The organism is Ruminococcus sp. AM31-15AC, assembly GCF_003462045.1.
Lineage (GTDB): Bacteria > Bacillota > Clostridia > Oscillospirales > Ruminococcaceae > Hominimerdicola > Hominimerdicola aceti.
The window spans coordinates 1-57,671 of sequence record NZ_QTYG01000001.1; the positions used below are offsets into that span (position 1 = coordinate 1).

Consider the following 57,671-nt stretch of genomic DNA (forward strand, 5'->3'; position numbering starts at 1 on the left):
TTATTTATTTTGGTATAAATCCAAATCGTAAAATAATATTTACATAATAGCAATAATATTTACATTTTCTGATATTGACATTTTAGAAACAGAGGAATATAATAAGACTAAAGTTAATACGATAAATCCTATGAGCAAAAGTAAGTAGTTTGATGCAAAAGGTCACAGAGAGTCAGCGGTAGGTGTGAGCTGATACATTTTCTTTAGATGAATGGATTTGTGAGGAGCGGTGTGAAAGTTTTTACAAGTATCACTCGCCGTGATTCCTGCGTTAAAGGACAGGATATTGATTTCTGCCAGTCAGAATGCGTATCTGTGAGCCGATAATTTATTATCGGGAAATTGGGTGGCACCACGGTTCTATCGTCCCATAACTAGATGTTATGTGTGATGACAGAACTTTTTTTATTGTCAATTTTACGACAAAAAAGCATTTAGGAGGAATATTTATGCTGTACCCTGCTATTGAACAAGTAAAGGAACTTTTTGAAAACTACAAGACTGTGCCTGTATTCTATGAGCTTCTCATGGATTCATGTACGCCAATACAGCTTTTTAACTGTCTGCACGAGGCGTATAATGATTGTTTCATTCTTGAATCTGTTGACAACAAGGACCAGTGGGGCAGATATTCATATGTGGGCATTGATCCTAAATGTGAGTATATTCTTGACAAGCACGTTGTTACTGTTAAGGAGAAAGGCAAGGCTGATGAAAGCGTAAAAGTCGATGATCCTATCGCTTTCTTTTCTGAGATAATCGAAGGCCACAAGTCACCGAGATTTAATAATTATCCAAAGCTCACAGGTGGTCTAATAGGATTTTTCGCTTATGATATGATAAGATACTTTGAGAAAACACTGTGCAACCCACCTGAGGACGATCTTAAGCTTCCTGACGCTGACCTGCACCTTTTTGAAAAGATCGTTGCTTACGATCACCTTTCAAACAAGGCTGTAATAATCCTCAACATCAATAAGAGCGATGATCTTGAAACTAAATACAAAGAATGTGAAAAGATATGCAACGAAGTAGTTGAAACTCTTAGAAATTACAAGCCTGTTATGAAAACTCCAAAGACAATGGAGGACAACATCACAGTAAAATCCAACATCACAAAGGAGCATTATCTCGCAAACGTTGAAAAGGCTAAGGAATACATCAAAGAGGGCGACATCTTCCAGATAGTTCCGTCACAGAGATTTGAGATAGACAATCCGCCTGACAGCTTTGACGTTTACAGAATGCTCCGCTCCACTAATCCGTCACCTTACCTTTACTACTTTAAGCACAATGATTATGCTGTTGCAGGTGCTTCACCTGAAATGCTTGTATCAGTAGAAAACAGAACAGTAGTAACAAGACCAATTGCAGGCACTATCAAGCGTGGAGCGACCTACGACGAAGATATCCGCAATGAACAACAGCTTCTCAACGATCCAAAGGAAAGAGCTGAACACACAATGCTCGTTGACCTTGGAAGAAACGACATAGGAAAGGTTTCTGAGTTCGGCTCCGTAACTGTTACAGACATGATGATAGTTGAAAGATATTCAAAGGTGATGCACCTTGTATCGAATGTAAAGGGTACACTGAGAGAAGATAAGAAACCTCTTGACGCACTTATGGCAGTTCTTCCTGCTGGCACTCTTTCAGGCGCACCGAAGGTAAGAGCAATGGAGATAATCGACGAGCTTGAAACAACAAAAAGAGGCCTTTATGGCGGAACAGTTGGTTATCTTGCATTTGACGGTTCGCTGGATACTTGTATCGCTATAAGAACAGTGCTTTTCAAAAATAACAAGGCTTATATCCAAGCAGGAGGCGGAGTTGTCGCAGACTCAGTTCCTGAGAACGAATATCAGGAGTCATGCAACAAGGCAATGGCTGTTATAAATGCAATAAAAGAAGCAAGCAAATTATAATTTAAAAGGAGTTAATAACATGAGCAATAATATTATTCTTACAGGCGATAGACCAACTGGATCACTTCATCTTGGCCATTATGTAGGTTCTCTCAGAAAAAGAGTTGAACTTCAAAACACAGGAAAATTTGATCAGTTCGTTATGATAGCCGATCTTCAGGCACTTACAGATAACGCTGACAATCCTGAGAAGATAAGACAAAACATTCTTGAGGTAATGCTTGACTATCTTGCGGTAGGACTTGAGCCTGACAAAACAACATTCTTCGTTCAGTCACATATCCCAGCACTTTATGAGCTTCCAATGTACTATTCAAACCTCGTTACAATGTCAAGACTTGAAAGAAACCCTACTATCAAGGCTGAGATAAAAATGAGAAATTTTGAAAGAAACCTTCCTGTTGGCTTTATGACATATCCTATCAGCCAGGCAGCAGACATCACAGCATTCAAGGCTAAGTATGTTCCTGTTGGAGAAGATCAGCTTCCAATGCTCGAACAGGCAAGAGAGATAGTAAACAGCTTCAACAGAATTTATAAGTGCGATATACTTGTTGAGCCTGAGGCTGTTCTCCCAGACAACGCAAGCTGCAACAGACTTGTTGGTACAGACGGCAACACAAAGATGAGCAAATCTCTTGGCAACTGCATTTATCTTAAAGATGATGAAAAGACGCTGAAAAACAAGATAATGTCAATGTACACTGACCCTACGCACATCAATGTAAGCGACCCTGGTCACACAGAGGGCAATCCGGTATTTATCTATCTTGACGCATTCAGCAAGGACGAAGATTTTGCTAAATACTTCCCTGACTATAAGAACCTCGCAGAGATGAAAGAACATTATGAGCGCGGCGCTTGGCGATATGAAATGTAAGAAGTTCCTTAACAACGTTATGCAGGAATTTCTCGCACCAATCAGAGCAAGACGTGAGGAATATGAGAAAGACAAAGAGCAGCTCATAGAGATACTTAAAAAAGGCACACAACGTGCAATAGAGGTTTCAAACGAAACTGTTTCAGAAATAAGGAATGCTATCGGCATAAACTACTTCAACGACAAAACTTTCATTGATAAGTTTGTACTGTAAAGGAAGATTACTATGATTTTACTTATTGACAACTATGACAGCTTTACCTACAATCTTTATCAGGCTGTAGGCGTACTCACAAAAGACATAACAGTAGCAAGAAATGATGAGATAACCATAGATGAGATCGAAAAAATGTCACCTGCGGCTATCATCATCTCCCCTGGTCCTGGTTATCCAAAGGACGCAGGAATTTCCGAAGAGGTCATAAAGACATTCAGTGGCAGGATCCCTATACTTGGCGTTTGTCTAGGACACCAGGCGATAGCCGAAGCATTCGGTGGAAAGATAGTTCACGCAAAGCAGCAGCTTCACGGCAAGCAGACAGATATAAATCTTAACACTGCAAACCCACTTTTCAGCGGTCTGAAAAGCACAATAAAAGCCGCAAGATATCACTCACTTGTTGTTGACAGCATTTCACTTCCTACCTGCCTGTCTGTTATTGCAACTGACGATAAAGCTCAGATAATGGCAATAAGACACAGAGAACACCCGACCTACGGCGTTCAGTTCCACCCTGAGTCAGTTCTCACTGGCGAAGTTGGAAACATGATAATCGAAAATTTCCTGAACGATATCGCAGGCATAAAGACCACAAAAACAAAGTCTGCAGCTCTTCCTGACAGCGAAAGAGTTGAGCTTAAAAAGTATCTCAAAATAGTATGCGATGGAAAGTCACTAACTGAGGACGAAGCTTATAAAGCAATGGATATCATCATGAGCGACAGAGCTTCTAATGCTCAGATCGCTTGCCTGCTCACAGCTCTGAGAATGAAAGGTGAGACTATTGACGAGATAACAGGCTTTGCAAAGGTAATGAGAGAAAAAATGTCAAAGGTCAATGTCAAGGGTACTCTTGATATAGTTGGCACAGGTGGAGATCTTTCAAACAGCTTCAACATTTCCACAACCTCTTCATTCGTAATTGCGGCAGCAGGACAGAAAGTCGCAAAGCACGGCAACAGAAGCGTTTCTTCAAAGAGCGGTGCGGCTGATGTTCTCGAGGCTCTTGGAGTTAAAATTCAGTCAACACATGAGCAGGCTGAAAAGTCCCTTGACGAGATCGGTCTTTCATTCCTGTTTGCACAGTCATATCACTCAGCAATGAGATTTGTAGGACCTACAAGAGCGCAGATAGGTGTAAGAACTGTTTTCAACATTCTCGGACCTCTCGCAAATCCTGCAAAAGCAGACTTCATGATACTCGGAACATATGACCCTGATCTGCTTGAACCAATGGCTAAGGTTCTTATGAACCTAGGTATAAAGAGAGCAATGCTCGTTTACGGCAACGACAGACTTGACGAAGTTTCTATATCAGCTCCTACAACTATCTGCGAGATAAACGGCGGAAAGCTTATCAAGTATGAGATAAAGCCTGAGGACTTCGGTCTGAAAAGAGGCAAGCTTGCTGACATCGTTGGCGAGGACGGAAAGGGCAACGCAGCTATCACTAGAGGTATACTTGAGGGCACTATAAAGGGTGCAAAGAGAGATATTGTTCTTCTCAACTCAGGCTGTGCACTTTATATCTGCGGCAAATGCGACAGCATCGAAGAGGGCGTAAAGACTGCAGCTGAAATGATAGACAGCGGAAAGGCTCTTAAAAAGCTTGAGGAACTTGTTGAACTTACTAACAGAGGATAAATAATGATACTAGACAATATCTGCGACAAAAGAAAAGAACAGCTTGAAAGAGATATATCAATAATTTCAAGACAAGATATCAAATACATGGCAGCCGAAAAGGAGTATCAGACAGTTTCCTTTTCAAAATCTATCAAGCGTGATACCCTTTCAGTCATAAGCGAGGTCAAGAAAGCTTCTCCGTCAAAGGGACTTATCTGCCCTAACTTTGACCCTGTGAAAACCGCCTGCGAGTATGAGAAAAGCGGTGCGAATGCTATCTCCTGCCTGACGGAAGAGCACTATTTTCAAGGCTCCGGGGAATATCTCAAAGCAATTAGAGCGGCTGTGAATCTGCCTATACTCCGCAAGGACTTCGTTATCGACGAATATCAGCTTTACGAGGCAAGAGCCTTAGGTGCTGATGCAGTGCTGCTTATTTCGGCAATACTCAGCGAGGGTCAGATGAAAGAATATTCTGATATTGCTCACGAGCTTGGGCTTGAATGTCTTGTAGAGGTGCACAACGAGGAAGAGTATAAAAAGACGCTTGGTTTTAAGCCTGATATGCTTGGCATAAACAACAGAAATCTTTACACTTTTGACGTTGACCTTGAAACCACGGGCAGGCTCAGCAATATAGTAGGCGACCATGCAGTGCTTGTTTCAGAGAGCGGTATAAAAATAAATGCCGATATGAAAAAGGTACGCAGCCTTGGTGCAGACGCTGTGCTTATAGGTGAAACGCTTATGAGAAGCGGCAATATCGGTACAACTCTCCATGAACTGAGAGAGGGCGTATAAATGACAAAAATCAAGATATGTGGTATGCGCCGTGTGGACGATATTCTTTATGTGAACACATACCACCCTGATTATGCAGGCTTTATACTGTCGGAGGGTTTTAAACGCACGGTAGACATTGACACATTCTACGATCTTGAACTTCTTCTTAATAAGGAAATCAAACGAGTGGGCGTTTTTGTAAACGAGCCTATAGAGAATATTCTGGAAAGCTTTGCACAGAAGCTTGATGTTATCCAGCTTCACGGTGAAGAAAACGCAGAGTATATCAGCAAACTCCGTAAAAACTGCGACTGTGAGATATGGAAAGCCGTTCGTGTGAAATGTGCTGATGATATTGCAAAAGCAGACGCACTTCCCGTCCACAAACTGCTTATAGACAGCTTTTCAGCAGGCAGCTACGGCGGAACAGGCAAGCGTGTTGACCTTGATATATTTTCACAGGTAAACATGTCAAAGCCGTTTTTCCTTGCAGGTGGACTGAACGAGGATAACATCTGCTCTGCTATGGAAAAGGTACAACCTTATGGCGTTGACTTTTCAAGTTCAGTGGAAACCGATGGCTTCAAGGACGAAAACAAGATAAAAAGGATAGTTGAAACTATCAGAAATAATACTGAAAGAAGGATATAAATGAGTAAAATTGGACGATTTGGCGAATTTGGCGGACAATATATTCCTGAAACTGTCATGACTGCTGTTCACGAGCTTGAAAAAGCTTACGATAAATACAAGGACGATCCTGAGTTCAACAAAGAGCTTCAGGAGCTTTACCACAATTATGCAGGCAGACCGTCAATGCTTTATTATGCAGAAAAGATGACCAAAGATCTTGGCGGATCTAAAATATACATCAAACGTGAGGATCTTAACCACACAGGCTCACACAAGATAAACAACGTTTTGGGTCAGATACTTCTGGCAAAGAAAATGGGCAAGAAGCGCATCATCGCCGAAACCGGTGCAGGTCAGCACGGTGTTGCCACTGCTACAGTTTGCGCTCTTATGGGTCTTGAATGTGAGGTCTACATGGGCGAGACCGATATGAAAAGGCAGTCTCTTAACGTATACAGAATGAATCTTCTTGGCGCAAAGGTAACAGGCGTTGCAAGCGGTACTGCTACACTGAAAGACGCTATCAATGAAGCTTTCAGAGATTGGGTATCAAATATCGACACAACTTTCTACTGCATAGGCTCTGTAATGGGACCTCACCCTTACCCTACAATGGTTAGAGATTTTCAGAAAGTTATCAGTGCCGAAATAAAATCTCAACTTATGGAAAAAGAGGGCAGGCTTCCTGATTGCGTTGTTGCCTGTGTAGGCGGCGGCTCAAATGCTATGGGTGCATTCTACAACTTTATCGAAGACAAGTCAGTCAAGCTTGTTGGTGCAGAAGCAGCAGGCAGAGGCATTGACACACCTGACCATGCGGCTACAGTTGCAAAAGGTTCACTTGGTATATTCCACGGCATGAAATCGCTTTTCTTGCAGAACGAATACGGTCAGATCGACCCTGTTTACTCAATTTCCGCAGGTCTTGACTACCCAGGTATCGGACCTGAGCACGCATATCTTAACTCTATAGGCAGAGCGCAGTATGTTGACATAACCGATGAAGAAGCAGTTTGTGCTTTTGAGTACCTTTCAAGAACAGAGGGTATAATCCCTGCTATCGAGTCATCACACGCAGTTGCCGCTGCGCTTAAGATTGCTCCTACAATGGATAAGGACTCAATACTTGTCATCAACCTTTCAGGCAGAGGCGACAAGGACGTTTACTCAATAGCAAGATACAGGGAGGTAGACCTTAATGAAGAATAGGATAGACGCTTGCTTTGAAAAGCTTAAAGCAGAAAACAAAAAGGCACTTGTGACATTTATCACCGCAGGCGACCCTGATATGGATACAACAGAAAAGTGCGTTCTTGAAATGTACAAGAACGGCTCTGACATTATCGAGATAGGCGTGCCATTCTCAGACCCTATCGCAGAGGGTGCGACTATTCAGAAAGCTTCCCTGCGTTCACTCAGTGGCGGAACGAATCTTGACAAGATATTTGACCTTGTAAGAAAACTCCGCACACAGACTGACAAGCCTATGCTTCTGATGATGTATATAAACACTATATTCAAGTACGGAACAGCGAAATTCTTTGAGCTTTGCAAAGAAACTCAGATAGACGGCGTTATCGTTCCAGATATGCCTTTTGAGGAGCGTGAAGAGCTTCAGAGCGAAGCTGAGAAAAATGGTATCTACACTATCTTCCTCGTTGCACCGACTTCACACGAGCGTGTAAAAATGATAGCAGAAAAGTCAAAAGGCTTTTTGTATGTTGTATCCTCCCTTGGCGTTACTGGTATGCGTTCAGAGATAACCACTGATTTCAACGAGCTGCTTGCACCTATCCGAAACAACGATCACTGTCCTTGCTGTATTGGTTTCGGAATTTCAAATCCTGAGCAGGCAAAGAAAATGTCCCAGTACGCTGACGGCGTTATCATGGGAAGTGCTGTTGTCAAGATAGTTGAGGAACACGGCAAAGACGCTCCTGAATATGTTGGCAAGTTTATCAAATCCGTTCGTGAGGGAATGGACAGCTAAATATAACAAAGCAAGGCTCTGAGCAAAAACTCAGAGCCATATTTTTATGCAAAAACAAGACCCCGATAAAATCGAAGTCTTGTAAAGTATTCTTATGAATTTTTCTTATTGAATGCAACAACAGCATCATTGATAGTCTTAAGCTCAGCGTCAACAGTTGCAGAGTATGATTCTCTCAGCTCTGTCCATGAGAACTGTTTGCCGTTTTCGTCAGCCTTATTTGTGTATTCATAAAGCTTTCTTGTTACGCAGTTGCCGTCTTCGTTTGCATTGTCGTCAGACATTGTGGAAGAAATTCCGTAGCCGTAGTCAAACACCTGATTGTACTCAGAAGATGAGCAGTCAACGATCACCTGATACATATCCTCTGTCCAGTTAGGGTTAGCGTTGAGGAATTTCTCCTTGCCGTTTTCCTTATATGTTTCATCTGTGTTAGCCATTCTGCAACACTCATACCAGCACTTTACAGCTTCTTTAGCTGTTGAACCTCTTACCCACATATATGCTGTCATATCAGATGTCATGTACTTTTCATCAGTGTTAGGATCAGACGGAACAGGGACCACCCTCCAAGTGTCAGCGTCAGAAGGTCCGTTATTGCCTGTCATAGCCCATGTACCCATGCAGTAGAACAGCAGATTGCCGTCTTTAAGCGCCTGCTTAGCATTGCCAAGCCAGTTGCCGTTTACAAGGTTGTTCTTACCTACCTGATAAAGCAGATCTTCTGCTCTTTCGATATCAGGGTCATTTATATTGTTTGTGAACTTCTCTCCGTCATAGTTTACCATTGTTTTACCGGTCTGCTGAATGACCTGTGTCTGGAACCAACCATTGATACCAAATCTCTCAACATCAGCAGGAGCATTTGAAACAAACTCCGACATCATGTCATACCAGTTATCCCAATTCCACTCACCATTCTGATATAGCTCATATGGATCATCAAGACCCTCAGCGTCGATAACGTCCTGATCGTACATCATAAGTGTGCCGACTGTGAAGCTTATAGGAGCAACATAATGCTTGCCGCCCATAACGAACTTGTCAGCAGTTGTTTTCACATCAGCCCACAGCGGATCGTCAAAGTTCACAATATCGTCAACAGGCTGATACATATCCTTAAGCACCTGTGCAGGGAAAGCCATCCACTCATACTTGAAAATATCAGGAACATTCTGCTGAGCCATGATAGCACTGGCGAGCTGGTCAAATTTTTCGCTGTCAGTTACTCTTGTGTACTCTACTTTGCCACCCTTGTTGTTGAAAAGGGTCATCTCAACGGACTTATCCTCGCCCTTTTTCTCGTTAGGATTAAGGTCATATGTACCCATCCAACGGATAGTTTTCTGAGCATCGTCAGGGATAGTCTCTATTTCCTGTGTGTCCTCGACCTTAACTTTCTTTACTGTTGATACCTTTGAACTGCTGTCGCCTGTGGAGCCGCAACCTGCAACTGCAAAAACAGATGTAAGCGCTACTGCCAATGCAAGAATCTTCTTGATCTTCATAAAATAATTGACCTCCAAATCAAATGATTTTCTGTCTTAACAACCAATGTTACACTACAATTATAAAGCTTAATATCCTTTAAGTCAATTCTCATTTTATACAAAGACATTCGAGCCATTTGTATAATTTGAACATTTCAAAAGTAATAAATATTAAAATATTAAACCTTGAGAGGTACTTGAAAAAAAGAGAGAAATGTAGTATAATATGTTTTGCATAATAATCATCACAAAAACGGAGATAAATAAATGAAGAAAATAGAAATTTTCACTGACGGTGCTTGCTCTGGAAATCCTGGACCGGGTGGATATGGTGTTATACTAAGATATAAAGGCAATTCAAAAGAACTTTGGGGCGGTGATCCCTCTACAACCAATAACCGCATGGAGCTAACCGCTGTTATCACTGCTCTTTCAGCACTGAAAGAGCCATGTGAGGTAGAGCTTTACAGCGACTCGAAGTATATAATCGACGCTGTTACAAAAGGCTGGGCAAAAAAATGGCGTGCAAACAACTGGGTGAAATCGGACAAGAAAAAGGCTCTAAACAGTGATCTGTGGGAAAAGCTTCTTGATCTGCTGGAGGTGCATAAGGTCAATTTCAACTGGGTAAAAGGCCATGCAGGACATCCGGAAAACGAACGTTGTGACGAACTTGCAGTAATGGGCTCTAAACAGTATAAATAGAATTAAATAAATATTAATTTTTTATTAAGTTAGGGAAAACTATTGCATTTTGTAGTAATTCAGTATATAATAAAATAGAAATCTATATATGAAAGGTATGATTTAATTGGAAAAGAGATTTGTCTATGCAGATAACTCAGCTACGACTAGAGTATCTCAGAAAGCTCTTGACGCCGCTCTGCCTTATTTCACTGAGCTATACGGAAATCCGTCAAGTATATATTCTTTGGGAATGGAATGCGCAAAAGCCGTTCTTAAAGCAAGAGAACAGGTCGCAAACGCTCTTGGTGCGAAGGTCAACGAGATCTATTTCACTGCTGGTGGCTCTGAGTCTGACAACTGGGCTATAAGAGGCTGTGCACAGCTTGGAGAAAAAAAGGGCAAGAAGCATATCATCACAACTGCTTTTGAACATCATGCAGTTCTGCACACTTGTCAGTATCTTGAAAAGCTTGGCTTTGAGGTAACATATCTTCCTGTAGGTGACAAGGGTCTTGTTACTGCACAACAGGTCGAGGATGCTATCCGTGATGATACCTGCCTCGTTACAATAATGACAGCTAACAACGAGATCGGTACTATACAGCCTATCGCTGAGATCGGCGAAGTTTGCCACAAGCATGGCGTATGGTTCCATACTGACGCTGTTCAGGCTGTAGGAAATATTGACATCAATGTTAAAGATATGAACATTGATATGCTCTCACTTTCAGGACATAAGCTCCACGCTCCAAAGGGTGTTGGCGCGCTTTATGTAAAAACAGGCATTAACCTTCCTAACCTTATCTACGGTGGAGCACAGGAGAGAAATAAGCGTGCAGGTACCGAGAACGTACCTTCTATCGTGGCTCTCGGCGTTGCTATCACTGATGCTGTAAAGGATATCCCTGCAAAGAACGAGCGTGTGAGAAAAATGAGAGATAGACTTATCGAGGGTCTGCTCAAGATACCTGAGTCAAGGCTTAATGGTGACACAGAACACAGACTTGCAGGAAATGTAAACATATCTGTTCGCGGAGTAGAAGGCGAGAGCCTGCTGCTTTCACTTGACCTTAAGGGAGTTGCTGCTTCATCAGGCTCAGCCTGCACAAGCGGATCACTTGACCCGTCACACGTTCTGCTTTCACTTGGTCTGCCACACGAAGTAGCACATGGCTCACTCAGACTTTCTATCAATGACGAGAACACAGAGGAAGATGTTGATTATATTCTTGAGGTTCTTCCACCTATCGTAAAGCACCTGAGAAGTATGTCACCACTTTGGGAAAGAATTTGCAGAACTGAGAATATTCACGACTATACACTTGATTAGGAGGAATAAAAAATGATATACAGCGAAAAGGTAATGGATCATTTCGCACATCCGAGAAATGTCGGCGAGATTGAAGATGCTGACGGTGTCGGCGAGGTAGGAAACGCTAAGTGCGGAGATATTATGAAAATGTACATCAAGGTCAATGACGGCGTTATAACTGACGTTAAGTTCAAGACTTTTGGTTGTGGTGCGGCTGTTGCTACATCTTCTATCGCTACAGAAATGATAAAGGGTAAAAAGCTTGAAGACGCTTTGAAACTTACAAACAAGGCAGTTGTTGAAGCTCTTGACGGTCTTCCACCAGCAAAGCTTCACTGCTCTGTTCTTGCGGAGGAAGCAATGAAAGCCGCTGTTTCTGACTACTATAAAAGACAGGGTATCGATCCAACTCCGTTCGTAGGCAAGCAGTCTGCTCCTGATTGTGAGAACTGCAATGCTGATAGAGTTCTTGTGGCAATGAGCGGCGGCGTTGACAGCTCTGTTTCGGTCAAGCTCCTTCTTGATGAGGGTTATGACGTGGCAGGGGCTACCATGCGGCTCTACAGCAATGAGGACATCGGTCTGGATAAAACAAGAACGTGCTGTTCTCTCAATGATGTAGAGGACGCACGTTTTGTTGCTTTTAAACTAGGCATTGATTTCCATGTATTCAATTTTTCTGATGATTTTAAGCACTATGTTATCGACAATTTTGTTGATACATATCTGGCAGGCGGCACGCCTAATCCGTGTATCGAGTGCAACAAACATCTGAAATTCGCAAAATTCTATGAGCGTGCAAAGCTGCTGGGCTTTGACCATATAGCTACAGGGCATTACGCTGCCAGAGAATATGACGGAAATTCAGGCAGGTGGCTTCTGAAACGCTCACCTGACAGGTCAAAGGATCAAAGTTATGTGCTTTACAGCATGACGCAGGAACAGCTTGCTCATACTCTCTTCCCCGTTGGCGAGATGCACAAGGACAAGATCCGTGATATCGCAGAAGAAAACAAGCTTATAAATGCAGACAAGCCTGACTCTCAGGACATCTGTTTTATCCCTGACGGTGATTACGCAGGCTTTATCACAAAACGCTGCGGTGAACAGCAGTCGGGAGATATCGTTCTTTCTGACGGCACAAAGCTTGGTAAACACAAAGGTCTGATACACTATACTATTGGACAGCGAAAGGGCGTAGGCATTTCATATAGCGAACCGCTTTTCGTTGTTACAAAAGATATGGAGCATAACAGGCTTATTATGGGCAAGGCTGATGAAGTATACAGTGACAGCCTTGTGGCAGGAGATGTGAACTTTATTCCGTTTGACACCCTCACAGAGCCTATAACCTGCACTGCTCAGACACGTTATCATCAAAAGGACGCTGAATGTACAGTTTCACCAATGAATGATGGCAAGGTACTCGTGACTTTTAAAGAACCTCATAAAGCTATCTCAAAGGGACAGGCAGTGGTTTTCTATGACGGTGAATACGTTATCGGAGGCGGAACTATATTATAAAAAAAGCCCCACGGAATCCATTTCCGTGGGGCATCATGTTTTTAATTACCTGCTTTTTTATGAAGAGAACGAAATTCTGCAGGGGAAAGCATTTCATGCTTTTTGAACACCGCACAAAAATAACTGCAATCGTTATAACCTACCTCCGCAGCGATTTCATTGATGTTAAGCTTATCCTCCAATAAAAGCAGCTTTGCCTGCTGTATGCGCTTTCTTGCTAGATACTCAAAAGGTCTTAGACTAAGACACTCCTTGAAAAGTCTGCAAAGATACTGCGGTGAAAGGTCAATAAGATCAGCAAGCTCCACAAGTGTAAGTTCTTTTCTGAAATTCTTATCAATATAATCAATTACAGGCTGCAGCTGATTGAGTTTTTGTCCGTCCTGACTACCATTTTGTAGGTTTACGACTCTGTGCAGCTCAATAAGAAACTGATATAGATATGCCGAACACTGGTGACCACAGTAGTAGTAATTAGTCTTCATAAGGTAAAGTATCTTCTTAAATATGGCATCAACAGCATTGATATCATTTATGTGAAACACTTTAGCCTTCTCAAGCTTGATATGCTTGAGCATTTCAATTGCTTCCCTGCCCTCAAAGGTTATCCAGTGGGTTTCCCATATATCACCAACAGGATAATACTCATGCGGCACAGAAGGCGGCAGATAAAATGCGTCCCCCGGCTTTATATCATACTCATGACCATCAAATATAATGTGACCCTGACCACGAGTGCAGTATATTATCTGATGATTAGGATAGCCATCTTCTCTTACAAAATGAAATTCTCTATCTCTCGCACCGATTCCAAGCACATACAAAGGCAGGCTCGTTTCATCGCTGAGGACAGGGTAATAATAGTCAGTCATAATAAATCTCGCTTTCCAAACTGATTTCATATTCTTTTATTATATATTATCACAACACACTAAAAAAGTCAAGAAATTTCAAAAAAAATATGTTGTACAATTGTCCTGAATGTGGTACAATATATTATATAATAAGGTTAATATACTCATATAGGAGATGATAAGATGTTAAAACAATTAACGGCTTTTTTCACGGCAACTGTTATGGCATGTGCCACACCCCTTGCCTGTAACGCTGAAGTTATAAAGCATGAAGTAAATGTTCCGCCTAATATACTTGTGCTTGGAGATTCAATCGCCGCTGGCTATGGTCTGGAAGGCTACAGTGAAAACAGATATTCTTGTGCGTCTTATGCAAATCTTCTTCACGACCAGTATGACGCTGAGCTTAAAGACGCTGGCGGCTGTAAGCTTGTGAACTCTGCTGTTGTGGGCGACACTTCACAACAGCTTCTTGACCGCATTAATTCAGGCGAATTTGACGCTGACCTTGCAGACAGCGACGCTGTTATTATATCAATAGGTGGCAATGACATTCTTGGTCTTTTCATAGATTTTTTGATGAACGATCTGGGCATTACTTCTAAAAGCACAATGTCTGATTTGATGGATAAAACCAAGGATATTATTGGCATTGCAATGGATATGAAGGATATGTCTGATGATATGGATAAGGCGCTGAAAAATTTTACGAGCACTCTAGATGATATAATTAACGCTGTTGAAGCTAAAAGTAATGGTGAAATAATCGTTCAGACACTATATGACCCGCTTGATAACTTCACTGCGGCTGCTGTTTTCCAGAGTATATCGAAGGATAAAATTTCAAAACTTAACAACATTATCAAAGAACACTCCACTGAAGAAAATGAAAATGAGAGATACATAGTGGCAGATGTTTTTAGTGAATTCAGCGGTCATGGAAAGGAACTGACCAACATAAATGACTTTGATATACACCCTAATAAAAAAGGTCATGCACTTATTGCTTCTTGTATAGACAAGGTGTTAAGGACAAAAACTTATACCTATGAGGAGGTCGTTCCTGACAGCAGCAAGAACGATGAAAAAGGCAAAAATGCCATACTTATGACAGCAACTGCGGCAGGGGGACTAATTGTGATTATTGCTGCCACGACACTTATACGACACAAAAAGAAAGGATAGATCAACATGAAAATTTATTTGGTAGACTTTGAAAATGTCAAATCCAAAGGACTTCAAGGCATAGACAATTTAACTGAAACTGATACCGTCATAATTTTTTACAGTGAAAATTCCGATACCATTAACTTCGAAATGCACCAGAAAGTTCTTACATCAAAGGCTGATATTGAATACTTCAAGGTAAACGTTGGTGGCAAAAATGCCCTGGATTTTCAGCTTTCAACACTTCTGGGTTATCTGGTAGCCAAGGATACTTATACGAATATTTTTGTTATCAGCAATGACAGAGGTTTTGACTTTCTTCATGATTTCTGGCACGGTAAGTATGTTGACAGCCCAAATGCAATGGTCTACAGAACCAGGACAATACAAACCGCTATTAATTTTGCTAATCATAAGGTTAATCCGACCGAAAACAATGAAGATGAAGAATCGACTAAACATATAGTCGAAAAAGAAGAGGAAATACAAGAAACAGCAGAAATTAAGACAGAGTCAGAGATAACTCTTGACGAAGCTGATGAGCCAAACCCTGAGCCTGCGGCTATAGATTATTCTGTTACACTAAACGAAAATATGAATGGTAATACAGAAGAGGTCGAAGAAGAACCAGAAGCCTGTGCACCTGATATTGTCAAAGTAGAAAGTGATCCTGTTGTTGAAACTATCGTCAAAGTGAAAAAGGGTAGAAAAAAGTGTACCACACAAAAAAACAACGATCTCCAAAGCATACTTGCAAACATTTGCAGCGAAGAGCAAATAGAAGAGATCAGCAAGCTTATAGCTGAGTCTAACACAAAAGAGGAGCTTCACAACTCTCTTGCAAAGGTATATAAAAAGCAGGCCACAGATTTTTACAAGCTTCTCAGGCCAAGATATCTGCGACTTAAAGGACTACAGGAATCCGAAAATACATCCACCGCTGATGAAGATAAAACGATGACGGCTCAGAAAACTGAAAAGGTTGTTTACCATGATGTACTATCCGTAAAACTTGATGAGCTACTCGACGGCAAATGCAACAAAGACGAACTGGCGCTTATAAGAGAAGCAGTCATTGACGCCACAACAAAACAGCAGCTTTATATCAGAATGGTAAAAGAGTTCAAAAAGGAAAAAGGCTGCGATATATATAACAAAATAAAGCCAGAGTATGTGTCTTTGCATAAGCTTGCATCTGAGAACATAAAATAAAGGAGTGTAAAAAATGAAACTTATGATAGCGTCAGACATTCATGGTTCGGCTTACTGGTGCAAAAAAATGCTTGAAGCCTTTGAGCAAAACGGTGCGGAAAAACTAATTCTTTTGGGTGATATCCTCTATCACGGACCAAGAAACGACCTTCCAAAGGAATATGCACCAAAGCAGGTGATAGCCATGCTCAATCCGCTAAAAGACAAGCTTCTGTGCGTGCGTGGTAATTGTGACACAGAAGTCGATCAAATGGTGCTTGACTTCCCTGTTATGGCGGAATATGCTTATATATGCTGTGACGGACTGAGGATATTCGCCACACATGGTCACAAATTCAACTGCGACAATCTGCCACCGCTGTCTAAGGGCGATATTCTGCTCCACGGTCACACCCATGTACCTGTTATCAAAGACTGCATCGATTACACCTATATAAACCCCGGTTCTGTTTCCATACCGAAAGAAAATTCAGCACACAGCTATCTCATACTGGAAGACGGCAAGTTCACATTCGGTGATCTCACATAAAAAAAGGCAGCTCAAGGCTGCTTTTTTTGTGCTTATTTTATTGTAGTTTCAGTCCGTTGACCTCTATCTCAGGGTCATCAAGATTGATTATAAGGCATTTTCTGCCATCGACTATCTGAGTTTTTACCTTGTCAACTGCGTCCTTGCCAATATTTACGGTTATGCTTGGAGCAGAAACTATGGTCCTTTTCTCCACAAGGTTTACCGCTGTGAGTGGCTTTCCGCCAGCCGCAGCGTCAAAAACTTTAGGAAGATTATCAAGCTTATCCTGACTAACTCCAGCTTCCCACAGAATGGACGAAAGTTTATGTTCGTCAATTGTCGGTATCTCAGTTTCATGAGCATTTTGGTCAACAAATGTGGAAATCTTGTCATTCACAGTAGTGATAAGATCATAGTCAAGCTCATCACCCACAACGCTTGTGAGAATATCCTTGAAAGTTTCCTTTTCGTTCTGACAGGTCATTGAGAACTCGCAGCCCAAAAGCTCCTCAACAACGGAAGTGTTCGGCTTTTTTGCATTTTTCGTGTAGTAAAGCACTCCGTTGATATCAGGTGCACGATCATTGAAAATAGGAAACAAAAAGCCATCGCTTGGAAGCTCAACAATTCTGTCGCATGACTCTTTCTTAGCAATAGAGTTGTCCTGCTCGTCATACACAAGCCCGTCAATACGCAGGTTTACAGGGCAAAGTGCCGTGATGATGAAATTGTAATCTGTGTCAGCTTCGTCCTCAAACTCGTCCATTTTGTTCTTCCTCAGCACGGAATATGTACAGTGTGCCGCAAAAATGGTATATGTAGACACATACTCCACCTTTTCAACTATGGCGTTGAGAAAATTATCAACCTTTTCTTCGTCAAGAAGCTTGCTTTGCAATGTTTCATACATGAAAGGCTGTGCGCCACCCTCAAGATATGCGTCCTTTGGAAACGAATATTCCAGCAGATTTTTACCGATAGAACGCTGAGTACCTTTTTCAGGTTTATCATTATCAGCTCCGCCTCGTCCTGCGGAATAGTGTTGTAAAGCTGATTGGTCTTGCACTTTATGTTCTTTTCAGCGTCCACAAATGCGGTAACAACGTGGTTCACGGTGAAAAAGCCACAGTCATCGCTGAAATTCTTCTTAATTTCATTTATTTCCTTTTTGTTCATCTTGGCGTCCTCCCGAAAAAATGTATATTAATTATAGCACAAATGTACAGATTTTTCAAGAGCCACAGACAAAAAAATCCCACAGCCGAAACTGTGGGATGATTGTTATTAAACTGGGTGAACCCTATTTTCAGCGTCTGAGTGCTTACCGTCAACGCCGTATTTTCTATCACGTCTATCCTTGAAGAACTTAGGTGCAACCTTAGGGAACATTGCATATGTGAGGATATCTTCCTCCTGCTCTGTCCACTCAGCAGCCTCTTTCTTCATTGTTTCAAACTCTGGCTGGAGAAGGTCAGCAGGACGGCAAGTGATAGGCTCTTCGTCGCCAAGAATCTTCTTCTGGAACTCTGGGTCGATAGCAACTGGTGTCTTACCGTACTCGCCCTTAACAAGTCCCTTGAACTCCTTAGTTACTGTCTTGTATCTCTCGCCCATGATTACGTTGAACACAGCCTGTGTACCAACGATCTGTGATGTAGGTGTAACCAGTGGTGGGTAACCTGCGTCCTTACGAACCTTTGGAACTTCCTTGAGAACGTCGTCAAGCTGATCTGCCTTGCCGGCCTGTTTCAGCTGTGAAAGGAGGTTTGAAAGCATTCCGCCAGGAACCTGATAAAGAAGTGCGTTTGTATTTGTAGCGAGCATTGAAGGGTCAAGCAGACCGTTGTCGATGTACTTCTTTCTGAGTTTCATGAAGTAATCTCTTATCACGTTAAGCTTAACAAGGTCAAGACCTGTGTCATACTCAGTGCCCTTGAATGTAGCAACTATAGACTCAGTTGGCGCATGAGATGTACCAAGAGCAAGTGGTGACATTGCAGTATCAACGCCGTCAACACCAGCCTCAACAGCCTTAAGGATACACATGGAAGCAAGACCTGATGTGTAGTGAGTATGCAACTGGATCGGGATCTTAACTGCTGACTTGAGATCCTTAACAAGTGTTTCAGCCTCATATGGAGTCAGAAGAGCCGCCATATCCTTGATACAGATAGAATCTGCACCTGCATTCTCAATCTGCTTTGCATAGTTCATGTAATACTCATGAGTAAATACCTCGCCAAGTGTGTACGAGATAGCAACCTGAGCGTGACCATTTTCCTTCTTAGCAGCCTTGATAGCTGTTTCAAGGTTTCTGATATCGTTCAGTGCGTCAAAAATTCTGATGATATCAATACCATTTGCAATAGACTTCTGTACAAAATATTCAACAAGGTCATCAGCATAGTGACGGTAGCCAAGCATATTCTGACCTCTGAAAAGCATCTGGAGCTTTGTGTTAGGCATTTCTTTTCTAAGTATACGAAGTCTTTCCCATGGATCTTCATTTAAGAATCTGATACATGAGTCAAATGTAGCACCGCCCCAACACTCAGCAGAATAAAAACCGATCTTGTCGATTTCAGGGAGTATCTCACGCATATCGTCCATTGACATTCTTGTAGCAAGAAGTGACTGATGAGCGTCACGGAGGACAGTTTCAGTTATTTTAAGCTTTGCCATTTTAAATCGATCCTTTCGTTATTTTTCAGGAATGTTATTAGCCGATAACAGCAAGAACTGCACCAGTCTCAACAGCAGAGCCCTTAGTTGTATTAACGCTCAGTACCTTACCGTCGCAAGGAGCGTTTACGTCATTTTCCATTTTCATAGCTTCCAGTACGCAAATAGCCTGACCTGACTTAACAGTGTCGCCCACAGCTACCTTGATGTCAAGGATAGTACCAGGCATTGGAGCTGTTACCTTTGTGCCATCTGCAACAGGTGCTGCGGCTGGAGCTGGAGCAGCAGGAGCGGCTGCAACAGGGGTAGCGGCTACAGGAGCAGCAGCGGCACTTCCGCCGACTTCTTCAACTGCAACGTCATAAGCTTTTCCGTTTACTGTAATATTATATCTTTTCATCTTAAAAAACCACCAATCTTTTTAATTTGATATGTTTATCACAACTGAATATTGCTGTGTTTCTTAGGCAGTCTGGAAATTCTCTTTCCAGCCATTACCTCGATAGAATCCATAAGTGTCTGTCTGATCTCGTTCTTAGCGATTATGCCGTCAACACAGCCGTTCTTTGCAGCAACAGCGGAAGATGCATTTTCCTTAGCAAACTTATCAGCAAGAGCGTTTCTTGCAGCAGTAAGATCAGCAGCACCCTTCAGCTCATCATGCTGGAGGAACTCAACAGCAGTAACAGGAGCAAGTGCAGAGATAACAGCTGTATCAAGAGCAAATGACAGATCAGCATTTGAACCCTTACCAGCAAGTGCAATAAATGCAGGACCATAAGCCTTACCTGTAACAACAGCAAGTTTAATAGTAGTAGCCTCAGCGTAAGCGTGGCACAGCTTAGCCATATCCTTAACAGCGCCGTAAGCCTCAGTTTCATCATCAGCCTTAAAGCCCTCAGTATCAACAAAAGTTACAACAGGGATAGCATAAGCGTCACAAGTTCTTACAAATCTTGCGATCTTTGAGCAATCAGCAGACGTAAGCTTGTCGCCTGTCTTGTTAGTAGCAGCAACGCCGACTGTAGCACCGCCAAGTGTTGCAAGTGCTGTATAAGAAGCCTTGCCATACTCAGCATTAAGCTCAGTTACACTGTTGCCATCGCAAACAGCCTTTGCAATGCCATCAGCGTCATCACCGACAGCCTCAGTTGGATCAGCAAATTCATACATTGGTACTGGTGAAAGGTTGTTCTGTGGAAGTTTTGTAAGTATATTCTTTGCAGCCTCAACAGCAGCCTTATCGTCCTCACAAACAACAGCAGCAGTGCCGTTTTCAGCAGCATTTTCAGCAGAGTTCTTTATGTTTGCATTTGGTGCAACATAAAGCTCAGCATCCTTTGCGATAACAGTGAAATCAGCAGACTCAGCGAGCATTGCTGCACAGCCTGCACAAGTGCCAGCGACAACAGCTATCTGAGGAACAACACCTGAAAGGTAGAAGTCCACATAAGCAGTTCACCATAAGCATTGAGAGCCTTTGAACCGTCGCTTACGTCAGCACCATAAGAATCGAATATTCCGACAACAGGAACTCCTGTCTTAGCAGCAAGGTCATAAACCTTTGCTATCTTCTTTGCCTGTGCCTCTGTCAAAGCACCGTCCTTAACAGTCACGTCCTGAGAAAAAGCATATACAGGATTACCCTCAACATAGCCAAAAGCAGTAATAACTCCAGCAAGGGAGTCACCCGCAGCAGCATAAGCGTCAAGCTCTGTAAATTTTCCTTCGTCAAACAAATATGTCAGCCTGTTTCTTGCAGCAGTAGGAGTCTGTGACGCAGCTTTAAGCTCTGCAAGAGTAGAAATTGAATCAGACATACAGTTTCCTCCATTCAAATAATTTTTGTGATAAAATAACGCAAAACTACTGGATTTTATCATATTTATACACTTAATATTATACTATTTTTTCGCCAAATTTACAAGAGTAAATTGACCTATTTCCGCATATTTTACGTTTAGTAGCATAATCAATATCGATACACGCATATTATTAAGCATTTTGCACAATAGCAAAGGGCCTCCTGACATAAAGAGACCCTCTGTGAGTGTTATTTCTTGGTGATAGCGTTTCTTAAAGCCCTTAGCTCGTCAGGTTTAAGCTCTCTATACTCACCTGGTTTTAGCATACCAAGCTTAATCGGACCGATGGCAGTGCGCTTTAGTCTTGCGACTTCAAGTCCCACAGCTTCGCACATTTTTCTTATCTGACGGTTCCTGCCCTCATGGATAGTCATTTGAAGCACAACCCTGCCAGGCTGTTTGTCGAGCACAACAACTGAACACTCCTGTGTCATTTTGCCGTCTATTTCAACTCCTGAAGCAAGCTTTATGAGCTGCTCATCGTTTATGTCAGGTCTTACTGTAACACGATAAGTCTTAGCGACATGCCTTGAAGGGTGCATGATATCATTGGCAAAATTTCCGTCATTTGTGAAAAGCAACAGTCCCTCTGAGTTCTTGTCAAGTCTGCCAATAGGATAAACTCTTTCAGGCACTTTTGTCAGAAGCTCGGTTACACACTTTCTATCAAGCTCATCGCTCATTGTGGTAACATATCCTCTTGGCTTGTGGAGCATGATATAATAAAGCTGTCTTTTCTTGGCAACATATATTTTTTCCCCATCAAGGGTGATTATATCCTTGCCTGCCAAAGCCTTGTCGCCAAGCTTGCAAGGTCTGCCATTGACCTTTACTCTTCCCTCTGAGATATACTCCTCTGCCTTTCTTCTTGAACAAACACCACTGTCAGACATTATTTTCTGTATACGAATCTTTTCCATATTTTCTCCTTATTTATGTACGGCTCACATTGAGCCGTTATGCAAACAATTTTTTCAGCTTATCTAGATAATAGTGGAATATATCTGGCTTTTCAGGCTCTGCAAGCATAACATCTTCCACCGCCGTGATATCCGTTCGGGCTATTTCCACATCATTGTAGTAAAACAATGCCAGCCCTATTTTATCTCCACTTTTCACAGGCGCATAAACAAACCTTGGCAGATATATCTTTGTCTTGACTTTGTAAGCCCTGCCGTTCAAAAGCACAGCACTTGCATGCCCTGCCTTACATTTCACACTGTCGCTCACTCCGCCAACAACTGCAACATCAAAACTACTTTTATCCAGTGGAAGCTTCTGTTTTGATACAAAATCAAAGCAATGATCATAGAGCTTTGAGTGATCATTCCAATCGTCAGGAGCATTCAAGGTAACGCATATAAGCTCTTTATTCTTTCTGTCACAGGCTGAAACAAGACATCTCCTCGCCTTGTCCGTAAACCCCGTTTTTACGCCCACAATACCCTCACAGCTTTTTAAAAGCTTGTTTGAGTTAATTAGCCAGCGATCATACGGTGGGTTTCCATAGCACAACTCAACCTTTTCAAGGTGGCATATAGCCCTGAAATCTTCATTTTTCATTGCTTCCGCTGCAAGCTTTGCCATATCCGCTGCAGTGGAATAATGCTCATCTGTATCATCATCAAGCCCTGACGGCGTTACAAAATGAGTATCATTAAGCTCCAATTGTTCAGCCTTTTTGTTCATAAGCTGAACGAACTTGCCGATACTTCCTGCCACTCTTACCGCAGCAGCATTTGCAGCGTCATTTCCGCTTGGAAGAAGCATGCCACAGCATAGATCGCGTAGAGTGACTTTGTCACCAACTTGAAGACCCATGGACGAGCCTTCGACCTTTATAGCTTCGCTGTCTACCACGAACTGCTTGTCAAGATCTTCACCACTTTCAAGCACAAGAAGCACAGACATTATTTTGGTAGTGCTTGCCATCGGACGTCTTTCATAGGCGTTTTTCTCGAACAGCACATCACCTGTTTCACCGTCTATAACTATAGCACTCTTCGCGGATATCTCACTGAGATCGTCAGCACTGACATTCATACAGCAAAAGCACATCATCATGACCGTACAAATAAATACTGTCACGCATTTCAAACAAACCACACCCTTAAAATCAATTTCAAGGATTAGTTTGCTCACTTGTGCTTTTATAATTCAGTAAAATTATTCCTCGTCTTCGTCCTCGTCGTCAGACTTTTTTCCAAGAAAATCTGTTATCTTATCTATTACCTCAGGTACCATATTTATGATAGCGTTTTCCTTTGTCGCATTCATTGAAAGCTGTAAAAGCTTTGCTTCGCCCTTGTAAACAGCGATAAAAGCGATAGGCTGGATAGTTACTCCTCCGCCTGAGCCACCGCCGAACGTTTCCTTTGTGCTTTTTGTTGGCAAGTCGGAACCACCCGACGCAAAGCCAACTGATATCTTTGAAACTGGGATTATAGTAGTACCATCTGCGGTAACGATAGGCTTGCCCACAACAGTTTCGCAGTCTGCCATTTCACGGACCTTGTCCATTGCAGTTTTAACAAGACCCTCGATCTTTGTACTTTCGCTCATTTTTCTCAACCTTTCGTATTTCAATTTGTTGCTTTAACTTCATTCTTCTTAGCCGCAAGCTCTTTACTGCGACGCTTGGCAGCACGCTTTTTCTTACGTCTGCCTGAAAGATATATTTTAAGAAAATTAACGCCCGTGCAAAACCCTATTGCTATCAAAGTGCTTGGTCTTACCCTGACTAAGGTATGAACGTCATATCCGAACTTTTTTTCATCAAAAATGCAGTTCACATCAGCTTTTTTAAGCTTTACTGTAAAAACACCCGCAAGTATTGCAATGGTATTGAAAAGCCATGCCTGCACCTTGCCGTATAGCATAGCCGCCTCGTAAGCGTCCTCTTTTCCAACGTCAAGAACTATCCTTGTGTCTGTAAAGCGTATAGCTTTCAGAAGCTTTTTGAAATATTTCCAGCCCATTGGAATGTAAGGCTTCACCTTTTTATACTGCGCTTTCAGCTCATAGAACTTGCTTTTTTTCTTTTCTTTAGATTTGGAAACCGGCTTCTTTTCACCCTTATCCTTTTTATGAAAAAGCTTTCCGGCAAAGCCCTTTTTCTCCTGCTTCACATTTATTTCCTCGGGTTTGTCCTCTGCACCAGCTTCAACTTTGGTATCAGTATCAATATCAGAGATATCTTCCTGCTTATCCTCTACCTCAGACACGCTGACATTTTCATCTGCTTCATTCTTTGCTATATTTTCAGGCTTAGCTTCAACAATTTGCTCGGACGCTTCTTCTGTTTTATCAGGCGTATCATCAAACTGTGGGACAGGTAAGCTTTCTTCAATATTGTCCTCAAACTCCTCAAAATCATCAAAACTATCCTCAGGCAGTTCAGCTTTTTTTGATCTTTTCTGTTTTTTCTTCTTAGGCTTTCGTGGATAAATGTCAAAAAACATATACCGTACTTTAAGATCAAAGCCTTTTTTATTCAGATCTATCTGTGCCGTAATGGAAAAATGCAGCAGGATAACAATAACCGCTATAATACCAAGCAGTATCCATAAAACAATTATCGTTATCATCTCCCCTCACGGTCATACTTTATTCTTCCGTATCATTCTCTTTTGTTATCTCATCAATGGTTATCTGCTCCTGCTTATCAGGGATAGGCGGCAGATCATCCAGGCTTGACAGCCTGAAACAACGGAGAAAATTGTCCGTCGTCTTGTATGCAATAGGTCTTCCAGGCAGGTCAAGTCTGCCAGCCTCAGCAAGCAAGCCCTTGTCCACGAGAGAATTTACAACTCCCGAGGAGTCAACTCCCCTGACGTGCTCCACAAAGCCCTTTGTTACAGGCTGATTGTATGCGACTATTGTCAGCGCCTCCATTGCCGCAGGGCTAAGAACAGAGTTTTTCTTTATCTCCAAAGCCGCCTTAATGAATGTCGCAAGCTCTTCTTTTGTGGCAAGCTGATATGACCCATTAAGGCTCAGAAGCGTAATTCCGCTTTCAGCCTTGCTGTATTTATCCGCCAAAGAGCCAAGAGCTTCCTCAAGCTGATCTTTGACGATACCAACTGCCTCGCATAGCTTCTCGCTTTCCACAGGCTCTCCGCTTGCAAAAAGCACAGCCTCGACGGCTGCCTGTATATTTGAATGTTCCATAGATTATCCCTTTTCTTATTTTATCCGTAGCACCAGAAATTATTGTCTCCGTCATCGCCCACAGGTGAATATCCCCAATAATATCTTCTTTTTGCCCAGTAATTAGGCTTGAATACTGTGTCAGGGGTGATATCCGCAAGCTGTTCTAAGAGCTTAATTTCCTCCATAGCGGCTTCAGCAGGCTGTTCGGGTTCAGGCTTTGCAATAGCAGGCTCGGTATATAAATCAACACTGTCTATCTTTTCAGATATCTGCTCCATTTCTGCCATGACCTCCTCAGCTGACTTCACAGGAGCATACGCCGCAATGACTTCACCTGATATGCGCTCGGATTTTGCAGATATATACCGCTTTGACTGAGAAGCTTCTTCACGCTCTGCGTCAACATCAGCAACTTCTTCTATCTCATCTGCAGGCTCATCGTCAAGTATATTTTCTATAGGCTCAGGCTCGGGAACAGCTTCTGTCGTTTCGCTTTCGATAACAACAGGCTTATCGAAGTCGGACTCGACTTTTTTGTTCTTTGAAGCCTTGTTGAAAAAAATCTTTGAGTTATCGTCATTGAGAAATATCCTGCCAGACTTTGTAAGCTCCAATATAGCAAGAAAAGTAGCGACTTTCTCGCTTTTCTCCGTCATGCCGTCATAAAGGTCGCCCATATCGCATTCACCATGCTTATAAAGTCTTTTAAGAACATGGATTATCTTCGATGTGACCGATACTATCTTATGTGAAACTATCGGCTCGAACATCTTCGCTTTCAGCGGAACGCTCTCACGGGCTTTCTTTGATATGCCCATATAAGCGTCATAAAGGCACTGAGGGTCATGCTCACGGGTATAGGTCTTGTTTACAGGAAGCTTTATCGCCGTCCTTATAAAAACAAGGTCGCCAACGTAAACTTCACGGAGAGTCTGTGCCGCCTGTTTGCACAGAGAATACTCGATGATCCTGCCTTCAAGCTCTTTTTTAAGCTCTTTTGACTCCTCGTCATGAGGCAGAAGCGAACAGGTCTTTATGTATATAAGGCGTGCCGCCATTTCAAGAAAATCAGCGGCATCCTCATAATCCTCGTGGTCAAGATCATTGATATAGTCCATATACTGTTCAAGGAGCAAAGATATCTCAATATCGTAAATATTCAGTTTGTGCTTGCTGATAAGGTGAAGAAGCAAGTCAAGCGGTCCTTCAAACATATCCAGCTTGAACTGAGCAGCACTCATTTACGTTTTTCCTTTCATGAACAGTTTTATTTCAAAAATATCGCTTTTAGTATGGGGTCAACCCAGAACGTAAGCTTATCCATTATCCAGAACATACCATTTTGCAACCAACCTATAGGCGTATCAAGAACGCCTGTTACAACAAGTATCATAAATGCAATAGCGATATAGTTCTGATACTGCGCCATAAAGCGATCTACCTTACTGCTTGTAAAGTAAGAAAGTATCTTCTGACCGTCAAGCGGCGGGATAGGTATAAGGTTGAACACTGCAAGTCCCACGTTTATAGCTGTAAAGTAATATAATATAAGCGACACATAGTAAAGAGCTATAGAATAATGCACTATATAAAGCACATAGAAAAGCTTATAAAGAACTATTCCGATAAGTCCCATTATGACATTTGAGATAGGACCTGCGGCTGCCGTGAGTGCCATGCCCTTCCTATAATTCTTAAACCTGATAGGGTTTACCTGAACAGGTTTACCCCAACCAAAACCTATGAAGAATATGCACAATGCACCAATAGGGTCAAGATGTGCAAGAGGGTTAAGGGAAAGTCTACCCTGATAACGTGGAGTATCATCCCCAAGCTTTGTTGCCGCCCATGCGTGAGCATACTCATGGATAGGTATACACATGAAAATTACGATGAGCTTTGCACCGTAATCAAGAATTTTCTGCGGATCCATATTTTCATGACCTCCTGTCATTTCAAAACAAAATTACACAAATCACAAGTGTAATTATACACTATTTTCAATGAAATTTCAAGGCATTTTGTCTTTATTTTTAATCGAAAACTATAAATATATACGATTTTACGGAAATTTCAAAAAAAATCTCAAAAAGCTCTTGCAATTTCTTTTCAGTTATGCTATAATATTAAATATTGTGAATAATAGTATTGCATTTTTAAGGGTAAAGGAGGTGCAGCGTAATGGCAAAATGCGAGATCTGCGGTAAGGGCGTTACTTTTGGTATCAAGGTATCACACTCACACAGAAGAACAAACAGAACTTGGAAGCCAAATGTAAAGAGAGTTAAAGCTGTTGTAAACGGCACTCCTTGTCACATTTACGCTTGCTCAAGATGCCTGCGTTCAGGTAAGGTAGAAAGAGCTTAATGCTTGAATATTCCAAAAAATCGACTAGCTTCGCTAGTCTTTTTTTTATGCTTTTTAAGATACAAAAAAACCGGAGCCGAGTGTCATACTCTGCTCCGATTTTTATTATGCAGCGTGTCTGCCAAATGTTCTCTTATTCTCAGGTGGTGCAAAAACAGAATTAGCACCTGACGATGAATTGTCACTGTTCATATTGTTGTTGCTGAAACCGTGGTCGGTCTTATATATCATATCATAGTAGATTATTGCATTGGAGATGTTAATTCGCTCCTCGGCATAATTAGAATAATTGCTGATATAATCCTCGTCCACAACACCATCGTTTATTCGTGCGTTACAAGAATCCTGACAGTACGTTTCATTCACAGTGGTCTTGAACAGACCCTGATCGTTGTCCATATACACTGGGTTAGGATCATCTTTATATACTTGATTGCATGACACCGCCGTTGCCACATTTTTGTAATCCGTAAGATCAAAATATGTGTTTTTCTGGCTATCATAGTAAACAGTATCTGTTACAAAATTGCCGTTTGGGAAGATAACAACATTTTCCTCGTTATCAGCAACAGAAAAGATATCATGACCAAGTGCATAGACATTTGAGAAGCCAAACATATTTCCAAGTGTTGGCTGAACGTCATACATACCCATTATCTGCTTGACCTCTGTAGGCTCATATCCGCCGTCCTTTGACCAGATTATAAAAGGTACTTTTCTGTTGAGGTTATAGTAGAAATCATCAACAGGAACATAGCCCTCGTCATCCTCAGTAAGAACAGAATCAGTAAATGGATTATAGTTGAAATATCGGTCATACTCTTCTGCCTTTATTTTTGCGTCATGGTCACCATAAATAACAACTACAGTGTTATCAAGAAGTCCTGCATTGTCAAGTTCTGTCATAAACTGACCGATAGCCTGATCTGCATAGTGAACAGACTTAAAATAAGATCCAAGCTTTGTACCCTCAAGGAACGGTGCAGATTTTTCCTCATACATTCCGTCCTCTTCGTTGTACATCTTATACTTGAAATCTACCTCATAGTCGCTCACACGCTCAATGTCAGTAAACGGCGTATGGTTTGTGAGCATAAGGAACGCACCATACCACTTATCATGCTCCTTGTTTATCTTCTCGATCTTTGGCACTGCCTGTCTAAAGAACGATTTGTCTGACAGACCAAGACCAATAGTTTCATCAATGTTAAAATCTTTGTTATAGTTAAAGAAATCATCATAACCAAGGGAATGATGTAGATTAAGTCTGTTCCAGTAAGAGCCGTTGTTGCCGTGCATACTGAAAGTATAATAGCCCTTCTTCTTAAGCATTTTCTGGGTAGTTGTGTAATCTCTGTCCCAATAGTTGATAGCAACTGTACCGCTTGAAGCTGGCATAAGTGAAGAAGCAAAGGTAAACTCGCTATCTGAGCTTGTTCCCACGCTCTCTTGAGCGTAGAAATTTGAGAAATAAAGACCCTCTCTCGCAAGCTTGTTCATATTAGGTGTAAGCTCTTCTCCGTTTATATATGTATCCATACAGAATTGCTGAAAACTTTCAGCGTGGATAACTATAACGTTCTTACCCTTGAAAATATTTGTGTACTTGTTACTCTTTTCTGAAGTTTCCTCAGTTTTCGACTTATCATCATAAAACTTATTGAAAACCTCCTCGCTCTCCTCATAGCCAAACATCATATTTATTTTCGCATGAGTGCAGGAAATAACATCGCTAAACTGATATGTGTAAAGACCAAAAGTGCCAAGAACATATTCTCTGTTCCACTGCTTAGCGAGTCTTGAATAATCAGTGCCGGTAAGTGTTGAGCAAAATATTCCTGCAAGACCTATGGAAACACAAAATGTTCCAAGAGCATATCCACGGCGCTTTCTCTTTTCCTTGACCTCGGTGATATAATCTCTTGTACGTCTTTTAAGAAGTATGTACACAACTATGATCGCAGGGATATCCCAAAGGAAAATAAGATCCTTTGGTTCCATGATGTTCTCAGTAACAGCGTCCATTACTCCGCCGAGCTGTGAAGCCGTTGAAATAAGCGACACTGAGATGAATGATTTATAGTTTGTATAATAAATTGAGTTCGCCGTACAAAGTATAGAGAAAATTATTGTCAGTATCAAAAGGTAGACAAACTGCTTTCTTGGCTTTTTAAACACATATGATATGAGAGCTAGCAGCAGTATTACCGCAAAGTCAGCCATAAGCGGTTTTATCTGGCTGTAATTAAACTTAACAGTAAATGCTCTAAGAAGAAATCCATTCAGAACAGATGCAAATACAAATGTTAGAAACAAGATGTTATCTTTCAGATATCCGCCTATTCCGCTGCGGATCTTTGTTATGACCTTATTCATTTATATCTCCTTTTCAATTTACTTTATTCAGTCGCAAAGAATATTGTATAATTTTTTCTGATAAAAGTCAAGCATATTAAAACCTTTTCAGTGAAATACACAAAACTTTCCTCAAACTAGCCAACTAATTTAAAGGCAATATTCCTTGAACAAAGTATATTTTACTCCCATTGAACCTTAATGTCAACAAATTAAGCTGAAATTTCAGCTATTTTTCACTTTTGTAATAATTCGCGTAAAACAATTTACATTTTATGTATGTTCAAATGATTTAACTGTACAATAATCTCAATGTGCTTTTGTTTATATGGAATAAATATATTAAAATCGACAAAGTTTTTTGTCAAAAATCAAAAATAATTGAAAATAGTATAGAAATACATTATAATATGAATGTCTGAGCATAACAATGATCACGGAGGAAAACAATGATAAAACTTATTGCAACTGACATGGACGGCACTTTGCTTGACGATAACAAGCAGCTTCCCGAAAATTTTGACAACATAGTAAAACGGCTGTTTAATAAAAATATCAGATTTGTTATTTCAAGTGGCAGAAGCTACTGCACGCTAAAAAAACAGTTTTCTGAATATCTTGACGACATGACATTTATTTGCGACAATGGTGCATATGTTGTTGATAAAGGAAAACTTCTTTCGGTTTCAGTGTTGCCAAAGGATACCGTTAAAGAAGCTGTTAGATTTTGCGAGAAATTAGGACTTACAGTTCTTCTTTGCGGAAAAAATGGCACATGGCATAACTCAAGAAATGATAGCCAGCACCAGGAAATAGCTTCATACTATGTAAATCAAGTAAAGATGGAGAATCTCACCCTTGTTGACGATGATGTTTTCAAGATAGCCGTTTTTGAAGAAAGCGGCATTGAAAATGACGGCTACAGCAAGCTTAAAGAACGCTTCGGCGAAAATTTCAACGTGCAGCTTTCAGGTAAATACTGGACGGATATAATGAATAAGGGCGTAACAAAAGGCACTGCACTGCGAACCATAGAAAACCGCATTGGAGTACGATATGAAGAAACCATGGCTTTCGGTGATTATCTTAACGATGTTGATATGCTCAACAATTCTTACTACAGCTTTGCAATGTCAAATGCTCACGAGTCTATTAAAAAGGTAGCAAATTTCATGACAGGCTCAAACAATGACAACAGCGTTATGAAAGAAATCGAAAAACACTGCCTTGCATAAATAAAACATAAACAAAGCGATCTGACCAAAAATCAGACCGCTTTTTCTTATAATCTCATTTTAAAATCATCATAGCCGAACTCTTTTATAAGCTCCAATTCACCGTCAAGCTTTTGAAGATATATTGACGGCAAAGGCATTCCGTTGAAAGTGTTGTTTTTACACATGGAATATATAGCCATATCACAGAAAACAAGCCTGTCACCCTCTTTAAGCGGCTTATCAAAGGAATAATCCCCGATTATATCACCTGCAAGACAGGTCGGACCGCCAAGGCGATAGGTGTAAGGCTTTTCGTCTGCAACACCCGAACCAACAACATTTGGTCTGTAAGGCATTTCCAAAACGTCAGGCATATGACAGGCTGCTGATGCGTCAAGGATAGCAAGATCCATGCCGTTTTTTGCAGTGTCTATCACCTCTGAAACAAGATATCCTGCATTGAGTGCAACAGCCTCGCCCGGTTCGAGATAGACCTGAACACCATATTTGTCATGAAGATAATTCACACACTCGATAAGGTATCTAGGTCATAGTCATCACGGGTTATGTGATGTCCACCACCAAGATTTATCCATTTCATATTGTAAAGATACTTGCCGAACTTCTCCTCAATATGTGGTATCGTTCTTTTTAGCACATCAGAGCCTTGCTCACACATAGTATGAAAATGCAGACCATCTATGCCATCGATAAGACTGTCATCAAAATTATCTAAAGTTGTTCCGAGCCTTGAATTTTTGAAGCATGGATTGTAGATATCCGTTTCGATCTCCGAATACTCAGGATTGCACCTTATTCCGCAGGATATCTTCCTGTCGCTTTTTTCAACAATGCCCTTGAATTTCTGCCACTGTTTTGGTGAGTTGAACACGATATGATCGCATATCTGAACAAGCTCATTCATGTCCTTTTCTGTGTATGCAGGAGAATAAACATGAACTTCCCCATCAAACTCCTCCCTACCTAGCTTAGCTCATACAATCCGCTTGCGGTAGTGCCTTTCAAGTGCTGTGATATCATAGGATATGTGCTATACATGGAAAAAGCTTTCTGTGCCAAAAGTATTTTACAACCCGTTTTCTCCATGACATTATCCAAGATAGTCAGATTTTTTAGAAGCTTTGCTTCGTCAACAACATAACAAGGGGTTTTCACCTTAGAAATATCAAACATTCTTTTCCTCCACAGCTCATCTATATGAACCATCGTTGATAAAGTTTACTGTAATATTTTTGTTTTTCATTCTTGCGTCCATAAAAACACTAAGAACACCCTTGGCAAATTCAAGACTCTCCTCAGGAATATCGTCAAAGTCATGTATCATTACTTCAAGCGGTTCTTCGACTTCACAGAGCTTCTCATAAAGCTTGTCGCCGTTAGCTATAGAATCCATATCATGAGCAAGCGCCTTGCTGACATATGGGTAAAACATATCAGCATTTACCATTTTAACATCGTCTATCATCAATACCATTTACTCGTCCCCCATAAATTTTACTGCTGTTCCGTATGCAATGACCTCAGCCGCGCCTGCCGCAATAGCAGATGAAGCATATCTTATATTAACTACTGCATCAGCACCCAATTGTTCAGCTTCAACCACCATTCTCTTCGTGGCAAGAGCTCTTGCATCATTCATCATCTCATTATAGGCTGTAAGTTCTCCGCCAACAAGATTTTTAAAGCTCTGCATGATATCCTTTCCGACATTTTTGGTCTGGATAGTTGAGCCTTTGACAAGCCCAAGCATTTTAAGCTTTTTGCCAGAAATATAATCAGTATTTACTAAGATCATCATCTTCGCCCTTCTTTATTTCTTTTATACGCTGAATAAGCACCGTTATCGCAACGCCTGACAGCAATGCAGGAACTACCAAAGCAATTATCTTTGCAAGCATAGGAACACCATTCATATATGCAAAAATAACGCCAATAGCTATATAATAAATAGATATCAAAGCAACTATCACAACTGGTGCTATCATTTTTTTTGTTTTGGTTTTCACTTTTCGTCACCTTTAATCAAAAACCATTTTCTTTTTGCCGTTTTTGTTTCGTGGATACTCTCTTATCCTGATGATATTGGCTGTATTCACGATACTTTCGTTTCTGTCATCACCCTGAGTAACTCTTACCCAGCCATCGCCTATCTCTTCAAGTGTGCAGTCTATAACTGATGAAAGTGAGCCTCCCTGCGAAACTGTATAAACAAGCACCTCTTGTCCGAGGTATCTCGCAAAAGCTTCTTCGATCTTCATTTTTTGTTATCCTACTAGTCAACAAGAACAGGATCAAAGTTCTCTGTCCAAGGCAGACCCCACTTATTAAGTGCGTCCATGAATGGATCCGGATCAAACTCCTCTATATTGTGTACGCCCGGCTTTTTCCACTTGCCTGTGAGTATCATCATTGCGCCTATCATTGCAGGCACGCCTGTTGTGTAGGAGATAGCCTGTGAGCCGACTTCCTTATAGCACTCCTGATGATCGCATACGTTGTAAACGTAATATGTCTTGTCCTTGCCGTCCTTTTTGCCCTGGAAGATACAACCGATATTTGTCTTACCCTTTGTTCTTGGACCGAGTGAAGCTGGATCAGGAAGAACTGCTTTAAGAAACTGTAGCGGTACTATCTTCTTGCCCTCAAAGTCGATAGGCTCGATAGATGTCATGCCCACGTCCTCAAGGCATTTAAGGTGTGTAAGATAGCTTTGACCAAATGTCATGAAGAAACGTATCCTCTTGATACCCTTGATGTTGAGCGCCAGTGATTCAAGCTCTTCGTGGTGGAGAAGATACATATCCTTTTCGCCCACTTGATCGAAGTTATAAACTCTCTTTATCTCCATTGGCTCAGTTTCTACCCACTTGCCGTCCTGAATATAAGAACCCTTTGCGGAAACTTCTCTTATATTTATCTCAGGATTGAAGTTCGTTGCGAATGGATAGCCATGATCGCCTCCGTTGCAGTCGAGGATATCTATATAGTTTATTTCATCAAAATAATGCTTCTGAGCATATGCACAGAAAACACCTGTTACACCTGGGTCAAAGCCAGATCCGAGAAGCGCTGTGATACCAGCCTTTTCAAATCTCTCTCTGTAAGCCCACTGCCACTTGTATTCAAACTTTGCAGTGTCCTCTGGCTCATAGTTTGCTGTGTCAACATAATCTACTTTACACTCAAGGCAAGCGTCCATGATATGGAGATCCTGATAAGGCAGAGCCACGTTGATACAAATATCAGGCTTATATTCTTTCATAAGAGCCACAAGCTCAGGCACGTTGTCTGCGTTCACCTGTGCAGTTGTGATATTTGTCTTTGTCTTATCCTGAAGCTCCTCCTTGAATTTATCGCACTTTGACTTTGTTCTGCTGGCGATACAGATATCAGTAAACACCTCGCTGTTCTGACAGCACTTGTGTATAACTACACCTGCAACTCCGCCTGCACCGATTATCAATGCTCTTGACATATTAGATCATTCCTTTCTAAATTTATTATCAACAGCAATCCCAATTATAGATAACATCATCAAAATCGAGATTTTTAAGCTTTTGTCTGTTTATGAAAAATCCGCAGATACCTGCATCTCCCCACATTATCTTCTCATCGCCATTGCCGAATTCGCTGTCAAGCTGCAAAAGCAAAAAGTCATACTTGGTATCTTCCTTACGAGGGTCCCACTGCGTAAAAGCAGGATAGCCGCCTATCTTATGACCATAAGCGTTCTGATAGTTCTGCTCATAAGCCTCTATCTCGTCAGCAGGAGCGATATCCATGTCCATAAGAGAATTTATTTTCTTTTTCGATTGAGCAGCATTATAGTACTCACAAAACATCTTCTCAAACCTTACGTCAGATTCGCTCATAACATCAGCACTTGAAGTGAATTTCAAGCCAAACTCGCCATTTACAGGCATACTGTACTCTCCGTCAAGTCCGTTTTCCTTGAACTTAGCTTTGACTTCTTCCTCAGTAACGGTATTGTCGATATCCTTGTGATAAACTATTCTGAACGTATCTTGACAAGTAATATCATCAAAAGACATTCCGTAAACATCATCATTTAATATCCAAAACTGCAAAAGTCCACTTTTAGGAAAATCTTCGATACCAACCACCTGCGAACAATCTAACTGAGCCAGCAGCCTTAACTGCCTGCCCTTTTTGTCCTCTGGGATAGTGCCGTCATGTGGGACATAACCAATTCCGCCGACCTTGCTCTCAAAAATAGAGGGCTTATCACCTGCAAGTTCTAGCCTCACGCAAGGTGTTAACGTCTTTTTCTCAACAGCTTTAAGTGCCTGCTCGGCAACTTTAAGTTCTGTTTCGTGGTCTAAAGTTTTCTCCGCTGATTCATTTTGCACATTGGCGTCAGTATTCTTTTTCTTAAAAATATCAAATAACCCCATGTTTTCCCCCTTTTATTTATAAAAATACAAAAGTATCTCTCTCAGCAGCTTGCAGGCAAGTGCTGTTGAACGTCCTGTCTGATCGTAAACAGGGGAAAGCTCATTCACATCAAAGCCTACGATATTGAGCTTTGCAACTTCCTCCACTGCGAACATAAGCTCCTTAAAAGTAACTCCGCCTGCCTCTGGAGTACCTGTGCCGGGAAACTCTGAAGGATCAAGCACATCAAGGTCAAGTGTAAAGTAAACAGGCTTTCCCTGAAGTTTTTTTACTATGCTGTCAAGTCTGAAGAAGCCGAACTTCTCCATAAAAGTATGCTCTTTCGCAAACTTGAATTCGTCCCTGTCGCCGCTTCTGATGCCAAATTGATATATCTTTCCGTCGCCCACAATATCCCAGCATCTATGAAGCACGCAGGCGTGTGACTCTTTCACTCCAAGGTAATCGTCCCTCAGATCGGCATGAGCGTCAAAGTGAACGATATGCAGATCTGGATATTTCTCTGCCACAGCTCTAACCGCACCGAGAGTGACAAGGTGTTCGCCACCTATCATGCAAGGCACTTTGCCGTCGTCAAGTATTTCTGATGTACGGCTTTGGATATCCCTCAGTGCGCCCTCAGGATTGCCAAATGGCAGTTCAAGGTCGCCACTGTCGAACACATTCACTTCAAGGAGATCCTTATCTTGATATGGTGAATAAGTCTCAATGCCGAAGCTCTCATTGCGCATTGCAGAGCTTGCAAATCTTGTACCCGGTCTAAACGAAGTCGTGCTGTCATATGGTGCGCCGAAAAGGACTATCTTTGCGTCATCATATTCACAGTCACAGCCTATAAAGGTATGAACATTCTTTTCCATACTTCTCTCCTTTAGTCACAGTCCTCAAGTATATCAAGGACGTAATTCGGAAGTGCGAAACAGCCCTTGTGAAGTTCTGTGTTATAATATCTTGTCTTTATGCCGAATTTTTTCCACTCATCAGCTTAAGGTCATATATAGGGTGAAGATTTTTCGAAGCAAAGCCGAAAAGCCAATGACCCGACGGATAGGTAGGTATATGTGTCTGATAGACCATTGAAACTGGGAACGCACTGCCTATTCTTCTGTGTGTGCGCTTTACCATATCCACATAGGAATCATAATAAGTGCTTTCATGTTGGTTTATAAGTATTCCGCAGTCGGTGAGCGCCTTTGAGCAGTTGCCGTAAAATTCTTTTGTAAAAAGTCCCTCTCCCGGTCCAAACGGGTCGGTTGAATCAACTATAATAAGGTCATATTCATTTTCCTTGCGGCGAACGAATTTCAGACCGTCCTCAATATAGAGGGTAAGTCTAGGGTCGTCAAATGCACAGGCTGTCTGTGGAAGATACTCCTTGCACACATTTACTACCTGCTCATCTATCTCAACCATATCTATCTTTTCAATAGTGTTATATCTGCAAAGCTCACGGATAGTTCCGCCGTCGCCTGCACCAATAACAAGCACCTTTTTTATCTCAGGATTGACCGCCATAGGCACTGCCGTTACCATTTCATGATAGATGAACTCGTCCTTTTCGGTAAGCATTATAAAGCCGTCAAGCACCAATACCCTGCCGAACTCATATGTGTCAAAAACGTCTATTTCCTGATAATAGCTTTTTTTAGAATAAAGCTGTTTTTTTACACGAATGGTGAAATTAACATCGTCCGTATGTTTCTCAGTAAACCAAAGATCCATAAAATGTATCTCCTCTCTATGAATTTACCACTACGTTTATGTTGTTTATCTCAAGATCCTCCGTACCTGTAAGAAAACAGCCCTTTTCTTTACAGTATGCGATATAATTAAGTATGTCGGAAGTTATCTTCTCACCAGGGGCAAGAATAGGTATTCCCGGTGGATAGCACATAACAAACTCTCCGCATATCATACCGTTGCTTTCTTCTATAGGCACTGATTTTTTCTCGCTGTAGAAAGCTTGCTGCGGCGGTATCTCAACGATAGGATTGATATATTCGTGGTCAAACATTCCTGACGGGTCTTTTGAATAAAGCCTTTTAATTTCGGAAAGTGCGGATATAAAACGCTCTATCTCAAGCTCTCTATCTCCTGCGGAAACTATAGCAAGTATATTTCCGATATCACCGAACTCTATCTGAATGTCGTAATCGTCACGGAGAATGTCATAGACCTCAACGCCTGCCAGTCCCATGGCTCTTGTGTGAACGGAAAGCTTTGTGCTGTCAAATGCGAAAATATCGTCACCGTTTTCAAGCTCCCGACCGAAAGCGTAATAGCCGCCTATCTTATTTATCTCTTCCCTTGCATAATCGGCATAGTCAACTGCCTTTTTAAAAAGCTCCTTGCCGTTGAGCGCAAGATTTTTTCTTGCAAGGTCAAGGGATACCATAAGCAGATAAGAGCCGCTTGTGGTCTGAGTGAGGTTAATTATCTGTCTTACATAACCCTCTGAAACAGTGTCAGCACAAAGAAGGAGCGATGACTGTGTTAGGCTTCCTCCTGTTTTGTGTATTGATACTGCCGCCATATCCGCTCCTGCCGCCATTGCAGAGCAAGGCAGACCCTCACCAAAATAAAGGTGAGTGCCATGTGCTTCGTCCGCAAGCACCAACATACCATGCTCATGGGCAAGCTTGACGATGCTTTTTATATCAGAGCAAATTCCGTAATAAGTCGGGTTATTCACCAAAACAGCCTTTGCATCAGGATTTTCCTTGATAGCTTTTTCAACGTCCTTAACGGACATTCCAAGAGGTATTCCAAGCTGTTTGTTTGTGCCTGGGTTTACATAAACAGGTATAGCACCGCACACAACAAGTGCATTGATAGCACTTCTGTGAACGTTTCTCGGCATTATTATTTTATCTCCTGCCTTACAGCTTGTAAATATCATCGTCTGAACTGCGGCAGTTGTACCATTTACTATAAAGAAAGCGTGCTTTGCACCAAAAGCCTCAGCGGCAAGCATTTCAGCATCTTTTATCACAGAAACAGGGTGACAAAGGTTGTCAAGTGGCTTCATGGAGTTTACATCGCACTTCAGACAATCCACGCCCAAAAAGTCACGAAGCTCTTTATTCATTCTTCCGCCCTTGTGACCAGGTACGTCAAGACGCACCACTCTGTTCCTCATATGTTTTTTCAAAGCCTCATACACAGGTGCGTTATTCTGTGTTAAGTTCAAATCTATCACTACCTTATCAGTATATGTTCATGCCGCTGTATATCTCGATCATCTCACGGCGCAGACTATCTGTTATGTCAAGCCTTTGCTTCGGCGTAAGCTCATATACGTCCTGCTTGAAAAGATAATTCTGCAAGTCGATATCCTTAATGAGAAGCTTGGTATGGAAAATGTTTGACTGGTAAACATTGACGTCTATAGCGTCATATTTAGTCAGCGTATTTTTATCTATATAATCCTGAATAGAAGTTATCTTATGGTCAATAAAAAACTTCTTTCCCAAAACATCTCGGGTAAAGCCTCTTACTCGGTAGTCAATAGTGATAATATCAGAGTCAAAGCTGCTGATAAGATAATTCAGTGCGTTTAGCGGAGAAATAGTTCCGCAGGTAGAAACATCTATATCCACTCGGAATGTGGAAATGGAGTTGTCCGGGTGATACTCAGGAAATGTGTGAACAGTTACATGGCTTTTGTCAAGGTGAGCGTGTATCATTTCAGGCACATCGCCACCTATTTTTCCTTGATTGCACGAAGGGTCGATACTGTCCTCATCGAGGGCTTTTTCAGCAATAAGCACGTTCACAGACGCACCCTGCGGCTCATAATCCTGTTTTGATATATTAAGTATCCTTGCGCCTATCATCTCAGTAACATCGCAAAGAATTTTCGTAAGTCTTTCTGAATTATACTGCTCGTCAATATAAGCAATATATTCCTTTTGTTCTCTTTCAGTTTTGGCATAACATACATCATATATGTTAAAGCTAAGGGTCTTGGTTAGATTATTAAAACCATACAAAGAAAGCTTCTGCTCCAACCCTAACATCACCCGTCCTTTCGGATAAAATAATCAGCCTATCAAGACTAAAATTATAGACTTGTTTTCATTATACCACATCTCGATCAAAAAGTACATAGTTTTACGCACTTTTTTCATATTTTTTTATTAAGCATGGCATAAGTGCGGCAATAAAATAAAAAAGGTTGAAATCAAGAAGAAAATAGTGTATAATAAGTTCTGATAATTGTTACAGGAGAAATATACAATGTTATTGAATGTTGAACATCTTTACAAATATTTCAATGGGCAGGCACTGCTCAAGGATATAAATTTCACAGTTGAGGACAGAGAAGCCGTTGGTCTTATCGGCGTGAACGGCTGCGGAAAGTCTACCCTGCTTAATATCATTACAGGCAGTGAGGGCTATGACAAGACCCCCGAAGGACTAGGCTCTGTGAATATCGCAGGCAAGGCTTCCATTGGCTTTTTAAAGCAGAACAGCGGACTTAATTCTGAACTTACCATAGGTGAGGAAATGAAGAACGCTTTCGCTCCCCTCCTTGAAACACTGGATAAAATGAAAGTCCTTGAAAAGAAAATGGCAGATGGCGGAGATATTGACAGTATAAGCCACGAATATGCCGAGCTTTCTTCATACTTTGAGGCTCGGGACGGATATAGGATAGATGTAAAAATAAAGCAGGTGCTTAACGGCATGGGCTTTGGCTCAACACCTACAGACAGAGTAATCTCTACCCTTTCAGGCGGTGAAAAAACACGTCTTGCACTGGCTAAGCTTCTTCTTGAAGAGCCTAATCTGCTTATACTTGACGAGCCTACCAACCACCTTGATTTTGAAACGCTCATGTGGTTAGAGGACTATCTCAAAGGCTACAAGGGTGCAATAATCATTGTTTCACACGACAGATATTTTCTAAACAAGGTCTGTACGAGAATATGCGAGATAGAACAAGGCAGGCTCACATCATATCGAGGGGACTATTCCTCCTATCTTGTGCAAAAGAAAATGAACTCAGAGCGTCAGCTCAAAGAATATGAGGCACAGCAAAAAGAGATAGCAAAGCTTGAGGACTATGTGGCGAAAAATCTCGTTAGGGCTTCAACCTCAAAAATGGCGAAGTCAAGACAGCATATGCTTGACCGTATCGAGCGAATCGACAAACCGCTTATGTACTCAAAGCCGCCAAAGATAAAGCTTGAATATGATATTGAGCCAACAAAGGATATTGTGCGAGTTGTTGACTGTCCGCTGGTTGTTGGCGAGGGTGCTGACAAAAAGGAGCTTATAAAGTCACTTACCATGAACGTTCGCCGTGGAGAGCACGTTGCTATAATCGGTGCGAACGGTATCGGAAAAACTTCCATACTGAAACTTATCCAAGGTATTATCCCACACGAGGGTGGGAATATAAGCTGGGGTGGAAACGTGAAGATATCCTATTTTGAACAGGAACACGCTATACTTGATCCCCATAAGACAGTGCTTGAAGAAATAATGGATCGCTATCCAAGATTATCAGAACAACAAGCAAGAAGCGTACTAGGTGCAGTTCTGCTTACTGGTGAGAATGTGTTCAAGCCTATTTCTGTTCTCAGCGGTGGCGAAAGGGCGAAGCTTTGCTTTGCCATAATGGCTCTCAATCGTGGAAATGTACTTGTGCTTGACGAGCCTACAAACCACCTTGACCTAAGCACAAAAGAAGTGCTGGAGGACGCTTTGGCAGAGTTTGGTGGAACGATAATCCTTGTATCTCATGACAGATATCTACTCAACAAGGTAGCAAGCAGGATAATAGAGATAAAGCATGATGAGGTGAACTCATACGAGGGCAACTTTGACGCATACAGCGAAGCGGTGAACGCTGCCCGTCAGCTCAAGATGCAGAGCGAAGCAGAGATAAAGCGGGCTGAAGAGGAAAAAGCGTACAAAGAAAACAAAGCAAGACAATATCGCAGTAAGGAACAGCGTGCCGCTGACGCTCAAAAACGCAACCGCATAAGAGAACTTGAAAAGGAGATCGAAGACACAGAAGTTCTGATATTTGAACTTGAAAATGCCATATCTGACCCTGAGATAGCTTCTGACTACAGCAAAATGAGCGAGAAATGCAAAGAGCTTGAAGAAGCTAAAACCGCCCTTGACCAGAAGATGGACGAGTGGGCTGAGCTTTCCGACCAGCTTTCATAAACAAATTTTCACAGAAACCACCCCTTATGAGTATAATGATACAGCACAGACTGACATTATACATAAGGGGTGTTTGTTTTGGAGATAAAAAGGCTGTCAGAGTATGAAATAAAAGCTATTCTCAACGAAAAGGATATGCGGATAATGAATATATCCTTTGAAGATTTGAGAAAAGCAACAAAAGAAGCAAAGATTTTTTATCTGAACTCATGTTTATACTCAAGGAGACAGGACTTATAAAAATATCCGAAGGAAATATTGAAGTTGATGTTGCTTTGACAAGTGAAGAAACAATAAACATATATTTTATACTACCTAAAAACGACAATCATCACACCACTGAACTTGCCATAATCAGCTACGATCCAAACGAGCTAATATCAAAAGCTACTGAAATACACAAAAAATACTCCGAAAAGATTATAAAAAGCAGTCTGTATCAGCTTCCTAGTGGTCATGCTCTAATCTTCACCATAGGATATGCACGCTCAACAGTTGCGAAAAAAGCTTTACTGAAAAGCTGTGCTACTGACAACGTGATTATAAACAAAATAAAGGAGTACAGCCCATTATTGAGCAGTACTCCTTTTGAAAAACTAAACTATTTCTCTTAGAAGCTTAACAGCCTCTGGCATATCGTTTGCCTTAAACGCATATGTTCCCGTTACTAAAGTGTCTGCACCCGACTCTTTAAGCAAACCGGCAGTTTCGAGATTTACGCCACCGTCAACCTGAAGTCTGATATCCCTTTCCGTCTGGTCAATTAGATATCTCACTTCGCTTATTTTTTCAAGAGTGTCAGGAATAAACTTTTGGCCGCCAAAACCTGGGTTTACTGTCATAACGAGTACCATATCAACAGATTTAAGAAATGGCTGGATCGCACTTACAGGTGTTGCAGGCTTAATGGAGATTCCTGCCTTTATCCCCCTCGAATGTATTTTGTCAATAACAGCTTGCGGATCATCAGCCGCCTCATAATGAAAAGTTATAAGGTCAGCTCCAAGATCTGCGTAGTTATCAATATATCTGATAGGATCACAAATCATGAGATGAACGTCTACTGGAACAGTTATGCTTTTGCCCACACTTTTCAAAAGCGGTTCGCCAAAACTTATATTTCTCACAAACATTCCGTCCATGACATCATAATGAATCCAGTCAACACCAGCGTCCTCAGCACGCTTTATCTCGAACGCAAGGTTTGAAAAGTCGCAGGCAAGCAGCGACGCAGAAACGATAATATCCAATTGAAAACCTCCGTTAATTCAATATTTTCCCACTTAATATTGTCCTATAATTTCAATTTCTATTATACAACACCACTGAGGCATTGTCAAGCTTGTTCGTCAAGAGTTAATGTATAAGCTGGAATAAATTCATCAAGAAAAACATTTGCTTCTGGAATATTCATTGCGACAATAGATTCAAGTGTAGATTTTTCAGCTGATGCAAAATCAGTATTTCCCATTTGTCTTTCTTCAAGGCACTTTATAAGTGCAGAAAGCTTATCAGCCGCTTTAACAAGAGTCCATGCTTCTTCTTCCTGTGGAGTTTTACAGAAAAGCGGCTCAAAGTCCTCTTTCAGATCATCAGGAAGATAAGACACCAGAGTATTTTTGGCTTTCTGCTCGATCTCATCATATGCGCCCTTTATCTCATGGCTGTAATATTTTATAGGCGTAGGCAAGTCACCTGTGATTATCTCGGTGACATCATGATACATAGCAAGCAGCGCACATCTCTCAGGAGAAACGTTTCCGCCAAATCGCTTATTTCGGATAAGTGCAAGCACATGTGCGATAAAAGCAACTTCAAGGGAATGCTCGCTAATATTCTCATTGATCGTGTTTCGCATAAGTGCCCAACGATTTATATATTTCATACGGGATATCACTGCAAAAAATTTACTTTCTGACATATCAACACTCCTAAACTATACACAAAAATCGGGACGATGCTTTTCATCGTCCCGAAAAATTTCTGATCTTATCTTACAATTGTAAGAAGAACACCAGCAGCAACGGCTGAACCGATAACGCCGGCAACATTAGGACCCATAGCGTGCATCAACAGATAGTTTGTAGGAACTTCCTGCTGACCGACCTTCTGAGAGATACGAGCCGCCATTGGAACGGCAGATACACCTGCTGAACCGATAAGAGGATTGATCTTGTGACCAGAAAGAACATACATAAGCTTACCAAGAAGTACGCCGCAGGCTGTACCAAGCGAGAATGCCACAACGCCAAGTGCCATAACTTCTGCAAACTGAATATTCATGATCTTATCTGCCTGTGTTGTTGCACCAACTGTTACGCCAAGGAAGATAGTGATGATGTTCATAAGCTCATTCTGAGCAGTCTTAACAAGTCTGTCGCAGACGCCACTCTCTTTAAGAAGGTTACCAAACATGAGCATACCAACCAGTGGAGCTGCTGAAGGAACCATGAGTGAGATAACGATAGTTACGAGGATAGGGAAAATAAGCTTTTCTACCTTAGAAACAGGTCTTAGCTGACCCATTACTACTGAACGCTCTTTCTTTGTTGTAAGAGCCTTCATGATAGGCGGCTGGATAATAGGAACAAGAGCCATGTATGTATAGGCTGCAAGTGCAATAGTACCAACGCCGATATTACTGTTTGAGGTAAGAAGTCTTGAAGATACATAGATAGATGTAGGGCCATCAGCACCGCCGATGATAGCGATAGAACCGCACTCAGCAGCACTCATGCCGAAGAGAGCCGCACCGATGAATGTAAAGAAGATACCGCCCTGTGCAGCAGCACCCATAAGAAAGCTCTTAGGGCTTGCGATCAGCGGACCAAAGTCTGTCATAGCACCGATTCCAAGGAATATGAGTGGTGGATAGATCTGAAGCTTAACGCCCATATAAAGAATATCCAACAGACCACCCTTTTGAAGTATCTGACCGTAATCTATATAGTGGTCATTGCCTGCAACCGTTTTATAGTTCCAGAAATCAGGATGATACATCTCAGCGTATGGCAGGTTTGTAAGCAGCATACCGAATGAGATAGGCAAAAGCAGAAGTGGCTCAAAGCCCTTTGCAATAGCCAGATACATAAATACGAATGAAATAAGTATCATTACGATATTTTTCCAGCCGCCGTCTACGAGGAAACCCGCAAAACCCGACTGTGACGCCAAAGACGCCATGGTATCAAGAAATGAATTAATTATTGACATCTATTATCACGTTCCTTTCACGTCAACTGCACTAAAATGGTCTTGTATTGTCTATTATGCCTGCGGTAGACCATGCAGGTCTTTGAGGCTTGGCAGTTTTAACGCTCTTAAGAACGAGCTTCTTGCCCTCTGCACTGCTCATAGCCGAAATTGCGGCCATGATAACAGCAACTGTTTCTTCTTCAATGCCGTCTTCTACAACAGGAGCAGCAGCCTTTATTGGCTCTGGCTTAGCAACAGCCTTTGCAGCTTCAGCAGCTTTTTTTGCCTCTTCAGCCTTTCTTGCAGCTCTGCTGTTGATAACGTCAAATATCTTGCCGTATATCGACACAAGCAGAATAAGCAGAACAAGTCCGATAAATACCACAACTATACCCGTGATAACGACAGAGGCAACAGTTCCAGCACCCAGATCTTTTTGGTCTGGACTGATCGTACTCTTTGCCGCAACCATCTGAGCTGCAGTGTTAAGAAAATTGATCATAAAAATTCTCCTTACTGTAAGTATAATAAAACTTAATATTATTATACACCAAAGCCACACAAATAGCAAGACTTTTTCCCACATTTTTTTCACAAAATTATCTCCAAGTCAACACCTATTTTTGTTATGATTTCTGATAAAAGTGCATAAATACGCAAAAAAACTTATATTTTAGGCACACTTGCAAATATCATGTTAAGATGTTATAATATCTTTACATAATAATGTTACGGAGATGATTTTTTGTCTGACAAATTTTTGAATTGGCTTGAGGAATTTACACCACATCTTATAGCGGCGGCTGTTATTTTTCTTTTAGGAATACTTCTTGACAAGCTTGTTTTGAAGGTCATGCACAAAGGTTTGAGCATGCGTCGAACAGACGTGACTATACATAAATTTCTCACATCTGTGGTACACACTGTATTGCTTATTATAATAATAGTAATGGCACTTTCTGCACTTCAAGTACCTATGTCATCAATAGTCGCAACTATCGGTGCAGCAGGTCTTGCTATCGGTCTTGCTCTTCAAAACAGTCTTTCAAACGTCGCAGGCGGCTTTATCATACTTTTTTCAAAGCCTTTTAAATGCGGTGATTATGTAAAAATAGGCGACTCAGAGGGAACTGTTGACGCTATCTCTATACTTTACACCACCCTAAAGACCCTTGAGAATAAGATGATATTTATACCAAACGGAGTTGTTTCACAATCAACTATTACAAATATAACTGCTGACGACAAACGTCGCCTTGAACTGAAATTCTCTATCAGCTACAATGACGACCACAACAAGGCAATGGCTATTCTTAGAGAAATGCTCAATGATGAGCCAAGGGTAATAAACGAGCCTGACAAGCCGCTTGTGGCTGTCTGCGAGCATGGCGCAAGCGCTATAATCCTTATCATGCGTGTATGGATACCGACCGATGCTTACTGGGAGATACGATACAAATTTCTCAAAGAGGCAAAGGAACGCTTTGACGCAAACGGCATTTCCATACCATTCGACCAACTTGACGTACATATATCAAAATAACAAAAGTCCGCAGACGAGCATCTGCGGACTTTTTACCTCATATCTTCCCTGTTCTTATATAAAAATCTGTTCACATCAATACTGTCTGCAATTGGCAGCTTGGTTTTGTCACAGTATGTTTTTTCAAGACTTTCAAGCTTCTCTGCTATTCTAAGCTGACCGTCAAGCGCACTTTTTATACACTCCGCAAAAGGACTTCCGCATAGATCACTGTAGGTCTGACAAAACTCCTTTGAATACGCCTTGACAAAAAATCTTGCTTCTTTTATTATATTTCCGTCAGTTACCATTGTTATCCTCCAAACTTGTGAGCAACCCTGAACGCTGATTTTTCAAAGCCGCTGTAAGCTTTTGCATATCTTCCTTTAGCTGCGGCTCTTTTATCTCACTCACATAATGCTCAAACCTGTCTATCATGCAGTTTTCAGACACGATAAGTCTTTTTATCGCTGCAAACTGTTCCTCAGTTATCATAAAGACCGCCTCCCGATATTATTATACCGAAGGCGGCCTGTTTTATTCTTTGTGTTTTTCATCGAGCAAGGTGGTGGCGATAGCTGCACAAAAGACGTTTTTTGCACCCATATTCTTTAGCAGTCCGCTGCACACGTTAAGCGTTGAACCTGTTGTGTAAACATCATCAAATAGCAGTATATTTTTGCCTTTTATGTCTGCATGGTCAGGCAGTGAGAAATATATCTCCTCTGCGTGCGTTTTACGCTCGGCGGCTGTGAGAGTATGCTGTTCTGCGGTATCCCTTGTCCGTCCAAGCAGACGATGATCTTCTCTTATCCCAAGCTCCATAGCCGTAAAGTGTGCAAGCTTTTGTGCCTGATCATATCCCCTTTTACGGCGTTTTGATCTGTGCATTGGCACTGATGTGATGATATCCGCCTGCTGTGAGATACCATTTTCTCTTAGCACATTACCCAGAAACTTCGCAGAATATTCTGCAAAATTAAGCTGTCTGTCGTCTTTAAGCTGATGTATTGCTTTCACGCAGATATCCTCATATCTCATAAGAGTATAAATGCTATCAAAATGTAGTGAATCATGATCCAGGCACTTATCCTTGCCGCACTTTTCACACAATATTTTTTTATGAAAAGGCAGCTTACATTCACAATTTTTGCACAAAAGCTCGTCCCATTTTATAAAACTTCCACATATAGGACAACGATTAGGATAAACAAAATCAAGCAGAAATTTATATATCAAGCGTCTGCTGACCACTGTCATCACCCTCTACAAGCTCCATTAGCATATTTTTAAGCGCAGTATACCTCAAAGTGCGTTTATTATTATCTATCATAAAATCAACACGCTTTTTCGAGCCAACTATTATAAGCATTCTTTTGGCTCTTGTCACAGCTGTATAAAGCAGATTTCTGTAATAAAGCTTGTCAAATCCACCGAATACAGTGAGAATGACAACATCAAACTCAGAACCTTGGCTTTTATGCACTGTTATGGCATAGGCAAGCTCCAGATTATCCAGCATTTGCTTGTCATAGACAGCTATTCTGCCCTCAAAATCTATAGTCACAGTTTTAGTATCTTGTTCACTGCAATTATTATGCCTATATCGCCGTTAAAAATGCCTGCGCCACTTTCGGTCTTGTCCTCGGTTATATACTTTTTCCAAAGAATTTCATAATCATTCTTGGTCTGCATGACCTTGTCACCTTTTCTGAAAGTATAAACAGGGGTCTTGACCTCTGATTTTCCTGCGGCAGGAGGATTAAGCTCCTGCTGTAGACGCTTGTTTAGCTCCACAGTACCCGCAGGACCTTTACGTGTAGGCGAAAGCACCTGAATGTCGTCTATGGGCGAGTAATCGTAGGCTTTTGGCAGCCTTGTTTTGCAAAGCTCCACCACAAGATCCTGAAGTTCTCCATATTCAAGCCGTTGCATAAAAAAGAAATCCTTATCCTTGCTGGCTAGGTCGATATGCTCGCCGTTTACTATCTTATGGGCGTTCATAACAATCTCAGACTCCTGTGCCTGTCTGAAAATCTCTTTTAGTGTTACAACAGACATTACTCCGCTGTCAATAATATCCTTTAACACATTTCCTGCACCTACTGACGGAAGCTGATCGCTGTCCCCCACCAGAACGAGCTTGCAGGTAACGCTTATGGCTCTCAAAACGGCTTCAAAAAGGCAGGAATCCACCATGGACATCTCGTCGATTATCAAAGCGTCACAATCGAGAAGATTGTTTTCATCATGTATAAACGCAAGTGTGTCACCGCTTGTATGCTTCACTTCAAGAAGCCTATGGATAGTTTTTGCGTCAAATCCCGTAAGGTCAGAAAGCCTTTTGGCGGCTCTGCCTGTTGGTGCACATATCATAACGTTAAGCCCTTGCTGCTGATAAAGAGAAATTATAGCGTTGAGCGTTGTGGTCTTTCCTGTACCCGGTCCTCCCGTCAGCACAAGAAAACCCTTTGACAGTGCAAGATTTATGGCTTCACGCTGTATTTTTTCATATTGTATGCCATTATTTTCCTCTTCAAGATCAATTACTTCGGAAAAATCTATCTTATTGTCATAAGAGATCTGCCTCATTATGGCAAGTCGCCTTGCTATGTAGTCCTCAGCTTTGTAAAAATCTGCAAGCATAACAAAACGTCTGCCATGCTTATCGTAATAGTAGAGGTTTTCCTCCTCAGTTTCATGCTCGATTACTTTTTTTATAAGCTTTTCATCAACATCAAGATAACTCACCGCTGTTTTCACAAGACTGTCTAAAGGCAGGCAGGTATGACCTTGGTCAGCGTTTTGTCTTAGGATATATGTAATACCTGCCTTTATCCTGCACTCGCTGTCAGCAGGGATATCAGACTTTGCCGCAACTGCGTCCGCACGGGAAAATGACAGATCGACGCCCTGAATACAAAGCACATAAGGGTTTGATTTTATAATCTGCTCGGCAGTGTTGCCCCAACGCTTCCACGCCTTTATGCCATAAGAAGTTTCTATCTCGAATTTGTTAAGATATGACATAAGAGACCTTGCGGCAAAAGTGGTTTTGAACTCCTGAGATATTTTTTCCGCTTTTTTCACTGTTATCCCGTCTATCTCCGTGAGCCTGTCGGGAGTATTTTCTATTATGTCAAGGGTATCGTCCCCGAACTTGTTCACAAGCTTTTTTGCAAGTACAGGTCCTACGCCTGATATAGCACCGCTTGCAAGATAACGCTGGATCGCCGCAGAGGTAGTAGGCAAAGAACGCTCAAAGATATGAACCTTGAACTGCTCGCCGAACTTCTGATGTGAAGTGAACTCCCCTGTTACAACGAGATCTTCGCCCTCCTCAACGTCACCCATTTCGCCAACAACTGTGACAAGGTCATTGTCACAGTTAAGCATAAGCACACAGAAGCCTGTGTCCTCACTTTTAAATATTATGCTGTCAACCTCACCCTTGAGGGTCTTTAAATCTTCCATATTATTCTCCGAATGATCTATTTTTCATGGCATTTCAGCTCTCTGCGCTTGATAAAATCTGCAAGTTCAGTTATATCAACACAGTGAACGATGCTATAGTCCTGTTCCAAACGTTTTGAAACATAATTTATCTCGCTTTTGTCAAGCTGAACGAGGATTATTTCTCTTCCATAATATTCAGGCTGAAAAAACTCCTCCCAATAACAGCTTTTAACCATATGTTCAAGCTCATGTGTATTCTTTTTGCATGGGATAAGCAAATATCCTCCACGCTTGCCAACATTTCGCACCTTATACCATTTCACCCAAAACCAAATAACGACCGCCAGCACAAGAGCCAGAAGAAGTATAAGATTCAACACAAGATCACCTCCACATATTATTAGTACATTTTATGCGGAAAGCAGATTTTGTGTCATATGATTCATTTTACACCTTTTTGACGAAAAAAGCAAGATTTTTATGCAAAACAAAAAAGCTGCCCCGAAGGACAGCTTGAATTATTTACTTTATCTCAACTGAAGCAGCCCAATCCTTGAACTTATCTTCATACTTTGACTTATTTTTCTGCTCGCAGAGAAAATCAAAAATGTAGTAGCCACCGTTGCCCTCTGTTATAGAACTCATGCCGTAATAATGTTTATCTCCTATGCTCTGGGTATAATAAATATATTTTGAATCCCTGCCTGTTATTTTTAAAGTAGTTGTGCCGTTTTCAAGAAAAAAATCAAAGATATCAGAAGCAGATTCACCCTTGCCATAGCCGTAAAGTGCCAAATCAGAATATGAAAGCTTAACAGCGTTTATGCCCACCTCGTTGTTGGAGAAGTTATCAAGGGCATACAGATTTGTACTGCTGGATTTCTCAATATCCGCAGGAGCGGTCATTGTATATCCCGTACCCTGCAATGTTTTTGTAGCTGTGTTTTTGTAAAAATATCTCACGCCGAAAGCCACCAAGAACGCAAGGATAAACACAAGAACTGACATCAAGGGCTTTGGTATACCCTTTTTAGCAGATGTAACCGGCGCTATCTTATAAGGCTCATATGCACTGCCATAAGGCGTCTGAGCATTGCCATTCTGCGGAGGCGGATAACTCTGCTGAGCGTAGCCGTTCTGTGGCTGACCATAAGATTGCTGACCCTGAGCATAATTCTGCTGAGGTACTGCATTCACAGGTTGTGTTCCTGTTGTGTTACGCTTGCCAAAGCCAACATTCTCACCAAGGTTTGATGTGTCGATAGAATCCATATAACCGCTTGTTTCAGACTTCACAGCCGACCCACAATTAGGACAAAAAGCGTCAGTATCACTGATCTTTGCCGAACAAATAGGACATTTCATATTCTTTTCTCCCTCATATAATTTATGCTTTTATTCTAACATATGCTGTTTATTATGTCAATAATTTAACAAATCGTTTTTATAAATTTTGTATTAATTGATATGGATAGTGCTTGCCCACTTTTCAAATTTCGGGTCATAGAAATCCTTTTCATCAGCCTTACAGCCAAAAACAAACCAATAATATTTATAACCTGACTTTTTGCATATAGCATAGTTATAAACTTCGTCGCCCGTTTTTGCACGATAGGTCATTTTAAGCTTGTTACCACTAGCATACACTTCTTTATAGCTACTTCCAAACTGACTTTTTAAATTGCCTTTCATGTAGGTAATAAACAGCTCCTCAGTAAGAATGTCCGTTGTTTCGCCTGCTAGCGAAGAGTAATCGAGTATCATATACTGAAAATCAGTGTCGATATTTGCATACTTGCCGTTGGCTTTTACTGTTCCGTCACTGCTCTGAGCCGCATAATCTGTTGTGGTTGCCTTTTCAAGTGACCTTGGCAGTTCAACGCTAAAGTTCTCCTCTCTAATGGTATGGGTTGAAACATTGCGATAGTACCAATATCCAAAACCGATAGCTGCGCCCACAAACAATGCCAGCAAAAGGATAAGCACCTTTTTGCCTATAGACATATCCTTTTTGACCGCTCTGACACTGCTGTTAAGACCATTGTCGAAGCTGTTGTTAAAACTGTTGTTGCAGTTATTGCCATACCTCGGCTGAGCCGAATTTACCCCTGTCATTTCAATAACTCTTGTGCCACAATTCTGACAGCAAACGCTGTTAGGCAGAATATCGCACCCGCATACTGTACATCTCATAAAGATACCCCCTATAAAAATTTATTACTTTTATATTAACACACTTCTTCTTTTTTGTCAACAAAAAAAAGCGGACAGCACATAGCCGCCCGCTCTTAAAAACTTATTACTTAGCGTTCTTCTTAGCTTCGATATCAGCAAGAGCGTCTTTTCTTGAAAGATTGATCCTGCCCTGATCGTCGATCTCCATTACCTTAACAACGATCTCGTCGCCAACAGAAACAACGTCCTCCACCTTTTCTACTCTTGATTTGTCAAGCTTAGAAATGTGTACCAAACCGTCCTTACCAGGAGCTATCTCAACGAAAGCACCAAAGTTCATGATCTTTACTACCTTACCTCTGTAGATAGCACCTATCTCAGGGTCATTAGCGATAGTATTGATGATATTGATTGCCTGTTCAGCCTTTTCCTTGTCGATACCTGAAACGAATACGCTGCCGTCCTCAGATATGTCTATCTTAACGTCACACTCAGCAGAGATCTTCTGAATTACCTTTCCGCCTGAACCGATAACTTCTCTGATCTTGTCAACCGGTACCTTTGTTGCCAGCATCTTAGGTGCCCACTTGCTTACCTCAGCACGAGGAGCAGGGATAGCCTTGAGCATTATCTCATCAAGAATGTACATTCTTGCTTTTCTTGTCTTTTCAAAAGCACTTGCGATTATCTCAGGTGTCAGACCGTCGACCTTGATATCCACCTGAATAGCTGTGATACCGTTCTTTGTACCGCCTACCTTAAAGTCCATATCGCCGTAGAAGTCCTCAAGACCCTGAATGTCTACCATAGTCATCCAGCTGCCGTCCTCCTTAGTGATAAGACCGCATGAAATACCTGCAACAGGCTCTTTGATAGGAACGCCTGCGTCCATAAGTGCAAGTGTAGAACCACAGATAGAACCCTGTGATGTAGAACCGTTTGAAGAAAGCACCTCAGATACGCATCTGATAGCATATGGGAATTCTTCAACAGAAGGGATAACCGGAACGAGTGCTCTCTCAGCAAGTGCACCGTGACCTATCTCTCTTCTTCCAGGGCCTCTTGAAGGTCTTGTTTCACCAACAGAATATGAAGGGAAATTGTACTGGTGCATATATCTCTTGGAAGTTTCCTCGTCGATACCGTCAAGCTTCTGAGCGTCTGAAACAGGGCCAAGTGTTGCGATAGTCATTACCTGTGTCTGACCTCTTGTGAAGATACCTGAACCGTGTACTCTTGGGAGAACGCCAACTTCTGCGGCAAGTGGTCTTATCTCATCTATACCTCTGCCGTCAACACGCTTGCCCTCATAGAGCCAGTTTCTAACTATCTTCTTCTGGAGCTTATACATAACTTCGTCAAGAACAGCAGTGTTATCCTCGCACTGCTCGTCGAACTTCTCGTGAACAGCGTCGATTATTGGCTGGAGTCTTGCGTCTCTTACATTCTTATCATCTGTATCAAGAGCAACCTTTACCTGCTCGCCTACCATTGCTTCAACAGCGTCGAACAGATCGTGGTCAACTTCCATTGACTCAAACTCAAACTTAGGTTTACCGATCTGAGCCTTGATATCGTTGATGAAAGCTACCATTTTCTTTATCTCTTCATGACCTGTCATGATAGCCTTGAGCATAAGGTCATCAGGGATCTGGTCTGCACCTGCTTCGATCATAACTATCTTTTCAGCAGAGCCTGCAACTGTAAGGTTAAGTCTGTTCTTAGCTCTCTGCTCAAGAGTTGGGTTGAGCACCAGCTCGCCGTCAACGTAACCTACGTTGATAGATGCAACTGGGCCGTTCCAAGGGATATCAGAGATAGAAAGTGCAATAGATGTAGCTATCATACCTGTGATCTCAGGTGAGTTGTCAGGGTCAACAGAAAGAACTGTCATAACAACTGAAACGTCATTTCTCATATCCTTTGGGAAAAGAGGTCTGATAGGTCTGTCTACACATCTTGAAGCAAGGATAGCCTTGTCAGAAGCCTTGCCTTCTCTCTTTGTGAAAGAACCTGGTATTCTGCCTACTGCATACATTTTCTCCTCAAAGTCAACTGAAAGTGGGAAAAAGTCAACACCCTCTCTTGGCTTTGCGGAAGCTGTAACGTTAGCCATTACGACCGTTTCACCGTATCTTACCCAGCAAGAGCCGTTAGCAAGTCCGCAGGTCTTACCTGTTTCAACTACTACAGGTCTGCCTGCATATGTCGTTTCAAAAGTTTTGAAATTCTCAAACATTGTCTTTCCTCCATTTTAGAAATTTAGTTTTTTCTGTATGGTGAAAGCATTAGCAATAAACAGGACATACGAGCTTCATACATTCTGTTTAATGCTAAGTTACCTTTCACCTACAGTTCAAATAAACACCAAAAGGCAGTGGCAATAAATGCCTCTGCCTTGATGTCAGTTACATGATTACTTACGGATACCCAGCTTTTCGATAGTAGCTCTATATCTTTCGATATCCTTCTTCTTGAGGTAGTTGAGAAGATTTCTTCTCTTACCGATCATCTTGAACAGACCGCTTCTTGAGTGGTTGTCCTTCTTGTGTGTCTTAAGATGTTCTGTAAGGTCGCTGATTCTCTTTGTAAGGATAGCGATCTGCACCTCAGGTGAACCTGTGTCTGTTTCGTGAGTTCTGTTAGCTTCGATAACAGCTGTCTTTTCGTCTTTTCTAAGCATTTTTTTGTACCTCTTTCGTTAAAATATTTCCGATGTAAAAGAATATGGCAGGTAACTTTCCCACTTACGGGCGTGACCCATATTCTGTTGCATGGATATGTTGCAGTAAGCAACTCATATATTATACATTATTTCAGACAAATTGTAAATAGTCTTAACAGAAATTTTACAACTATTCTATGCCGTGATGAGCCTTGCCTGCTGTGAGTGTGTTTCTCATAAGCATTGCAATGGTCATAGGGCCAACTCCGCCCGGAACAGGTGTGATAAATGAAGCCTTATCCTTGCAGTCCTCAAAATCAACGTCACCGCAAAGCTTGCCGTTTTCATCACGATCCATACCAACGTCGATAACTACTGCGCCCTCCTTGATATAATCAGCGGTTATCATCTTTGGTCTGCCAACAGCCGCAACTAGGATATCTGCTCTCTGGCAAACTTCTTTAAGATCTTTTGTCTTTGAATGGCAGATAGTAACAGTGCCGTTATTATGCAAGAGCAACATAGCCTGTGGCTTACCAACGATATTGCTTCTGCCAACCACTACGCACTCCTTGCCTGCAATGTCAGTGCCTGTTGACTTGATAAGCTCCATAACGCCGGCAGGTGTGCATGGAAGAAAGCTATAGTCGCCTATCATTATTTTGCCCACATTTACAGGGTGGAAAGCGTCAACGTCCTTGTCAGGTCTGATGTTATTTATTATCACTTTATCGTCAAGGTGCTTTGGCAGTGGGAGCTGAACGAGTATTCCGTCCACTTTGTCGTCATTATTGAGCTTTTTGACAAGGTCGAGAAGCTCTTCTTCTGTTGTTTCCGCAGGGAGAGCATACTTGAATGAATTAAAGCCCACAGTTTCGCAAGCCTTTTCCTTGTTTCTTACATAGACCTGTGAAGCAGGGTCATCACCTACGATGACCACTGCAAGACCTATCTCTATGCCCTGCTCTTTAAGCTTCTCTGTTTCAAGTCTTATTTCTTCCTTGACCTTGGCTGATACTGCCTTGCCGTCAATTATCTGTCCCATTTATTCTTCCTCCGTATCCTTTTCATCTGTATCTTTTACTTCGCTGTCCTCGTCGTTATCGTCACCAAGGATAGACTTATACTCTGTCTCGGCTTTGGTGTGTGACTCCTTGTCCTTTTCCTCGGCTTCTTTAAGCTTGTCTTTTTGAGCCTGCTTGCCGAATTTTTCGTCATATTCTTTTTGAAGCTCAATAAAGCTTTCGCCCTTATCTTTAGCCTCTTTTATCTTATGTTTAAGCTCTTTCTTTTCCTGCTGCATATCATTATAGCTGTTATACTGCTCAAGCTGAGCCTTTGAAAGCTCAGTGTCAACGAACAGTTTATAGTCGCTGTTTCTCTTTGTGATACCTCTGAACACGATTATAAGTACAAGTGAAGCAAGAACACAAGTGCCTGCAACAAGCTGTGATACTCTTATGTTTCCAAGATAGAGCGAATCTGTTCTCAGACCCTCGATGAAAAATCTTCCCAGACCGTACAAGCCTGTGTACATAAGGAATACTTCGCCGTCAAACTTGCGGTGTTTAAGATAGAAATGCAGGATTATAAATCCAATAAGACACCAAATAGATTCATAAAGGAAGCATGGGTGGATAGGGTCAAGAGCCGACACTTTGCCGCCAAGCTCGTCATAATGATTTGAGATATATTCCATTGTGGTGTTGCTTATCATGCCCCAAGGAAGCTTTGTATTTGCACCGAAGGCCTCCTGATTGAAGAAGTTGCCCCAGCGTCCGATACACTGACCGATAAGAAAGCACGGTGCGACCACGTCAAGAAGTGCAGTAAGCTTCAGCTTTCTTATTTTTGCGATTATTCCACCTACAAGTATCGCACCGATAAGTCCGCCGTAGATAGCAAGACCTCCGTCACGAATATCGAAAAACTCTGAGAATTTCATGCCCTCTGTATTAAATATGATATAATAAAATCTTGCGCCAAAGATAGCTCCAATAAGTCCGCCGATAACGGAATCTGTCGCTCTGTCAGGGTCGATGCCTACGGTCTTCATTCTTCTGAAGCCGTATATCATCGCAAGAAGAATACCGATGGTTATTAAAAAACCATACCAATATATCTTGAAATTCGTACCTGGCACTGTAAAAAGCACTCTGTCGATATCAATACCCTCTTTGAAGATATTGTCACCCTTTCCGAAATTGGGGAAATAAACTCTGTTTGGAAACTCTCTGAGTTTTTCCCTTATTGCGTCATTTGCCGAAGAGTCGGCAAGAAACTGCAATGCTGTCATAAATTTATCATTCCTTTCACTGAGTCTGTGGCTCAAAATACCTACTTATTATCCACCACGGAGATAGACGACTTTTCAGGGTCGAACATTTCTCTTACGGCGTTTTCGCAATCCTCCACAGTCATTTCTGCAAGCACCTGTGCTTCATAGAAAGCGTCCGAGTTTTCAAAATAGCTTTCTGCAAGATAATCTGCTGCTCTTTCAGGATTATTCATTCCTTTTACTATTTCGCCGTACATAGAACGCTTTATCATATCAAACTGCGACTTGTCAAAGCCCTCTGTCTTTAC

Annotated in this window: 57 protein-coding genes, 5 pseudogenes and 1 other annotated feature (1 of these 63 running past the window's edge); of the genes and pseudogenes, 18 read left to right on the forward strand and 44 right to left on the reverse strand. The window is 41.6% G+C overall.

The annotated features are described in order from the left end of the window. The first annotated feature begins 121 nt into the window (after nt 1-121). Nucleotides 122-374, forward strand: a binding site (T-box leader). A 75-nt stretch (nt 375-449) separates the two neighbouring features. The 7 genes and pseudogenes from trpE to trpA all read left to right on the forward strand — a co-directional run bounded on the left by trpE (nt 450) and on the right by trpA (nt 8,057). Next, entirely contained in the window at nt 450-1,925 is a 1,476-nt protein-coding gene (gene trpE, locus DW793_RS00005) for an anthranilate synthase component I (RefSeq protein ID WP_118156708.1), read from the forward strand. Nucleotides 1,926-1,944: 19 nt separating this feature from the next. Continuing rightward, a pseudogene (trpS, locus tag DW793_RS00010) lies at nt 1,945-3,019 on the forward strand (tryptophan--tRNA ligase). Between the two features lie 12 nt (nt 3,020-3,031). After that, nucleotides 3,032-4,669: a bifunctional anthranilate synthase component II/anthranilate phosphoribosyltransferase gene (locus tag DW793_RS00015; RefSeq protein WP_118156709.1), complete on the forward strand. Its 1,638-nt coding sequence runs from the start codon at nt 3,032-3,034 to the stop codon at nt 4,667-4,669. A 3-nt stretch (nt 4,670-4,672) separates the two neighbouring features. Beyond that, a complete protein-coding gene (gene trpC / locus DW793_RS00020) occupies nt 4,673-5,452 on the forward strand; it encodes an indole-3-glycerol phosphate synthase TrpC (RefSeq protein ID WP_118156710.1) in 780 nt (259 codons plus the stop codon). Next, complete coding sequence (locus DW793_RS00025) at nt 5,453-6,085, forward strand: phosphoribosylanthranilate isomerase (protein ID WP_118156711.1); 633 nt, start codon at nt 5,453-5,455, stop codon at nt 6,083-6,085. Then, nucleotides 6,086-7,276, forward strand: a complete 1,191-nt coding sequence (trpB, locus tag DW793_RS00030; protein ID WP_118156712.1) for a tryptophan synthase subunit beta — start codon at nt 6,086-6,088, stop codon at nt 7,274-7,276. Next, complete coding sequence (trpA, locus tag DW793_RS00035) at nt 7,266-8,057, forward strand: tryptophan synthase subunit alpha (RefSeq protein ID WP_118156713.1); 792 nt, start codon at nt 7,266-7,268, stop codon at nt 8,055-8,057. Before trpB ends, trpA begins: the two co-directional genes overlap by 11 nt. 92 nt (nt 8,058-8,149) lie before the next feature. Here the strand turns inward: trpA and DW793_RS00040 are convergent, their stop codons facing one another. Then, entirely contained in the window at nt 8,150-9,565 is a 1,416-nt protein-coding gene (locus DW793_RS00040; protein WP_117927367.1) for an ABC transporter substrate-binding protein, read from the reverse strand. A gap of 249 nt (nt 9,566-9,814) precedes the next feature. Here DW793_RS00040 and rnhA point away from each other — a divergent pair, with 249 nt between their 5' ends. The 3 genes from rnhA to mnmA all read left to right on the forward strand — a co-directional run bounded on the left by rnhA (nt 9,815) and on the right by mnmA (nt 13,070). Further along, on the forward strand, nt 9,815-10,252 hold the full coding sequence (gene rnhA, locus DW793_RS00045) for a ribonuclease HI (RefSeq protein WP_022288420.1): 438 nt from the start codon (nt 9,815-9,817) through the stop codon (nt 10,250-10,252). Nucleotides 10,253-10,358: 106 nt separating this feature from the next. Beyond that, nucleotides 10,359-11,564, forward strand: coding sequence for a cysteine desulfurase NifS (gene nifS, locus DW793_RS00050; RefSeq protein ID WP_118156714.1), 1,206 nt, complete (start codon nt 10,359-10,361; stop codon nt 11,562-11,564). 12 nt (nt 11,565-11,576) lie between these two features. Beyond that, the gene (mnmA, locus tag DW793_RS00055; protein ID WP_118156715.1) at nt 11,577-13,070 is read left to right on the forward strand and encodes a tRNA 2-thiouridine(34) synthase MnmA; all 1,494 of its coding nucleotides are present in this window, start codon (nt 11,577-11,579) and stop codon (nt 13,068-13,070) included. A gap of 41 nt (nt 13,071-13,111) precedes the next feature. On the opposite strand, the gene DW793_RS00060 is transcribed toward mnmA, so the two are convergent. Beyond that, nucleotides 13,112-13,942, reverse strand: coding sequence for a helix-turn-helix domain-containing protein (locus DW793_RS00060; RefSeq protein ID WP_022288416.1), 831 nt, complete (start codon nt 13,940-13,942; stop codon nt 13,112-13,114). Nucleotides 13,943-14,107: 165 nt separating this feature from the next. On the opposite strand from DW793_RS00060, the gene DW793_RS00065 reads away from it, so the two are divergent. From DW793_RS00065 to yfcE, 3 genes are read left to right on the forward strand one after another with little or no spacing between them, the layout of a single operon-like run. Beyond that, the gene (locus DW793_RS00065) at nt 14,108-15,109 is read left to right on the forward strand and encodes an SGNH/GDSL hydrolase family protein (RefSeq protein WP_118156716.1); all 1,002 of its coding nucleotides are present in this window, start codon (nt 14,108-14,110) and stop codon (nt 15,107-15,109) included. 6 nt (nt 15,110-15,115) lie between these two features. Next, on the forward strand, nt 15,116-16,303 hold the full coding sequence (locus DW793_RS00070; protein ID WP_118156717.1) for a PIN domain-containing protein: 1,188 nt from the start codon (nt 15,116-15,118) through the stop codon (nt 16,301-16,303). Between the two features lie 13 nt (nt 16,304-16,316). Next, entirely contained in the window at nt 16,317-16,832 is a 516-nt protein-coding gene (gene yfcE / locus DW793_RS00075) for a phosphodiesterase (protein WP_118156718.1), read from the forward strand. Between the two features lie 37 nt (nt 16,833-16,869). On the opposite strand, the pseudogene DW793_RS00080 reads toward yfcE, so the two are convergent. The 12 genes and pseudogenes from DW793_RS00080 to DW793_RS00130 form a co-directional block, all read right to left on the reverse strand. Beyond that, nucleotides 16,870-17,990, reverse strand: a pseudogene (locus DW793_RS00080) (DUF4317 domain-containing protein). Between the two features lie 108 nt (nt 17,991-18,098). Continuing rightward, a complete protein-coding gene (locus DW793_RS00085; RefSeq protein ID WP_118156719.1) occupies nt 18,099-19,496 on the reverse strand; it encodes an oxaloacetate decarboxylase subunit alpha in 1,398 nt (465 codons plus the stop codon). 37 nt (nt 19,497-19,533) lie between these two features. Then, on the reverse strand, nt 19,534-19,896 hold the full coding sequence (locus tag DW793_RS00090) for a biotin/lipoyl-containing protein (protein WP_118156720.1): 363 nt from the start codon (nt 19,894-19,896) through the stop codon (nt 19,534-19,536). A gap of 38 nt (nt 19,897-19,934) precedes the next feature. Next, on the reverse strand, nt 19,935-20,945 hold the full coding sequence (locus DW793_RS00095) for a carboxyl transferase domain-containing protein (RefSeq protein WP_252969577.1): 1,011 nt from the start codon (nt 20,943-20,945) through the stop codon (nt 19,935-19,937). Next, nucleotides 20,909-21,316, reverse strand: a complete 408-nt coding sequence (locus tag DW793_RS14925) for a carboxyl transferase domain-containing protein (RefSeq protein WP_252969578.1) — start codon at nt 21,314-21,316, stop codon at nt 20,909-20,911. The genes DW793_RS00095 and DW793_RS14925 overlap by 37 nt, the downstream gene beginning before the upstream one ends. A gap of 233 nt (nt 21,317-21,549) precedes the next feature. Further along, on the reverse strand, nt 21,550-22,281 hold the full coding sequence (locus tag DW793_RS00100) for a pseudouridine synthase (RefSeq protein WP_117897423.1): 732 nt from the start codon (nt 22,279-22,281) through the stop codon (nt 21,550-21,552). A gap of 37 nt (nt 22,282-22,318) precedes the next feature. Beyond that, nucleotides 22,319-23,449, reverse strand: a complete 1,131-nt coding sequence (locus DW793_RS00105) for a D-alanyl-D-alanine carboxypeptidase family protein (RefSeq protein WP_252969592.1) — start codon at nt 23,447-23,449, stop codon at nt 22,319-22,321. Between the two features lie 78 nt (nt 23,450-23,527). Continuing rightward, nucleotides 23,528-23,923, reverse strand: a complete 396-nt coding sequence (gene ytfJ / locus DW793_RS00110) for a GerW family sporulation protein (protein WP_022288406.1) — start codon at nt 23,921-23,923, stop codon at nt 23,528-23,530. A gap of 20 nt (nt 23,924-23,943) precedes the next feature. Further along, nucleotides 23,944-24,948, reverse strand: coding sequence for a hypothetical protein (locus DW793_RS00115; protein WP_118156721.1), 1,005 nt, complete (start codon nt 24,946-24,948; stop codon nt 23,944-23,946). A gap of 19 nt (nt 24,949-24,967) precedes the next feature. After that, entirely contained in the window at nt 24,968-25,531 is a 564-nt protein-coding gene (gene scpB / locus DW793_RS00120; protein WP_046440628.1) for an SMC-Scp complex subunit ScpB, read from the reverse strand. Between the two features lie 20 nt (nt 25,532-25,551). Then, entirely contained in the window at nt 25,552-26,754 is a 1,203-nt protein-coding gene (locus DW793_RS00125; protein ID WP_118156722.1) for a segregation and condensation protein A, read from the reverse strand. A gap of 26 nt (nt 26,755-26,780) precedes the next feature. Beyond that, entirely contained in the window at nt 26,781-27,446 is a 666-nt protein-coding gene (locus tag DW793_RS00130; protein ID WP_118054009.1) for a site-2 protease family protein, read from the reverse strand. Between the two features lie 248 nt (nt 27,447-27,694). Between DW793_RS00130 and rpmB the strand changes: the two genes are divergently transcribed. Beyond that, nucleotides 27,695-27,880: a 50S ribosomal protein L28 gene (gene rpmB / locus DW793_RS00135; protein WP_022288401.1), complete on the forward strand. Its 186-nt coding sequence runs from the start codon at nt 27,695-27,697 to the stop codon at nt 27,878-27,880. Between the two features lie 105 nt (nt 27,881-27,985). Here the strand turns inward: rpmB and DW793_RS00140 are convergent, their stop codons facing one another. Further along, nucleotides 27,986-30,256, reverse strand: coding sequence for an LTA synthase family protein (locus tag DW793_RS00140; RefSeq protein WP_118156723.1), 2,271 nt, complete (start codon nt 30,254-30,256; stop codon nt 27,986-27,988). Between the two features lie 428 nt (nt 30,257-30,684). Between DW793_RS00140 and DW793_RS00145 the strand changes: the two genes are divergently transcribed. After that, entirely contained in the window at nt 30,685-31,470 is a 786-nt protein-coding gene (locus tag DW793_RS00145) for an HAD family hydrolase (RefSeq protein WP_118156724.1), read from the forward strand. Between the two features lie 47 nt (nt 31,471-31,517). On the opposite strand, the pseudogene nspC reads toward DW793_RS00145, so the two are convergent. From nspC to speD, 11 genes and pseudogenes are all read right to left on the reverse strand, one after another. Then, nucleotides 31,518-32,646, reverse strand: a pseudogene (nspC, locus tag DW793_RS00150) (carboxynorspermidine decarboxylase). A gap of 16 nt (nt 32,647-32,662) precedes the next feature. Further along, entirely contained in the window at nt 32,663-32,947 is a 285-nt protein-coding gene (locus DW793_RS00155; RefSeq protein WP_118156725.1) for a hypothetical protein, read from the reverse strand. Beyond that, a complete protein-coding gene (locus tag DW793_RS00160) occupies nt 32,948-33,268 on the reverse strand; it encodes a YbjQ family protein (RefSeq protein ID WP_118156789.1) in 321 nt (106 codons plus the stop codon). Beyond that, the gene (locus DW793_RS00165; protein WP_022288395.1) at nt 33,249-33,479 is read right to left on the reverse strand and encodes a hypothetical protein; all 231 of its coding nucleotides are present in this window, start codon (nt 33,477-33,479) and stop codon (nt 33,249-33,251) included. The genes DW793_RS00160 and DW793_RS00165 overlap by 20 nt, the downstream gene beginning before the upstream one ends. A gap of 12 nt (nt 33,480-33,491) precedes the next feature. Continuing rightward, a complete protein-coding gene (locus DW793_RS00170) occupies nt 33,492-33,731 on the reverse strand; it encodes a hypothetical protein (protein ID WP_022288394.1) in 240 nt (79 codons plus the stop codon). 14 nt (nt 33,732-33,745) lie between these two features. After that, nucleotides 33,746-34,948, reverse strand: coding sequence for a saccharopine dehydrogenase family protein (locus DW793_RS00175; protein ID WP_022288393.1), 1,203 nt, complete (start codon nt 34,946-34,948; stop codon nt 33,746-33,748). 28 nt (nt 34,949-34,976) lie between these two features. After that, nucleotides 34,977-35,888: a YwqG family protein gene (locus DW793_RS00180; protein WP_118156726.1), complete on the reverse strand. Its 912-nt coding sequence runs from the start codon at nt 35,886-35,888 to the stop codon at nt 34,977-34,979. 12 nt (nt 35,889-35,900) lie between these two features. Further along, nucleotides 35,901-36,749 carry an agmatinase gene (gene speB / locus DW793_RS00185; protein WP_118156727.1) on the reverse strand — a complete coding sequence of 283 codons (849 nt, stop codon included), beginning with the start codon at nt 36,747-36,749 and terminating at the stop codon, nt 35,901-35,903. Nucleotides 36,750-36,760: 11 nt separating this feature from the next. Continuing rightward, a pseudogene (gene speE, locus DW793_RS00190) lies at nt 36,761-37,611 on the reverse strand (polyamine aminopropyltransferase). A 16-nt stretch (nt 37,612-37,627) separates the two neighbouring features. Beyond that, nucleotides 37,628-39,079: an aminotransferase class I/II-fold pyridoxal phosphate-dependent enzyme gene (locus tag DW793_RS00195; protein ID WP_038671728.1), complete on the reverse strand. Its 1,452-nt coding sequence runs from the start codon at nt 39,077-39,079 to the stop codon at nt 37,628-37,630. 16 nt (nt 39,080-39,095) lie between these two features. Further along, nucleotides 39,096-39,911, reverse strand: coding sequence for an adenosylmethionine decarboxylase (speD, locus tag DW793_RS00200; protein WP_171028812.1), 816 nt, complete (start codon nt 39,909-39,911; stop codon nt 39,096-39,098). A gap of 217 nt (nt 39,912-40,128) precedes the next feature. Here speD and DW793_RS00205 point away from each other — a divergent pair, with 217 nt between their 5' ends. Together DW793_RS00205 and DW793_RS00210 are read left to right on the forward strand one after the other, a co-directional pair. Continuing rightward, on the forward strand, nt 40,129-42,072 hold the full coding sequence (locus DW793_RS00205; RefSeq protein ID WP_118156728.1) for an ABC-F family ATP-binding cassette domain-containing protein: 1,944 nt from the start codon (nt 40,129-40,131) through the stop codon (nt 42,070-42,072). A 209-nt stretch (nt 42,073-42,281) separates the two neighbouring features. Then, nucleotides 42,282-42,686, forward strand: a complete 405-nt coding sequence (locus DW793_RS00210) for a hypothetical protein (RefSeq protein ID WP_118156729.1) — start codon at nt 42,282-42,284, stop codon at nt 42,684-42,686. Here DW793_RS00210 and rpe read toward each other — a convergent pair. The 4 genes from rpe to DW793_RS00230 form a co-directional block, all read right to left on the reverse strand. Continuing rightward, nucleotides 42,669-43,322, reverse strand: a complete 654-nt coding sequence (rpe, locus tag DW793_RS00215; protein ID WP_022286755.1) for a ribulose-phosphate 3-epimerase — start codon at nt 43,320-43,322, stop codon at nt 42,669-42,671. The two genes, DW793_RS00210 and rpe, sit on opposite strands and share 18 nt — an antisense overlap. A gap of 86 nt (nt 43,323-43,408) precedes the next feature. After that, nucleotides 43,409-43,993 (reverse strand): 5'-deoxynucleotidase, encoded by a 585-nt coding sequence (yfbR, locus tag DW793_RS00220; protein ID WP_038671721.1) that lies wholly within the window; start codon nt 43,991-43,993, stop codon nt 43,409-43,411. Between the two features lie 68 nt (nt 43,994-44,061). Beyond that, on the reverse strand, nt 44,062-45,285 hold the full coding sequence (locus tag DW793_RS00225) for a sodium ion-translocating decarboxylase subunit beta (RefSeq protein ID WP_117876119.1): 1,224 nt from the start codon (nt 45,283-45,285) through the stop codon (nt 44,062-44,064). A gap of 31 nt (nt 45,286-45,316) precedes the next feature. Continuing rightward, a complete protein-coding gene (locus DW793_RS00230) occupies nt 45,317-45,769 on the reverse strand; it encodes an OadG family transporter subunit (protein ID WP_117856387.1) in 453 nt (150 codons plus the stop codon). Between the two features lie 243 nt (nt 45,770-46,012). Between DW793_RS00230 and DW793_RS00235 the strand changes: the two genes are divergently transcribed. Then, on the forward strand, nt 46,013-46,810 hold the full coding sequence (locus DW793_RS00235; protein ID WP_117938597.1) for a mechanosensitive ion channel family protein: 798 nt from the start codon (nt 46,013-46,015) through the stop codon (nt 46,808-46,810). Between the two features lie 32 nt (nt 46,811-46,842). On the opposite strand, the gene DW793_RS00240 is transcribed toward DW793_RS00235, so the two are convergent. The 14 genes and pseudogenes from DW793_RS00240 to DW793_RS14935 form a co-directional block, all read right to left on the reverse strand. Beyond that, the gene (locus DW793_RS00240; RefSeq protein ID WP_022286750.1) at nt 46,843-47,100 is read right to left on the reverse strand and encodes a hypothetical protein; all 258 of its coding nucleotides are present in this window, start codon (nt 47,098-47,100) and stop codon (nt 46,843-46,845) included. Beyond that, nucleotides 47,090-47,284: a hypothetical protein gene (locus DW793_RS00245; RefSeq protein WP_022286749.1), complete on the reverse strand. Its 195-nt coding sequence runs from the start codon at nt 47,282-47,284 to the stop codon at nt 47,090-47,092. The genes DW793_RS00240 and DW793_RS00245 overlap by 11 nt, the downstream gene beginning before the upstream one ends. Before the next feature lie 42 nt (nt 47,285-47,326). Further along, a complete protein-coding gene (locus DW793_RS00250) occupies nt 47,327-47,809 on the reverse strand; it encodes a ComF family protein (RefSeq protein WP_181983415.1) in 483 nt (160 codons plus the stop codon). 81 nt (nt 47,810-47,890) lie between these two features. Then, nucleotides 47,891-48,049: pseudogene (locus DW793_RS15755) on the reverse strand (double zinc ribbon domain-containing protein); the annotation flags it as partial. Further along, a complete protein-coding gene (locus DW793_RS14930; protein ID WP_252969579.1) occupies nt 48,018-48,356 on the reverse strand; it encodes an ATP-binding domain-containing protein in 339 nt (112 codons plus the stop codon). The pseudogene DW793_RS15755 and the gene DW793_RS14930, both read right to left, overlap by 32 nt. Next, nucleotides 48,353-50,263, reverse strand: a complete 1,911-nt coding sequence (locus DW793_RS00255; protein ID WP_252969580.1) for an SF1B family DNA helicase RecD2 — start codon at nt 50,261-50,263, stop codon at nt 48,353-48,355. The genes DW793_RS14930 and DW793_RS00255 overlap by 4 nt, the downstream gene beginning before the upstream one ends. Before the next feature lie 17 nt (nt 50,264-50,280). Beyond that, on the reverse strand, nt 50,281-50,625 hold the full coding sequence (locus DW793_RS00260; RefSeq protein ID WP_117876122.1) for a hypothetical protein: 345 nt from the start codon (nt 50,623-50,625) through the stop codon (nt 50,281-50,283). A 142-nt stretch (nt 50,626-50,767) separates the two neighbouring features. Continuing rightward, on the reverse strand, nt 50,768-51,610 hold the full coding sequence (locus DW793_RS00265) for a zinc ribbon domain-containing protein (protein ID WP_118156731.1): 843 nt from the start codon (nt 51,608-51,610) through the stop codon (nt 50,768-50,770). 93 nt (nt 51,611-51,703) lie between these two features. Then, entirely contained in the window at nt 51,704-52,438 is a 735-nt protein-coding gene (locus tag DW793_RS00270) for a hypothetical protein (protein WP_118156732.1), read from the reverse strand. Nucleotides 52,439-52,544: 106 nt separating this feature from the next. Next, the gene (locus tag DW793_RS00275; protein WP_022286743.1) at nt 52,545-54,659 is read right to left on the reverse strand and encodes a polyribonucleotide nucleotidyltransferase; all 2,115 of its coding nucleotides are present in this window, start codon (nt 54,657-54,659) and stop codon (nt 52,545-52,547) included. Nucleotides 54,660-54,836: 177 nt separating this feature from the next. Beyond that, nucleotides 54,837-55,103, reverse strand: a complete 267-nt coding sequence (rpsO, locus tag DW793_RS00280; protein WP_022286742.1) for a 30S ribosomal protein S15 — start codon at nt 55,101-55,103, stop codon at nt 54,837-54,839. Between the two features lie 172 nt (nt 55,104-55,275). After that, a complete protein-coding gene (gene folD, locus DW793_RS00285; RefSeq protein WP_118156733.1) occupies nt 55,276-56,130 on the reverse strand; it encodes a bifunctional methylenetetrahydrofolate dehydrogenase/methenyltetrahydrofolate cyclohydrolase FolD in 855 nt (284 codons plus the stop codon). Then, nucleotides 56,131-57,381: a prolipoprotein diacylglyceryl transferase gene (gene lgt, locus DW793_RS00290; RefSeq protein ID WP_118156734.1), complete on the reverse strand. Its 1,251-nt coding sequence runs from the start codon at nt 57,379-57,381 to the stop codon at nt 56,131-56,133. It lies immediately after the preceding gene. A 41-nt stretch (nt 57,382-57,422) separates the two neighbouring features. Further along, on the reverse strand, nt 57,423-57,671 hold the 3' portion of the coding sequence (locus DW793_RS14935) for an insulinase family protein (protein ID WP_252969581.1). The gene runs 351 nt beyond the window's last position; the window shows 249 of its 600 coding nt (coding positions 352-600); its start codon lies off the right edge, out of view — the gene reads right to left on this strand; it ends in the stop codon at nt 57,423-57,425.

Excerpts from the sequence above, each read along its gene's own strand:
- trpE (WP_118156708.1), top strand. The coding sequence starts at position 450 with ATGCTGTACCCTGCTATTGAACAAGTAAAGGAACTTTTTGAAAACTAC.
- DW793_RS00015 (WP_118156709.1), top strand. The coding sequence starts at position 3,032 with ATGATTTTACTTATTGACAACTATGACAGCTTTACCTACAATCTTTAT.
- trpC (WP_118156710.1), top strand. The coding sequence starts at position 4,673 with ATGATACTAGACAATATCTGCGACAAAAGAAAAGAACAGCTTGAAAGA.
- DW793_RS00025 (WP_118156711.1), top strand. The coding sequence starts at position 5,453 with ATGACAAAAATCAAGATATGTGGTATGCGCCGTGTGGACGATATTCTT.
- trpB (WP_118156712.1), top strand. The coding sequence starts at position 6,086 with ATGAGTAAAATTGGACGATTTGGCGAATTTGGCGGACAATATATTCCT.
- trpA (WP_118156713.1), top strand. The coding sequence starts at position 7,266 with ATGAAGAATAGGATAGACGCTTGCTTTGAAAAGCTTAAAGCAGAAAAC.
- DW793_RS00040 (WP_117927367.1), bottom strand. The coding sequence starts at position 9,565 with ATGAAGATCAAGAAGATTCTTGCATTGGCAGTAGCGCTTACATCTGTT.
- rnhA (WP_022288420.1), top strand. The coding sequence starts at position 9,815 with ATGAAGAAAATAGAAATTTTCACTGACGGTGCTTGCTCTGGAAATCCT.
- mnmA (WP_118156715.1), top strand. The coding sequence starts at position 11,577 with ATGATATACAGCGAAAAGGTAATGGATCATTTCGCACATCCGAGAAAT.
- DW793_RS00060 (WP_022288416.1), bottom strand. The coding sequence starts at position 13,942 with ATGACTGACTATTATTACCCTGTCCTCAGCGATGAAACGAGCCTGCCT.
- DW793_RS00065 (WP_118156716.1), top strand. The coding sequence starts at position 14,108 with ATGTTAAAACAATTAACGGCTTTTTTCACGGCAACTGTTATGGCATGT.
- DW793_RS00070 (WP_118156717.1), top strand. The coding sequence starts at position 15,116 with ATGAAAATTTATTTGGTAGACTTTGAAAATGTCAAATCCAAAGGACTT.
- yfcE (WP_118156718.1), top strand. The coding sequence starts at position 16,317 with ATGAAACTTATGATAGCGTCAGACATTCATGGTTCGGCTTACTGGTGC.
- DW793_RS00085 (WP_118156719.1), bottom strand. The coding sequence starts at position 19,496 with ATGGCAAAGCTTAAAATAACTGAAACTGTCCTCCGTGACGCTCATCAG.
- DW793_RS00090 (WP_118156720.1), bottom strand. The coding sequence starts at position 19,896 with ATGAAAAGATATAATATTACAGTAAACGGAAAAGCTTATGACGTTGCA.
- DW793_RS14925 (WP_252969578.1), bottom strand. The coding sequence starts at position 21,316 with ATGTCTGATTCAATTTCTACTCTTGCAGAGCTTAAAGCTGCGTCACAG.
- DW793_RS00100 (WP_117897423.1), bottom strand. The coding sequence starts at position 22,281 with ATGGAAAAGATTCGTATACAGAAAATAATGTCTGACAGTGGTGTTTGT.
- ytfJ (WP_022288406.1), bottom strand. The coding sequence starts at position 23,923 with ATGAGCGAAAGTACAAAGATCGAGGGTCTTGTTAAAACTGCAATGGAC.
- DW793_RS00115 (WP_118156721.1), bottom strand. The coding sequence starts at position 24,948 with ATGATAACGATAATTGTTTTATGGATACTGCTTGGTATTATAGCGGTT.
- scpB (WP_046440628.1), bottom strand. The coding sequence starts at position 25,531 with ATGGAACATTCAAATATACAGGCAGCCGTCGAGGCTGTGCTTTTTGCA.
- DW793_RS00125 (WP_118156722.1), bottom strand. The coding sequence starts at position 26,754 with ATGAGTGCTGCTCAGTTCAAGCTGGATATGTTTGAAGGACCGCTTGAC.
- DW793_RS00130 (WP_118054009.1), bottom strand. The coding sequence starts at position 27,446 with ATGGATCCGCAGAAAATTCTTGATTACGGTGCAAAGCTCATCGTAATT.
- rpmB (WP_022288401.1), top strand. The coding sequence starts at position 27,695 with ATGGCAAAATGCGAGATCTGCGGTAAGGGCGTTACTTTTGGTATCAAG.
- DW793_RS00140 (WP_118156723.1), bottom strand. The coding sequence starts at position 30,256 with ATGAATAAGGTCATAACAAAGATCCGCAGCGGAATAGGCGGATATCTG.
- DW793_RS00145 (WP_118156724.1), top strand. The coding sequence starts at position 30,685 with ATGATAAAACTTATTGCAACTGACATGGACGGCACTTTGCTTGACGAT.
- DW793_RS00155 (WP_118156725.1), bottom strand. The coding sequence starts at position 32,947 with ATGGTATTGATGATAGACGATGTTAAAATGGTAAATGCTGATATGTTT.
- DW793_RS00160 (WP_118156789.1), bottom strand. The coding sequence starts at position 33,268 with ATGATCTTAGTAAATACTGATTATATTTCTGGCAAAAAGCTTAAAATG.
- DW793_RS00170 (WP_022288394.1), bottom strand. The coding sequence starts at position 33,731 with ATGAAGATCGAAGAAGCTTTTGCGAGATACCTCGGACAAGAGGTGCTT.
- DW793_RS00175 (WP_022288393.1), bottom strand. The coding sequence starts at position 34,948 with ATGTCAAGAGCATTGATAATCGGTGCAGGCGGAGTTGCAGGTGTAGTT.
- DW793_RS00180 (WP_118156726.1), bottom strand. The coding sequence starts at position 35,888 with ATGGGGTTATTTGATATTTTTAAGAAAAAGAATACTGACGCCAATGTG.
- speB (WP_118156727.1), bottom strand. The coding sequence starts at position 36,749 with ATGGAAAAGAATGTTCATACCTTTATAGGCTGTGACTGTGAATATGAT.
- DW793_RS00205 (WP_118156728.1), top strand. The coding sequence starts at position 40,129 with ATGTTATTGAATGTTGAACATCTTTACAAATATTTCAATGGGCAGGCA.
- DW793_RS00210 (WP_118156729.1), top strand. The coding sequence starts at position 42,282 with ATGTTTATACTCAAGGAGACAGGACTTATAAAAATATCCGAAGGAAAT.
- yfbR (WP_038671721.1), bottom strand. The coding sequence starts at position 43,993 with ATGTCAGAAAGTAAATTTTTTGCAGTGATATCCCGTATGAAATATATA.
- DW793_RS00225 (WP_117876119.1), bottom strand. The coding sequence starts at position 45,285 with ATGTCAATAATTAATTCATTTCTTGATACCATGGCGTCTTTGGCGTCA.
- DW793_RS00230 (WP_117856387.1), bottom strand. The coding sequence starts at position 45,769 with ATGATCAATTTTCTTAACACTGCAGCTCAGATGGTTGCGGCAAAGAGT.
- DW793_RS00240 (WP_022286750.1), bottom strand. The coding sequence starts at position 47,100 with ATGGTAACTGACGGAAATATAATAAAAGAAGCAAGATTTTTTGTCAAG.
- DW793_RS00245 (WP_022286749.1), bottom strand. The coding sequence starts at position 47,284 with ATGATAACTGAGGAACAGTTTGCAGCGATAAAAAGACTTATCGTGTCT.
- DW793_RS00255 (WP_252969580.1), bottom strand. The coding sequence starts at position 50,263 with ATGGAAGATTTAAAGACCCTCAAGGGTGAGGTTGACAGCATAATATTT.
- DW793_RS00265 (WP_118156731.1), bottom strand. The coding sequence starts at position 51,610 with ATGAAATGTCCTATTTGTTCGGCAAAGATCAGTGATACTGACGCTTTT.
- DW793_RS00270 (WP_118156732.1), bottom strand. The coding sequence starts at position 52,438 with ATGAGATGTACAGTATGCGGGTGCGATATTCTGCCTAACAGCGTTTGC.
- DW793_RS00275 (WP_022286743.1), bottom strand. The coding sequence starts at position 54,659 with ATGTTTGAGAATTTCAAAACTTTTGAAACGACATATGCAGGCAGACCT.
- rpsO (WP_022286742.1), bottom strand. The coding sequence starts at position 55,103 with ATGCTTAGAAAAGACGAAAAGACAGCTGTTATCGAAGCTAACAGAACT.
- folD (WP_118156733.1), bottom strand. The coding sequence starts at position 56,130 with ATGGGACAGATAATTGACGGCAAGGCAGTATCAGCCAAGGTCAAGGAA.
- lgt (WP_118156734.1), bottom strand. The coding sequence starts at position 57,381 with ATGACAGCATTGCAGTTTCTTGCCGACTCTTCGGCAAATGACGCAATA.